Origin of the sequence: Waltera intestinalis (assembly GCF_009695995.1) — a bacterium.
Taxonomy (GTDB): Bacteria; Bacillota; Clostridia; order Lachnospirales; family Lachnospiraceae; genus Acetatifactor; species Acetatifactor intestinalis.
Genome location: NZ_VUMU01000002.1, coordinates 230,685 through 288,355 on the forward strand (window position 1 = coordinate 230,685; position 57,671 = coordinate 288,355).

At 47.3% G+C, this 57,671-nt stretch carries 45 protein-coding genes (2 of these 45 cut by a window edge); 43 read left to right on the forward strand and 2 right to left on the reverse strand.

What is annotated here, in order from left to right; genetic code table 11:
- The 19 genes from FYJ59_RS02815 to FYJ59_RS02905 all read left to right on the forward strand — a co-directional run.
- Positions 1-714, forward strand: partial view of a flotillin family protein gene (locus tag FYJ59_RS02815; RefSeq protein WP_154495167.1) — the 3' end only. The gene continues 876 nt to the left of window position 1, outside the view; 714 of the gene's 1,590 nt are visible here — the last part of the coding sequence; its start codon lies beyond the left edge, outside the window; the stop codon is at positions 712-714.
- Between the two features lie 3 nt (positions 715-717).
- Positions 718-1,707, forward strand: coding sequence for a glycosyl hydrolase (locus tag FYJ59_RS02820; RefSeq protein ID WP_154495168.1), 990 nt, complete (start codon positions 718-720; stop codon positions 1,705-1,707).
- A 208-nt stretch (positions 1,708-1,915) separates the two neighbouring features.
- Entirely contained in the window at positions 1,916-3,607 is a 1,692-nt protein-coding gene (locus FYJ59_RS02825) for a GspE/PulE family protein (RefSeq protein ID WP_154495169.1), read from the forward strand.
- A gap of 143 nt (positions 3,608-3,750) precedes the next feature.
- A complete protein-coding gene (locus FYJ59_RS02830; RefSeq protein WP_154495170.1) occupies positions 3,751-4,965 on the forward strand; it encodes a type II secretion system F family protein in 1,215 nt (404 codons plus the stop codon).
- 108 nt (positions 4,966-5,073) lie between these two features.
- Positions 5,074-5,544, forward strand: a complete 471-nt coding sequence (locus FYJ59_RS02835; RefSeq protein ID WP_154495171.1) for a type II secretion system protein — start codon at positions 5,074-5,076, stop codon at positions 5,542-5,544.
- Between the two features lie 28 nt (positions 5,545-5,572).
- The gene (locus tag FYJ59_RS02840) at positions 5,573-6,328 is read left to right on the forward strand and encodes a prepilin peptidase (RefSeq protein ID WP_154495172.1); all 756 of its coding nucleotides are present in this window, start codon (positions 5,573-5,575) and stop codon (positions 6,326-6,328) included.
- Between the two features lie 97 nt (positions 6,329-6,425).
- Entirely contained in the window at positions 6,426-8,123 is a 1,698-nt protein-coding gene (gene pilM, locus FYJ59_RS02845; protein ID WP_154495173.1) for a pilus assembly protein PilM, read from the forward strand.
- Positions 8,124-8,135: 12 nt separating this feature from the next.
- Complete coding sequence (locus tag FYJ59_RS02850; RefSeq protein ID WP_154495174.1) at positions 8,136-8,909, forward strand: hypothetical protein; 774 nt, start codon at positions 8,136-8,138, stop codon at positions 8,907-8,909.
- 27 nt (positions 8,910-8,936) lie between these two features.
- Positions 8,937-10,283, forward strand: a complete 1,347-nt coding sequence (locus FYJ59_RS02855; RefSeq protein WP_154495175.1) for a prepilin-type N-terminal cleavage/methylation domain-containing protein — start codon at positions 8,937-8,939, stop codon at positions 10,281-10,283.
- A 37-nt stretch (positions 10,284-10,320) separates the two neighbouring features.
- Complete coding sequence (locus FYJ59_RS02860; RefSeq protein ID WP_154495176.1) at positions 10,321-12,804, forward strand: hypothetical protein; 2,484 nt, start codon at positions 10,321-10,323, stop codon at positions 12,802-12,804.
- Entirely contained in the window at positions 12,782-13,357 is a 576-nt protein-coding gene (locus FYJ59_RS02865; protein WP_154495177.1) for a prepilin-type N-terminal cleavage/methylation domain-containing protein, read from the forward strand. The genes FYJ59_RS02860 and FYJ59_RS02865 overlap by 23 nt, the downstream gene beginning before the upstream one ends.
- Before the next feature lie 25 nt (positions 13,358-13,382).
- Positions 13,383-15,833, forward strand: a complete 2,451-nt coding sequence (locus FYJ59_RS02870) for a PulJ/GspJ family protein (protein ID WP_154495178.1) — start codon at positions 13,383-13,385, stop codon at positions 15,831-15,833.
- The gene (locus tag FYJ59_RS02875) at positions 15,817-20,958 is read left to right on the forward strand and encodes a DUF5057 domain-containing protein (protein ID WP_154495179.1); all 5,142 of its coding nucleotides are present in this window, start codon (positions 15,817-15,819) and stop codon (positions 20,956-20,958) included. Before FYJ59_RS02870 ends, FYJ59_RS02875 begins: the two co-directional genes overlap by 17 nt.
- Positions 20,959-21,264: 306 nt before the next feature.
- Entirely contained in the window at positions 21,265-21,597 is a 333-nt protein-coding gene (locus FYJ59_RS02880) for a type II toxin-antitoxin system RelE/ParE family toxin (RefSeq protein WP_154495180.1), read from the forward strand.
- Between the two features lie 10 nt (positions 21,598-21,607).
- On the forward strand, positions 21,608-21,931 hold the full coding sequence (locus FYJ59_RS02885; RefSeq protein ID WP_154495181.1) for a helix-turn-helix domain-containing protein: 324 nt from the start codon (positions 21,608-21,610) through the stop codon (positions 21,929-21,931).
- A 1-nt stretch (position 21,932) separates the two neighbouring features.
- Positions 21,933-22,097 (forward strand): hypothetical protein, encoded by a 165-nt coding sequence (locus FYJ59_RS02890; RefSeq protein ID WP_154495182.1) that lies wholly within the window; start codon positions 21,933-21,935, stop codon positions 22,095-22,097.
- Positions 22,098-22,203: 106 nt separating this feature from the next.
- Positions 22,204-23,343 (forward strand): trans-sulfuration enzyme family protein, encoded by a 1,140-nt coding sequence (locus tag FYJ59_RS02895; protein ID WP_154495183.1) that lies wholly within the window; start codon positions 22,204-22,206, stop codon positions 23,341-23,343.
- Between the two features lie 190 nt (positions 23,344-23,533).
- Positions 23,534-24,736: a MalY/PatB family protein gene (locus FYJ59_RS02900; RefSeq protein ID WP_154495184.1), complete on the forward strand. Its 1,203-nt coding sequence runs from the start codon at positions 23,534-23,536 to the stop codon at positions 24,734-24,736.
- A gap of 235 nt (positions 24,737-24,971) precedes the next feature.
- Complete coding sequence (locus FYJ59_RS02905; protein ID WP_022154880.1) at positions 24,972-25,211, forward strand: hypothetical protein; 240 nt, start codon at positions 24,972-24,974, stop codon at positions 25,209-25,211.
- Positions 25,212-25,345: 134 nt separating this feature from the next.
- Here FYJ59_RS02905 and FYJ59_RS02910 read toward each other — a convergent pair whose 3' ends face one another.
- Together FYJ59_RS02910 and FYJ59_RS02915 are read right to left on the reverse strand one after the other, a co-directional pair.
- Positions 25,346-26,152 carry a hypothetical protein gene (locus FYJ59_RS02910; RefSeq protein ID WP_154495185.1) on the reverse strand — a complete coding sequence of 269 codons (807 nt, stop codon included), beginning with the start codon at positions 26,150-26,152 and terminating at the stop codon, positions 25,346-25,348.
- Positions 26,153-26,660: 508 nt separating this feature from the next.
- Positions 26,661-30,914, reverse strand: coding sequence for a 2-hydroxyacyl-CoA dehydratase (locus FYJ59_RS02915; protein WP_154495186.1), 4,254 nt, complete (start codon positions 30,912-30,914; stop codon positions 26,661-26,663).
- Between the two features lie 320 nt (positions 30,915-31,234).
- Here FYJ59_RS02915 and FYJ59_RS02920 point away from each other — a divergent pair, with 320 nt between their 5' ends.
- The 24 genes from FYJ59_RS02920 to FYJ59_RS03035 all read left to right on the forward strand — a co-directional run.
- A complete protein-coding gene (locus FYJ59_RS02920; protein ID WP_154495187.1) occupies positions 31,235-32,095 on the forward strand; it encodes a hypothetical protein in 861 nt (286 codons plus the stop codon).
- A gap of 61 nt (positions 32,096-32,156) precedes the next feature.
- Positions 32,157-32,909 carry an RNA polymerase sigma factor RpoD gene (locus FYJ59_RS02925; protein ID WP_154495188.1) on the forward strand — a complete coding sequence of 251 codons (753 nt, stop codon included), beginning with the start codon at positions 32,157-32,159 and terminating at the stop codon, positions 32,907-32,909.
- Positions 32,890-33,315 carry a hypothetical protein gene (locus FYJ59_RS02930; RefSeq protein WP_022153515.1) on the forward strand — a complete coding sequence of 142 codons (426 nt, stop codon included), beginning with the start codon at positions 32,890-32,892 and terminating at the stop codon, positions 33,313-33,315. Before FYJ59_RS02925 ends, FYJ59_RS02930 begins: the two co-directional genes overlap by 20 nt.
- Positions 33,316-33,417: 102 nt before the next feature.
- The gene (locus tag FYJ59_RS02935; RefSeq protein WP_154495189.1) at positions 33,418-36,336 is read left to right on the forward strand and encodes an insulinase family protein; all 2,919 of its coding nucleotides are present in this window, start codon (positions 33,418-33,420) and stop codon (positions 36,334-36,336) included.
- Between the two features lie 171 nt (positions 36,337-36,507).
- Complete coding sequence (locus FYJ59_RS02940) at positions 36,508-37,575, forward strand: DUF4349 domain-containing protein (RefSeq protein ID WP_154495190.1); 1,068 nt, start codon at positions 36,508-36,510, stop codon at positions 37,573-37,575.
- Positions 37,576-37,578: 3 nt separating this feature from the next.
- Positions 37,579-38,496 (forward strand): GTPase Era, encoded by a 918-nt coding sequence (gene era / locus FYJ59_RS02945; RefSeq protein ID WP_154495191.1) that lies wholly within the window; start codon positions 37,579-37,581, stop codon positions 38,494-38,496.
- 250 nt (positions 38,497-38,746) lie between these two features.
- Positions 38,747-39,397: a DNA repair protein RecO gene (recO, locus tag FYJ59_RS02950; RefSeq protein ID WP_148447379.1), complete on the forward strand. Its 651-nt coding sequence runs from the start codon at positions 38,747-38,749 to the stop codon at positions 39,395-39,397.
- A 38-nt stretch (positions 39,398-39,435) separates the two neighbouring features.
- Positions 39,436-40,068 (forward strand): hypothetical protein, encoded by a 633-nt coding sequence (locus FYJ59_RS02955; protein ID WP_154495192.1) that lies wholly within the window; start codon positions 39,436-39,438, stop codon positions 40,066-40,068.
- A 46-nt stretch (positions 40,069-40,114) separates the two neighbouring features.
- Positions 40,115-41,503, forward strand: coding sequence for a glycine--tRNA ligase (locus tag FYJ59_RS02960; RefSeq protein ID WP_154495193.1), 1,389 nt, complete (start codon positions 40,115-40,117; stop codon positions 41,501-41,503).
- 143 nt (positions 41,504-41,646) lie between these two features.
- Complete coding sequence (alaS, locus tag FYJ59_RS02965) at positions 41,647-44,301, forward strand: alanine--tRNA ligase (protein ID WP_154495194.1); 2,655 nt, start codon at positions 41,647-41,649, stop codon at positions 44,299-44,301.
- A complete protein-coding gene (locus FYJ59_RS02970) occupies positions 44,301-45,668 on the forward strand; it encodes a sodium-dependent transporter (protein WP_154495195.1) in 1,368 nt (455 codons plus the stop codon). Before alaS ends, FYJ59_RS02970 begins: the two co-directional genes overlap by 1 nt.
- Before the next feature lie 306 nt (positions 45,669-45,974).
- A complete protein-coding gene (gene rpsU, locus FYJ59_RS02975; RefSeq protein ID WP_016290398.1) occupies positions 45,975-46,151 on the forward strand; it encodes a 30S ribosomal protein S21 in 177 nt (58 codons plus the stop codon).
- A gap of 59 nt (positions 46,152-46,210) precedes the next feature.
- Positions 46,211-46,801, forward strand: a complete 591-nt coding sequence (locus tag FYJ59_RS02980) for a putative ABC transporter permease (RefSeq protein WP_154495196.1) — start codon at positions 46,211-46,213, stop codon at positions 46,799-46,801.
- Between the two features lie 83 nt (positions 46,802-46,884).
- On the forward strand, positions 46,885-48,063 hold the full coding sequence (locus tag FYJ59_RS02985) for a D-alanyl-D-alanine carboxypeptidase family protein (RefSeq protein ID WP_154495197.1): 1,179 nt from the start codon (positions 46,885-46,887) through the stop codon (positions 48,061-48,063).
- 79 nt (positions 48,064-48,142) lie between these two features.
- Positions 48,143-48,997 (forward strand): metallophosphoesterase, encoded by an 855-nt coding sequence (locus tag FYJ59_RS02990; RefSeq protein ID WP_328597197.1) that lies wholly within the window; start codon positions 48,143-48,145, stop codon positions 48,995-48,997.
- A gap of 12 nt (positions 48,998-49,009) precedes the next feature.
- On the forward strand, positions 49,010-49,753 hold the full coding sequence (locus tag FYJ59_RS02995) for a segregation and condensation protein A (protein ID WP_022153262.1): 744 nt from the start codon (positions 49,010-49,012) through the stop codon (positions 49,751-49,753).
- Between the two features lie 19 nt (positions 49,754-49,772).
- The gene (scpB, locus tag FYJ59_RS03000; protein WP_022153261.1) at positions 49,773-50,342 is read left to right on the forward strand and encodes an SMC-Scp complex subunit ScpB; all 570 of its coding nucleotides are present in this window, start codon (positions 49,773-49,775) and stop codon (positions 50,340-50,342) included.
- A gap of 63 nt (positions 50,343-50,405) precedes the next feature.
- A complete protein-coding gene (locus FYJ59_RS03005; protein WP_154495198.1) occupies positions 50,406-51,764 on the forward strand; it encodes a D-alanyl-D-alanine carboxypeptidase family protein in 1,359 nt (452 codons plus the stop codon).
- Between the two features lie 189 nt (positions 51,765-51,953).
- Positions 51,954-53,387: an acyl-CoA carboxylase subunit beta gene (locus FYJ59_RS03010; RefSeq protein ID WP_154495199.1), complete on the forward strand. Its 1,434-nt coding sequence runs from the start codon at positions 51,954-51,956 to the stop codon at positions 53,385-53,387.
- Between the two features lie 17 nt (positions 53,388-53,404).
- A complete protein-coding gene (locus tag FYJ59_RS03015; RefSeq protein ID WP_154495200.1) occupies positions 53,405-54,190 on the forward strand; it encodes an OadG family protein in 786 nt (261 codons plus the stop codon).
- A gap of 25 nt (positions 54,191-54,215) precedes the next feature.
- The gene (locus tag FYJ59_RS03020; protein ID WP_154495201.1) at positions 54,216-54,587 is read left to right on the forward strand and encodes a biotin/lipoyl-containing protein; all 372 of its coding nucleotides are present in this window, start codon (positions 54,216-54,218) and stop codon (positions 54,585-54,587) included.
- Between the two features lie 38 nt (positions 54,588-54,625).
- Positions 54,626-55,777, forward strand: coding sequence for a sodium ion-translocating decarboxylase subunit beta (locus tag FYJ59_RS03025; RefSeq protein WP_154495202.1), 1,152 nt, complete (start codon positions 54,626-54,628; stop codon positions 55,775-55,777).
- Positions 55,778-55,817: 40 nt separating this feature from the next.
- Complete coding sequence (locus tag FYJ59_RS03030) at positions 55,818-57,245, forward strand: oxaloacetate decarboxylase subunit alpha (protein WP_154495203.1); 1,428 nt, start codon at positions 55,818-55,820, stop codon at positions 57,243-57,245.
- A 306-nt stretch (positions 57,246-57,551) separates the two neighbouring features.
- A protein-coding gene (locus FYJ59_RS03035) for a TetR/AcrR family transcriptional regulator (RefSeq protein WP_118691953.1) crosses the window boundary here: on the forward strand, positions 57,552-57,671 show its 5' end (the start). 456 nt of this gene lie beyond the right edge of the window; only the first 120 of its 576 coding nucleotides appear in the window; the start codon lies at positions 57,552-57,554; the stop codon falls past the right edge of the window.

A 57,671-nucleotide genomic window follows, 5' to 3' on the forward strand; every position in this document is an offset into this window, starting at 1 on the left:
GTGGAGATCACCACAGCGAACGCGAACCTGGCCCGTCAGGAGAAGGAACTGGAATTAAAGGAGAGAGAAGTATCCATCAAGGAGAAAGCTCTGGAAGCTGAGGTCAAGAAGACCGCAGAAGCAAATAAATACGCAGCACAGCAGAAGGCAGATGCCGAGCAGTACGAGAGACAGAAGAGAGCGGAGGCAGAACTCTTCGAGATCCAGAGACAGGCAGAAGCTGAGAAAGCAAAATCCGAGGCAGAGAGATTCGCCAAGGAGCAGGCAGCAGAGGCAGTCAAGGCAGCCGGACTGGCAGAGGCAGCCGCTGTGGCAGCCAAAGGTAAAGCGGAAGCAGAAGCCATCCAGGCGAAGGCGGAGGCAGAGGCAGCCGGTATCCTGAAAAAAGCAGAAGCTATGAAACAGTACGGCGACGCAGCAAGACAGCAGATGGAGTTGGATACTCTGAAGGTATACTTCGAGCAGCTGCCCAAGATCGCCGAGGCTGTGGCTAAGGGCTACATGAACGTGGATTCCATCAAGATGTTCGGCGGCGATTCCAGCAAGCTGGCAGGTGATATCATGACCACCGTGACCCAGGTCACCGACGGTATCAAAGAGTCCACCGGACTCGATATCAACGAGATGCTGGCAAAGGGCTTCGCCAAGGAAAAGGCAGAAGATACAAAGCCTGTAGAGAAGAACGACACCGGTAACGATTATCAGGAAGTATAATATATGATAACAGCGGATGCAAAAGCTACACAAGAAGCAAAAGAATTATTGGAATACCTCAAAAATACAGCGGGACAGCAGATCATCACCGGTCAGCACACCCAGACCATCCCCTGTGAGGAGATTGCCTATATCCGGCAGACCACCGGAAAAGAGCCAAAGCTGCGGGGCTTTGAACTACTGGGGTATTCTCCGAATATCAATTATGCAGACGCTTCCCCGGAATGCCTGACGGAAGTGGAAGAGAATAAAGGCACGGCAGAGACCGCCCTGCAGTGGGCAAGAGCGAACCGCCCGGATAAAGTGAACGACACGGGTACAGAGAACAGCACAGACTATACCACCGGTGGTATCCTCACCTTCAGTTTCCACTGGTTCTCGCCCTTAGGCGGTAGAGACAAAAGCTTCTACACCGAGCATACCGATTTCGATGCGGCTAAAATACTGCAGGAAGGAACTCCGGAGAGAGCCGCCTTCTATCATGACATGGACGCGATCGCCGGGATCCTACAGCAGTTTCAGCAGGAACATATCCCCATCCTCTGGCGCCCCTTCCACGAATCCTACGGCACATGGTTCTGGTGGGGAGCGAAGGGCGCGAAAGTCGCAAGAGACTTATACCGATTGATGTTCGATTATTATACCGGAGAAAAGAACCTGCATAACCTGCTCTGGGTATGGAACAGCGATATAGAGGAAGCCTATCCCGGAGACGAATACGTGGATGTAGTATCCATGGATGTCTACCTCCCGGAGTATCAGTCCACAGACTATGCAGATGCCTATGAGAAACTGGTGGCAGCCACCTCCCGTGACAAAGTGGCTGCCCTGGCAGAAGTGGGCTACCTTCCCGATGTGGATCTTTTGCAAAAAAGCAGAATCCCCTGGGCCTACTACATGACCTGGTCCAAGGAATTCTGCATTGGTGAAAAATATAACAGCGTAGAAAATCTGAATAAAATGTACGACAGTGAATATGCGGTGACACTGTAAAAATCTATGATGAAGGATTTTGCGAGAGGCGTGATAGCCTCTCGTTTTTGCTTTTAGAAAAACTGCAACAAAAGTACTAAAAACAATTTACATAAATCTTAAATATGCTATACTATTTTAGTATTGAATAAAAAAATTGTAAGTTGTAACGAAAAATGCTACAATTATGCAGATATCCCAAATATGTAAAAGTAACAGGTGAATGATCATGGAATTAGGCAGAAAAAAGGTCCGTTTAGGCGAATTACTGGTAAACAGCGGTGTTCTCACGAATGAACAGCTGCAACAGGCGTTGGACAATCCCGCCCGTCAGGGTAAGAAGTTGGGAGAATTCCTGGTAGATGAAGGCATCGTATCGGAGGATGACCTGGCGAGAGCACTGAGCAAACAACTGGATCTGGATATGATCGATCTCCAGAGCACCACTGTGGACAAGGAAGTACTGAATCTGGTGCCGGTCAACGTTCTGAAGAAGAACAAGATATTCCCCTTCGGCTACAAGGAGAACAACTTCAACGTTCTCATGGTCGCCATGGCGGATCCCCTGGATTACAACGCCATCGATGACATCAATATCATCACCAACTTCCAGGTAGAGCCCGTAGTAGCCACCACCCGCAGCATCATGCTGGCGATCGATAAATATTTCGGTCAGGAAGAAGTAACCGAGGCACTGGCAGCCTACGCCAAAGAGAAAAAGCTGGATGTGGTAGAAGATATCGCCACGGAGGAGAACATCAACAGCTCCCCGATCGTTATGCTGGTCAAGGACATGATCGAAAAAGCCGTCCGCCAGCGTGCATCCGATATCCATATCGAACCTATGGAAAATATCATCCGTGTCCGTTACCGTATCGACGGTGCCCTCTATGAGAGAGCGAGATACGGTGTCAACGTACTGTCTGCTATCATCGCCCGTATCAAGATCATCGGCGGCATGGATATCTCCGAGAAGAGAAAACCCCAGGACGGACGTATCACCCAGATCGTAGACCGCGTGGAATACGATATCCGTGTATCCGTCCTGCCTACCGTATATGGGGAAAAAGTCGTAATGCGTCTTGCAGCGAAGAGTGCACTGAACCGCGACAAGAGCCAGTTAGGCTTCAAGCCCTACGAATTAAAACAGTTTGACTATATTCTGAAAAATCCTCACGGTATCATCCTGGTAACCGGACCGACCGGAAGTGGTAAGTCCACCACTCTGTATACCGCACTGAGCGAGCTGAACAAAGAAGACGTGAACATCATCACCGTCGAAGATCCTGTCGAGGCGAATATCGACGGTATCAACCAGGTACAGGTCAACACCAAGGCAGACCTCACCTTCGCGACGGCACTGCGTTCCATTCTGCGACAGGACCCGGATATCATCATGATCGGTGAGATCCGTGACCAGGAGACTGCCAGCATCGCTGTACAGGCATCCATCACCGGACACCTGGTCGTAAGTACCCTGCATACCAACTCCTCCGCCAGCACCATCACCCGACTGGAGGATATGGGTATCGAATCCTACCTGATCGCAGATTCCGTCATCGGCGTTATCGCACAGCGACTGGTCCGCAGACTCTGCCCCTTCTGTAAGAAGCCGAAGCAGGCCACCAGGGATGAAAAAGAGTTCATGGGCCTGAAGGAAGAGGAAAACGTAACCATCTACGAACCCTGCGGCTGCAGCAAATGCGACAATACCGGATTTAAGGGCCGTATCGGTGTCTACGAGATCATGCAGATCACACCGAAACTGAAGACTATTATCAGCAAGCGGGAAGGTGCCGATATATTAAAGGAAGAAGCATTAAAAGAAGGAATGCATACCCTGCGTATGAGTGCCACGGATTACGTACTGGACGGCACCACCTCCTTCTCCGAGATGGTAAAGGTATCATTTGACGTATAATTCTATAAAAACCGCAATATTTTATAGAAATTTCTCAAAATTTATAAAAATTTTTCAAAAACCAGGACCTTTTTAGGGCCGGGGCCCGTCTTACATAGTTGGGGAGATAGTTAAAGATAGAGACGTAATTGGAGGGAAGGCACATGGCGACCTATGGTTACAAGGCCATCACAAAGGCTGGAAAAGAAGTAAAGGGAAGTTTGGAAGCGGATAACAAAGATCTGGCAATGGCAGAACTGAGAAGGCAGGAGCTGACCGTTATCGATCTGGGAGAACAGAGCTTTCTGACAAAAGACATCGATATCCAGATCGGCGGATGGCCCAAGGCCAGGGATCTAAGCGTCATGTGCCGCCAGTTCGTCAGCATGACCAAAGCGGGCGTCAGCATCCTCGAATCCCTGAAAATGCTCTGCGAACAGACAGAGAACAAGAGATTGCAGGATGCACTGAAGGAAGTCCGCATCAGCGTGGAAAAAGGTGAGACCCTGGCAGACTCCATGGCAGAGCACCCGAAAGTATTCCCGGCGATCATGGTGAACATGGTGGCTGCCGGTGAAGCATCCGGTAGTCTGGATACGGCACTCGACCGAGTGGCAGTGCAGCTGGAGAAAAACAGCAAGACACAGGCAATGCTAAAAAAGGCAATGATTTATCCTGTGGTTGTATGCATAGTAGCTGTTATTGTAACGATTGTAATGCTGGTAAAGGTAATTCCTTCCTATGAAGACATGTTTAGCCAGTTGGGAGCTGATTTGCCTTGGATTACAAAATTTTATGTGGCAATGAGCCATGGCATACAAAATTATTGGTTTATTATTATTCCGGTTATTGTTGTAGCAGTGATTGGAATTAAATATTTTGCGGGTACGAATCCCGGAAAACATGTATTTGGCAAGATTGCTTTGAAACTGCCGCTTTTCAAAAAACTAACCGTGAAATCTGCGGCATCCATGATGGCAAGAACTCTGAGCACATTGTTGGGAGCAGGTGTACCTTTGATTGAGGCTGTGGATATCGTATCCGGAGTTATGAACAATATCTATTTTAAAGAAGCCCTGCAGGATGCAAAAGATGAAATTATGATAGGTATGCCCTTATCCAGACCATTACAGGAGAGTGGACTGTTTCCTCCTATGGTATACCAGATGATTCGTATCGGTGAAGAAGCCGGTAGTACGGAAGAAATGCTGGATAAAATTGCAGACTACTATGATGAAGAAGTGGAAATGGAAATTCAGGCTTTCATGGCTGCATTAGAGCCGATAATCATTATTGTATTAGCAATTGTTGTCGGTGGATTGATTGCGGCATGTATGGCACCCATGGTATCTATGTATGCGGCATTGGACAACATATAATTAACCTTGGATTATCCGTTCTGTGTAGGGACAGGACGATAATTAATAAATGGGGCGGAAAACTTACTACCCTGAAATTAAAAAACACATAAAAAGGAGAATGTTATTATGAACAAGAAACAGAAGAGCTTGACAAACAAAGGTTTCTCCCTGGTAGAGCTGATCATTGTTATTGCTATTATGGCAGTTCTGATTGGCGTACTGGCACCTCAGTATCTGAAGTATGTTGAAAGATCTAGAGAGTCCGCAGACCTTACAAACTATCAGGAGATTTTGTCTGCATTACAGATATATGCAGCGGATCCTAGTGTAACAGCAACACCTGGCTCAGATGAAAAAGTTACAGTAACTAGTGGAACAGTAGCAGCAAGTGGTACATGGACACAGGCAGCATTGACAAGTGCTGGTGTTAATGTAGGCAATCTTAAAATGAAGAGCTCTGCATACGCATCAGCAACTATTACAGTTACTAAGAGTACAGATGGATTTGAGTTTAAAGTGACAGGTAATGATAATTTAGCAGCAGCACTTGCGGTTGCGACCACTTCTGCTACCCCTACACCTACCCCGGGAACTTGATTTTAAATAATCTTGAAAGGCACCTGACATGCTCCCAACAATTCTTCTCTACATAGTGATTTTCCTTTATGGAATCGTGATCGGTAGCTTCCTCAATGTGTTGATCTACCGTATCCCGAAAAAAGAGAATATTGTAACGACCAGGTCTCACTGCATGAATTGCGGTTATCAGCTGCGGTGGTACGACCTCGTACCGCTGTTCAGCTACCTGGCGCTGGGAGGCAGATGTCGGAAATGCAAGGCACATATCTCCGCTCAGTACCCCATCATCGAGGCACTGAACGGAGTGCTGTACCTGCTCGTATTCTGGAAATATGGGATGAGCGTGGATTCCCTAGTCTACTGCTTGTTGTTTAGTGCACTTCTTGCTTTAAGTGTGATTGATTTCAGAACATATGAGATCCCTGTGGGATTTAACGTTTTTTTACTGGCACTGGGGCTGATCCATGGAGCCTTCCACTATACACAGTGGCTGGATTCCCTGATCGGCTTTCTGTGTGTCAGTGTATTTTTACTTATTCTGTACTACGCTACCGGTGGCAGAGCCATTGGCGGCGGTGATGTGAAGCTGATGGCGGTCTGTGGACTGTTACTCGGCTGGAAATTGATTATTTTTGCATTTTTACTGGGATGTATCATTGGTTCCGTGATCCATCTGATCCGTATGAAAGTAAGCGGCGAAGGGCATGTCCTCGCCATGGGACCGTATCTCTCCGCAGGGGTGGCAGTCGCTGTCCTGTGGGGCAATGAATTCTTGCAGTGGTATCTGGGTCTGTATCATTGAGACCAGGTACTTACATCTGATATGAGATTAGAAAGTTCTTGGGACACTTTTTCTGTCCCAAATACGATAAAGAACCGATAAGAGGAAGGGTAGAAGCATGGCAATGAACAATCGCGTATTGAGTATTGAGATCGGTAACTCCTTTACGAAGATCTGCGAGATCGACTATAAGGTGAAGAAACCGAAGGTCTACAAAGTATTGACCGTCGAGACCCCGGAAGGCGTCGTGGTGGACGGTATGCTGCAGCCGACGCAGGAGTATGCGGATCACCTGGTGAACGCACTGGGTACGAACGGTATCCGCACGAAGAGAGTGATCTTCACCATTTCTTCTACCAGAGTGGCGAGCCGTGAGGTACAGATCCCGAACGTGAAGGCGAGCAAGATCGAGGCACTGGTGAAGACCAACGCGAACGATTATTTCCCCGTGGATCTGACTCAGTATGAGATCGGACATTATCTGGCAGGCGGACTGACCGAGGAAGGAAAGCTGCGTGTCATGGCACTGGCAGTGCCCAAGGCGCTGTTAAACAGCTATTACCAGCTGGCACAGATGTGCGGTTGGGAGGTTGAGTGCTTCGATTACAGCAGCAACAGCTTATACCAGATCCTTCGTGATGAGAAGTCCGAAAAAGTTACCATGATGATCAAGATCGATGAGAACAGCACCATCGTGACCGTGCTTTCCGCCGGCAAGGTGCTGTTACAGAGAACTGTGGCTTACGGCGTGCAGGATGCCATCGAGACCATGATCGCTTCCGGTGCCTATGCCGTGAACGATCCCATGAGCGCGGTAGAGCGTTTCCAGAAGAAGACCTGCCTGAACAGAGTACTCCATCAGGGAGATAAGCTCTGGGAGGAAAATGCCGGACGCTGGGAAGACGAAGATGCCGGCAATGTGGAAGTCACAGCAGCCAGACAGAAGATCACCGCTTCCCTGGAGCCCCTGATCGTCGGCGTCAGTCGTGTCATTGATTTCTATGATTCCAGAAACGGTGATACACCTATTGAGAGAACTTACGTCACCGGCCTCGGCGGCAGCTTCAGCGGCATGAGCAAGCTGTTCACCAACTGCCTGGAGCGCAAGGTACATACCCTGTCCGAGATGGATGACAAGATCGGCATGAGCAAGGCCATCCGTTCCACAAGACCGGCTGCTTATATTTCCTGTCTGGGCGCGGTGCTGGCTCCGGTGGGACTGATCGACAAGAGTACCCAGAAGGCGAAGGGACTGACGGTAGTCAGCGGCACGAACTACACCTTCGTCAGTGTGGCGGTCCTGGTGCTGGGCGTGATCCTGTCCATCGCCATGGCAGTGACTTCCCTGACAAGATACTTCGGCACCGTGGCAGAGAATGTGGCATTGCAGGCGAGAGTCGAGGAATTACAGCCCGCGCAGGCGGTATATAATGAATACCTCTCAGCGGCAGCACAGTATGATAAATACAAGTATCTGTATGAGTATACCGAGAATCCCAATGAGAATCTCGTAGAGTTCATCAATGAGCTGGAGCAGATATTGCCGGACAGCTTTTACACTGACAGCTTTTCTTCTGATCAGACCGGCATCAGCATGACCGTCAATGTAGAGGGAAAAGCAGCGGCGGCGCGTACTATCCTCAATATCCGCAATATGGAAAGTATCGAGGATGTACAGATCAGTAATATTACAGATAACCAGGACGAGATGGGTGGCTCCTGGGTAATGTTTTCCATGACAGGCACATACAGAGAACTGAGTGATGAGACAGAAGAGACCGGGGAGACCGTAGAGTCCACCCAGTCCGTACAGTAGGAGGCAAATAAAATGAAGGTGAAAAAGAGTGAAATTCAACTTTTGATCGCAGTACTCGGAATCCTCCTTGCTGTGGTTACTTATTTTTTGATATATGCAAAATTTAATGATCTGGCAGACTCTATGGAAAGTCAGAATATGTCCTTAAGATCCCAGGTGTCTACACTGGAGGTATTGGATCAGCGCAAGGCGGATTATCTGGCTGCTACTGAGAAAATGCAGTCATACATCACTAATTTTGAGAGCCGTTTTCCGGTAGATATATTACCGGAAGACAGTATTATGATGGTAAAGAACATGGAGGATGCTACCAGAACCAAGGTGGCGAATATCTCCTTTGGAACGGAGGCAGAGGTCCCATATACTCCGCAGGCGGAAAGTAGCTCTGCTTTGGATAATGCAACAGCAGATGCACCGGCAGATACCGCCGCAGCGGAAGCGGATGCCGCAGTGTCCGGCACAGATACGACCACAATTGTAACCAATAGTCCCGTTTCCACCGAGGGAACGGCTTATGCGGATACACATATGTATGAATTACCTCTCGGTATCAGTATTTCCTGCACTTATAATGATTTCAAGGGACTGGTAAGATATATCTATAATCAGCAGGAGAGACAGAGTATTCAGAGTGTCAGCATCAGTTACAATTCAGAAGAAGGGATGTTGTCCGGCAACATGACGCTGAATACGTATTATCTGATGGGAACGGATAAGGAATACAGCGAGCCGTATATCCCTGCCATGGAGATGGGTGTGGATACTATTTTCGGAAACATGAACTAATAGATTTTTTAATTGGGAGTTGTCACAATGCAGAAGCATACAAAGGAAGGACAATTGAATAATGCAGGTTTTTCCCTTGTGGAGCTTTTGATCGCAATAGTAGTTCTGGCAATCATCGTGGTGCCGCTATTGCATAGCTTTGTCACCAGTGCCAGAACGAATGCCAAATCCCGCAGCACCATGCATGCCACAGCGATCGCGGAAGATGTGATGGAAATGTTTGAAGCACATTCGCTGGAGGAAATGGCAGAAATCTATGAGGGGGAAACACCGGAAGGGTTTACCAACACGGTAAACAGAGATGTGAATGGCGACGGAACCGGCATATGGAAATATACCGTGAGGGATGACAGTACCACGTCATCAACGTATGATGTGGTGATCACCATGGATCCTACGCGTACGGAATATGATATGTTCAACGATAAGGATATTGTGGAGCTGGAGAATCTGTCGGGAGAAAGAAATGCTGTCTATTCTGAAGCGGAGGATTCTGCTACAGATGCCTATTTGTATTATAAAACGGGTACGGATAAAGATATTCCGACGATTGCCAGATATACGACCAAGACAATTCAGATCAATATCATGACAGGGAAGATCAGCCTGGATCTTGGACTAGGCGAGATAACCGAGGCAGATACGTATCTGGTGACAGCATCTACGGTATATCATTGCAATACCGGCATTGTGGATCTGGGTGGAAAATCCGGAGATTATCCGCAGAACGGACAGGATTATGTGATTTTTTCCAATGAGAATTCATTGCGGGAACAGGCAGACCGGATCCGTGCGAAGAAGGCGGACGGGACATATACGACAGAAGACAAGATACAGAATGGACTGGCGAATATCATTGTATGTCTGCAGCCTCGCGTGGAATGTGCCCAAAGCGTTATCCCGGCAGAACCGGTAGACCGTGTTATTGTAAATAATCCGGGGAATGTGCCGGTGAATGTGTTCCTGGCAATTCAGGAACCGTCCGATGAATGGGTCAATAGTTTCGGGAGCAGGACTTATTATGATACGTTGCTGATGTCTTATAAAGCTTCGTTTGAACTGCGGGAAACATATCCTGCCTGGAATCCGGCAGATGGCGACAAATTAGGAGGATCTGATTTCCGTTCTGCATGCAGATTACGGACAAATCTGATCACAAACGGAAATACCGTATATACTTTCCGGAATCTGAGTATGACCGGAACGAATAACAAGGTGGATGGAAATACTGCCAAAAGTATTATGGATGTAGATAGTCTGACACCAAAGGAGAAGAAGAACCGCATATATGATATGCGGGTTGAGGTATATGCAGAGGGAGACAGTAGTACCGGAAGACCGATTGTAACCATGACAGGTACTGCGATCGAGTAAGAGGACGTTAGATTAGGAACCGGAAGGAAGTAGAACCATGGAAATACGTGGCAGAAGAAAAACAGATAATAAAGGCTCGGCTTTGGTCGTTGTGATCATAGCTATGGCCTTTATTGGCATTTTAGCCAGTGTTTTGATGTATATGTCGCTGTTGAACTATCAGATGAAGGTCAACAATCTGAAGGCAAAGGACAATTTTTATTCTGCTGAGACTGTATTGGATGAGATACGATCTTATATGGGAACACAGATTTCGGAATCAGTGGGAAATGCGTACGAAAATGTATTACAGAATTACAGCAGTACCAGTGCAGAGGAAAAGACAAGCAAGCTGCGTTATTATTTTCTGACGGATATGCAGTCAAAATATATGCTGGCCGGATCTACGGACACAAATTATTATGATCTGACGAAATTTTTCGGAACAGATTGTCTGACTCCTGAGGTACGCAGCCGTACCGTATTGGAGACGACCTCACTGGACGATCTGTCGGATGAAAGTGGCTGGCGGAGAATCTATCTGGACGAGAGTGGCACGGTAAAAGTGACGGACCGCAACGGACTGGAAATAACCGCTGCAGAAAATCCCAAAGGTAGAATGAAACTGTATAAGGATGGTCTGGGAATCTGTGCTCTGCGGGTGACATATACCGATGATAGCGGTTATGTCTCTGTTATTCAGACGGATCTGCGGATCAAAGTGCCTGAGATTGATTTCTCCCAGGCAGTGACAGTACCTTCCATTACAGGAATCTCCATGATCGCGCAGGATTCCATCCAGGCATTACCTACAGATCCGAATCTGCCAAGCCAGAATGAGATCGGCGGAAGCTTTTATGCAGATCGTTTCATCGTAGGCAGTACCAAAGAGGGCGAAGGCAGTAATGTTACTGTAGATTTGAAGGAACCGACTGGCAAGGAGAATCCGGACAAGCGCATGATCGCTGCGTCAGAACTGTATCTGGGGCGGGGAGCAACCCTGAATGCCGATCAGTATGGCGAACTGTGGGCGGGATCGATCACCATGCATGGTGGTAGTCCGATCAAGGCCGGTAGTAAAGGAACGATTCGTTTTAACGGAAATGGTGTATATGTAGCGAATGATCTGATCATGAGCGGTGCAGATAATGTTTTTTCCGCGGGAGCGTTATTGAATGAAGAATATACCGGGGAATATGTGGGATTCGGAGATGGCAGTGATGGTGACAGCAGCGCGATCATTGTCAACGGTACCAATACTGAGATTTATCTGAATCAGCTGCGTAACCTGACGCTGGCAGGAAATTCTTACATATCCCTGAAAACGGGCGGAGGTACCTCCGGGGCAGCTACGAATACCGCAGGAGAGAATGTCAGTGACATTATGATGGGACAGTCTATTGCCGTGAAGAGCGATCAGTTGGCTTATCTGGTACCCGCAGAGTGCATTGGCAGAAGTACTTCCGGTGGGTCTGTACTGTCACAGAAGAGCAATCCTATCACTTTAGAAGAGTACAATGATAAAATCTGGGATGTTAATAATAACAGGCTTCGTGATGATGTAATCGATGTGGCACTGGATGTACCCTGTGAGGCGTTAAAAGGAAATACACTGGCTTCCTACGGAATCACATCCGGAAATATAGAGAAGTATTTTAAACGGTTGAACAGTAAGATCACATTGGTTTATTATTATGTAAATTTTGACGCGGGTTCTGACAGCTCCAGAAGTAATGCTAATCGTTATTTCCGGGATTATTACAGTATGAATCAGAGTACCATGGAAGCCTATACCGGCATTTATACAAAGGCGATCAAACTGCGTGAGGAAGGCTCCGGAGCGTATATCATGCATCTGGCAGGCAATGTGGTCATGTATGATGATGCGAAGACCACCGGCAGCCGCGAAAATGTGCGTCAGGATTCGCTGACAGCAGATGCTTCCAACAGTGGATATCAGGCGATCCTGAAAGCGGATCAGAATAAATTCAAGGCACTGACTAAGAAAATGTTGGATGTATATGAGAAAGTGACACAGGCTGAGAGAGCGGACAGTGCCAATGCATACACGAACCTGGTGGATCACAGCACATTGCTAACCTTTGGCGGCGTATTACACGGTGGCAGTTCGGATATAGATGCTTCCAAATATTTCGAGGGCTCTGTGGACCCGAAATGTAAGGCAGTGATCGTAGATGGGGATTATACCTATTCCGCAACGGAATATGCGAAATTTACCAAGGGACTGATTTTGGTCAGCGGTGATGTGACTGTGGAGAAGGATTTTCAGGGAATCATTATCGCCGGCGGCAATATCCGTCTGGGGCAGAATGTAAAGGTGAATGCAGATAAAAATGCGGTGTTACAGGCACTGACCTATTCCAAAGAGATTACCGCAGCCGGCGGCAATACGGTGGAATATCATGTGGTGGATTTTCTGAAAGGCGGCGAAGGCTACCTGCAGCCGGATCATCAGACCTATGCAAATACAGAAATCAATCTGGGAGACCTGATCGTATATGAGAATTGGCAGAAACAATAAAAACAGCGGTTTTTCCCTGGTGGAGCTGATCATTGTCATTGCTATTATGGCAATCGTGGTGACAGTGGCGGGATTATCCGTGGGTACACTGACCGGCCGAAGGGTAAGAAAGTGTGCGGATGAGATCGTATCTACGATAGAGAGAGCCAGGGTGCTGACGCTGGGAAAAGAACAGAATAATGTGGAATGTGTGATTTCCTATGACAGTACAGATAAGGAATATCATGCAATGGTATATCAGGTGATAAACGGAACCCTGACTCAGGTTTCTGACCGTGTGGTGGGCAGAGATCCCATTCAGGTTCAGGTGTATTTCGATGATGATGACACGCATGCTTACTCCCTGACGGAATTAAAGGGAACCTTGCCCTATGCTTCTTCAACACAAGGACTGCATCTGGTGTTTAACCGTGCATCGGGAGCTTTCGAAGCGGGAACCTGTGAGGCGGGAGGAGCCAAGAAGAACTTCTGTAAGCGGATAGTAGTCAGCAACGGAACGAGAAGGATAGAAATTACAACAGTGGGAAGAACCGGTAAGATTGTGACAAAATAAGCGGATTTGTGTAAGGAGGTTGACCATGAAGAACATACGAAAGAAAATGGAAAACAAGGGATTTACGCTGGTAGAGATCATCGTGTGTCTGGCGATCATGACCATTGTGGCAGGATCGGTAGGCGCGTTTATCGTGGCCGGCAATAATTCGTATCTGCGTGGCAACAAGGAACTGACATTACAGGAAGAAGCGCAGCTGGCAGCCAATCAGATGATCGATCTGATCATTGATGTGGAGAAGGATATCAAGTTCACAAAAACTACCGGAACTGCAGTGGATCTGGATGGTAATCCGGCGAAGGATGATGCCGGCAATGAGGTGCAGGCACGGGTCAATGAACTCCTCCTGGTTAACAATGATAATGCATATATGATCCGCTGGCAGGGGAGCAGTAATACCGGAACAGAGTATGAAAATGCTAATCAGATATATCTCTATGAAGCAGCGACAGAAGCAGATCTCGCAACAGCGGCACCTGCTTTGATGGCCGAGCACGTCAGCTCTTTTCAGGTGAATTTAAGTGAGGCCAGATCTAAGAGAAAAGTTATGCTGAACATGCTGTTTGCGTATCAGGATAAAACATATCAGATTTCCGAAACAATTAAGCTGAGAAATGCACTGCCGGAGGATACCGCGGAGCATATCTGGCTGGAGTCAATGACGGTCATTCCCACCAATCCTACGGTGGAGCAGGGAGCTACCAAACGATTCGACTATGAGTTGAAAGGCGAACCGGAAGCAGTTGCATTGGCTAAGAAACAGGGGGTAAGCTGGAGCCTGAGCCGTGTAGATGGTACAGCCTGTGATAAGAGCTCTATCAATAATAAGGGTACGGTATCCGTTGGTGCAGAAGAAACTATTGGAAATGATATTTTAAGGGTCACCTGTGTGCTGAATGCAGATCCTACCTTCACAGCAACTACCACCATCAATGTCAAGCAGGTGGAGATCAAGTCACTGACACTGTCACCGGAATATGTAGAGCTATTAAGAGGAGAGACGCAACAGTATACCTATACATTAGTCGGTTCTCCGGCGGCAGAGGCTTTAGGCGTGACCTGGAGTAATGTGGAAAGAGTGGATGGATATGCGAAATCCTCCGGCACCAGTATCGATCCGGTTACCGGACTTTTGACTATCGCAGCGGACGAGCGGGCAGGCGTCAGAGCCTTAAAAGTCACCTGCACTGCCAATGCAGACAATAGTTGGAAAGCCTATGGATATGTAACGGTGACTAAAGCCAGGGGACTGTATGACGCAACGCTGATCCGTGATGCGTTGAAGACATATACCTATAATGATCCGGTTACCGGAAAAGAAAAAGTAGGATGGTGTGCAGATCTGGAATGCCTGACCGGTGCAGTAAAAGCCAAGGGCTCGGATGGAAATACATATCCGATCATAACCTGGGAAGTGGCAGGAAATCCTGATGGATATACCTTTGAGGAAACAGCAAAAAATCCGTCTATTTATAGACAATGCTTAAAGTGTTCCTATAATACAGGAAAGACGATCCGGGTTATTGCAACTGTGCAGTTATCACCCACTGATTTCATATATCCGGATGTTGATATCGTCATTCCGGAATTGAATGTGGAAGATGCTACGAAGGATCCGTATATTGACAGCTCGCAGTTCGTGTTGAATCGAAATGGAAAAATAGATGTTACATTAAAGAACTATATAACCAAGGATCATCCTGAAAGAAAGGCAGAGGACGTAACCTGGAAGATTGTCAATGATGTAGAGGTGGGATTGGCTGTGGCAAATCCTACACTGGATAACAAGGGTGCAGACAAGGGGATGGATCGAAGGGTCGGATTCGCAAATGCGGCAGGCAGTCTTGGAGATTATGAAGATACAATGATCCCGGAAAGTGTTTTGGGATATTCTGCACCTGCATATACCCGTAATCTGTATGCAACGACGACAGGAATCAATGCCTCAATGTATGCAAAGTGGTATATTGATTTCGGAAAATACGAATTAAAGCTTCAAGCGTGGGATAAGAACGGATTGATCGCGGAAACATATGTTTTGATTCCGGCTTGTGAATTCTATTTTTCAGATGGTAACAGATCCTACGATATCAGTCAGGGGTCTAACGCGAGTTACTATAATGTTTACTATGTAAGTATCTATGGATATGATCATGGAAGAGGTGCATTTGGGCACGCTGAAAAACCGGTTCCCCTGGTGGCTGTTATTTTCGCAGATAAAAAACTGGGAGATGGAACAACATTTGGAAATGCCCAAAATGTTGTTACAAATGCCGATGGAACTGAGAGACGAATGGCGGTACATGAACCGGGATATTTGAATGGAAAAGAGACTTATGTAGTACCGGTGATCATAGATCAGAAAGAACAGAACGAAGAATTATATCTGAAATTTGTTGACAGCCGTTCCGGTCAGACGATGGGCAATCGTGTCACTACGATATTCTGGAGAGGAAAGAATGAAACACAAAAATAGTTATGTAAAAAAGTGCATAGCAGGAGTTCTCACCATAGCTTTGGCAGCCGGAGTCTGCCAGAGCTATGGCTCTATAGAAGCCAGTGCACAGGAGATGACACTGCCGGGGATTCAGCAGCTGGTACAGGAGAAACAGACGCAGGGTGATACATTTCATATTCTGGAAATTGTTGCGGATAAAAGCAATGCATCCATCGGTTATCTGATCGGTGGAGAAGAACCGGTAAGCGAGGGGAGAAAATTATCTGAATTGCCGGCGGCATCGGAACGTAATAAGACCATGCAGGAGCTGCAGAGCCAGGTGGGAACTGAGAATTTCAAGGATCTGATCGGAAATGGTCCTGTCAGCCGGCTGGATCCCTATCAGGAAGGAAGTGGCTCCCGGACAGAAGATATTCGGGGCAGTTTTGTCGCCCGCGGCACGCAGGGAAGATATAATTATGTGACCGGCGGCTCCGCTTATAGAATGCTGCAGGATACTGAAGACCCTCAGGGACAGACCCGTTATGACCGGAAGAGTACAGTGGAGGCTACAAATGGTACGAATGCAGTAATGCAGGGAGTAATCCCTACGTTTACTAAATGGACTTCGGCCACGATGGTCATGCGTGTGGAGAATGGCACGGAAGTAACAGAGGCGTATGCAGCTGACCGCTACAGTCTGCAATATTATAACGGCGAAAACGGTAGTATGAATATTACCAACCCGGCTGAATTTGTACCTCGCAATTATATTGGGCGTGCGGTGTATGCAGAACAAGTAAGCGGTAGTATCACAAGCTATAGGTATTTGGGAACGATTGTACAGGGGGATCCGTCTTCCGCATCCGTAGAGAACTCTGAAAATGCTTCCGGCGTTACCAGATCATTATCTGATAATGACCCGGCAGCGGCAACGGCCTCAGGCAATGATCCCGGCATTACTACACAGAGTGGCACTTCAGCCAATTTGTATGTCTATAACCGTTCAACAGCATCATCTGTTTTATGGGCGAAAAAAGTAGGGGAGACCTATACCTTTGAACAGATTACAGATGGAAAATTTTTGTATTTTGATAAGGATGCGAATGGTGAGTATTATGTTTCTAAGGTGAGTTGTGTGTCCGATGCGGATTTCCGCCTTAGTGATGTCTATACAGAGAATGCCGCCGGCCGGTATGTAAAAGTAGGAAACGGTACGACAACGGTAAAGGTTCAGGGGATTGATGCGGATTTTATCGCACAGGATACCTATGACTTTATCGGTGATAACAGTAAGAATGTTTTTGAAACGGTGACTTACAGTGGTGGCTTTTATAATAAGGAATGGTTTAAGAAGGAAGTTTTAAATCTGTCCGGAAGCAGCCGCTATGAGAAGGATACCGATTACAGTGGAGAAGTCAATGATTTTAATATCGAAGTGACGACTTTGACCCTGGCACAGCTGGCAGAGCTGACTGCCACAGATTCACAGGCATATTATGGAATTAATTTGGATGATGTGGATCTGATCTATCTCTCCGGCAGGGGAAGTTATGCAGCGGAATCTGTGAATATGACTTCTGCAGCAACCGCTCTGACGAAGATGATATTCGGTATTAAGGATACTACCGGTGAGCGGAATAATGCAGACAGAGTACCGGTAGTCATGGATTACGGATTTTACAGCCAAAATAAAACGCTGGCTGAGGAACCGAATAATAATCAGAATAATAAGATACTGACACAGATGGCACTGACGATCTTGAAGGTTTCCGATGACAGTATTGCCAAAGAAGTTGCTTCTCAGGGAGATGCTTACTGGAACAACGGGCAGACGGCAGCTTCGCTTAGCCTGGGCGATTCCGTGAAAGAGGCTTTATATGATAATGTTTACCTGAATGATGACAGTGCAACGCCTTATGTTGCCTCTGACTTCCTGACTGACTGTAAAGGGAATGCGGCGAAAGCAGCAACCTTCGGAGCAGTATTAAAAGAGATTCAGTACGAGAATTTCCTGGCTAAGAAAAACAACAACAATGCAGCACAGATGGTTGAAGAGATCAGTAAGGCATCTATTACCAGATATATTCTGAACTGGTATATGCACAGAACCACTGTTAAGTCGGAACTGAATGTGTTGGATCTGCAGCCGAGCTATGATTTTGACAAAAAAGGAAAGGTTCTTACAGAGGATCAGGTCAAGACATTTATGGGAATGCCGGATTACACGTCGGGCAACATCCATATTACGCATACGACTTCTGCGGAATTTATTGGTAAAATAGAGGATCTCAATGAAAAATATGATCTGATCTATATGGGTGATTATATCGGCGGGATGAACACGGAGACAAAAAATGGCAAGACCACCACGAAATTCAATGATACCGCGATGAATGAACTGGGACTGATCTATTATCATGTGGGGGATGAATATTCCTATAGCAAAGAAGCCGACGATGATAAGGCCAGATTGCGGGATGATTCCCTGAATCACAGTGATAATATATACAGAGGGCCCGGAAATGATATTAATTCCACCAGATATGAAGAATTCAAGCAGTATATTGATGCCGGTTATCCTGTGATTCTGGCAGATCAGTACGTAACGACAAGCGGTGGATATTATGTCGCCGATACTAAAAAATTAGATATAAATTCCTATTTTTATAAGCTGGTACAGTATGCCCTGAGTACGACAGATCAGGGACAGTATAAATTCTGGCAGAAAAATGTGTTTACGCAGAGTCAACTGACCGGGGAAGTGTCCGGACTGGGTACGGAGTTGAAAGACAGACAAAGTGCTTTCTGCAATTATCTGAATCTGTCCAAGCTTACCATGACGTGGGTAGAAGGACTGGAAGCTTCTGCCTATCCGGTAGCATTAAATTATGGGAAGGATGGACAGAACACCGCATATCTGAAATCAGAAAGTGGAGATTATGTACTGCGTTATGTATTTACATTGCAGAATGACTCTGCCTTATCGCTGACAGGTACGACCTATGACTGTAAACTGTTCGTGGATCGAAATGCGGACGGCAGATTTTCCGGATCGGATTATGTACCAGGCAAGATTACCAATACTTCGGAAGAATTGACGGGTCTGAAAGTATATGTAAGGAATGGATCCGAATGGGAACGTCTGGAACAGGTACAGGACGCTTCGGGGAACTATGGATATGCTCTGCAGACTGGAAAAGTGTATAAGCTGGAACGTACACTTCCCGGTGATTATGTAGGTGTGATTCCATGGAAACTGGTGTTTTATGATAATTCGGACAAGTTGGTAAGAACTGCAAAGTCCGGATATACCGCTGTTCCGATTGGTACGAAGAAAATCAAGATCCTGCAGATTGTGTCAGAGGATGATAATGAGTGGAATCTTGGACAGGAATTGAAGGACGAGAGCGGACTGTTCTATGAGTATACCAAAGACCTGGACGGATGGGAAATTGAGGTAGATTCAAGGACGGTATCCCAGATCATGCAGGAGCTGATAGAAGCGGATAATCCGGTGAACAACTGGGAAAAAGGATGGAAATATCAACTAAATCAAAGTCCTAATAATGGTGACAAATATAAACTTTGTAACAATTGGTATCAGGGTGCTTCCTCTTATATGGAAAAGTATAATATGCTGATTTTGGGATTTGCAGATAATTATCAGTTTGGAAAAACAATATCGGCAGATGAGGCGAAGAAGTGGGAAACGAATGAGTATGGAGGCGCGGATATTGCGGCAAATATTGCATTTGCACGTGCAGTCAGAGACTATATTGAATCCGGAAAAAGTGTTCTTTTTACCCATGATGCCAGCTCCTATGTGAACAGCATCTCCGCAATAGGCAAAGATTGGTCCTGGGGATATGAATTCAACAAGACCATCCGTGCAGCGGTCGGACTGGACCGATATGGTGCGTTGAAGGAATATTATTCCAGAATGGCAAACAGCTCCAATGTATCAGCTGAGGAAAAACAGCGGTATCTGGATTATCTGAAGACACTGGAAAACTATGATTATGATGAAATCAAACAGCCGGGTGGAAATACCGAATTGGGGCAGAAAGAAGGACTGACCAGATATACGGCAGTGCGCTTCCTTCGTAAGCAATTAAAGGCTCTTAGCAGCAATAGTAGTACGTCATTCTGCTTCCCAATTCGAAATGACTTGTTACGGGATGCCTGGTATGGTAACAGTAAAGCAAAGAAGAAAAGTAAAAACGCTTTGTTTGGAGAATATACCAATGGAGATACCGAGAACGATAAGAATAACAATAATAAGGATTTGGCCAATTGCATGACGGCATCTTTGGTGAACGAAGGACAAATCACGCAGTATCCGTATCAGATTGGAAAGACATTGTCCATAAGCAATACCCATTATCAATGGCTACAGCCCAATATGGAGCTGGACCGCGATAATGATGGTAAGTGCGATATCGTGGTATGGTATTGTCTCGGGGCAGTAGAAGGAACTACAAAAGATATTTACAATATTCTGCCGAACGACGTTGTGAACAACTACTATATTTACAACATGGGTAATGTAACTTATTCCGGTGCAGGCCATTCTAAGCCGAAGAGTGCAGCGGAGGCAAAGCTGTTCATCAACACTATGGTAGCTGCTTACAATGCGGGAATCTCGGTACCGTCCGTATCTTTCCAGGATGCTCAGGGGAATAAGATAACTTCTACCTATATGATTTATGACCCGGTAAATAAAATGATCTTAAAAACAGAGAATCAGGGTGACAGGTTAAGTGTCAGATTCCGCGCTGAGGATAATAATGTACTGACGGGAGATCCGCAGGTCTGCGTGGAATTCTATAAATCCGCAGAGGACGGCGATACCGGAGTTGTGGAGATAAACGGACAGAAGATGGTACCGCTGAAAGCCATCACGGTAAAGGACAGCGCCGGCAATAGCCTGACGGCTTCCGATGGGCACTATGTTGTGAATAACAGTAGTATGTATGTTCTGGAATATCCATTATCTGAGGTAGGGTTATTTGACGATGCTTCCATGGCATTGAAGACAGATGCCGGTGCGGAGACCATTTACGCATACGTCTATACGTTGTACGATAATGGCAGAAAGACAACGGCCGGTTCCACTGCCGGTCTGAGTGTCAGTGCACAGGAATTATTCGATTTGAACTGATGAAAGATTCAGAAAATAGTAGTAAGTAATATTGCACAAAGAGAAGAGCTGTGGAAAATATCCAATTTCCGCAGCTCTGTTTTTGTATAGTTTATTACCTGTAATTTTCTTGCAGAATCGATATGCATGTGCTATAGTAGTCACATCTTAAGAAAGTCTGAATAGGCAATATTCTAAAAAACTTAGACGTGTAAGGGCAGTCGATGGCGTATCGCCGCAAATTCACTTTTTGATATTTTGTACAGTGAGGAGTATATAACGAAAGTTGACATTGCCCTATATAATAGGGTAAAACAAAGGAGGAAAATGACAAGAACTTTTATACAAACAGATGAATTTTCATTTCGATGGGATGCTTTGGGGTTTAATGATGATGACTTGAGAAGACTGGAATTTGATATTATGATGAAGCATGATAAATATCCCGTGATACAAGGAACCGGTGGACTAAGGAAGGCACGCTTTGCATTTGAACATCGGGGTAAAAGCGGAGGTGTCTGGGTATGTTATGTTTATTTTGTAGTCAAGGAGACTATTTATCTGATTACGGTATATTCTAAAAATCAAAAAGATAATTTGTCAAAAGAAGAGAAAAATGAAATCAGAAAGCTGATTGATGTCCTGGAGAAAAGCATATAGGAGTAAAAAAATGAAAAGTGTATATGAAAGTATTATGACCGGGTTGCAGGAAGCTGTGGATGATGCCCAGGCGGCGAACAAAAAATTGAGCAGACGTACAGTAACCATTCTGCCGGTAAAAGAGTATCAGGCAGATCAGGTTAAAAAGATCAGAAATTCGGTAGGCATGTCCCAAAGCTCTTTTGCTGGGTATCTGGGAGTTACGAAAAAGACAGTAGAGGCTTGGGAAGCGGGAACCAACCATCCATCCGGAGCAGCCAGCAGAATACTGAGCATGATGGAAATGGATAGAGAATTGGTAGAAAAATATCCGTTTGTAAGGGCGGAAGCGTAGGTTGTATAAAAACGAAATCCGTGACTATGATGATACCGGAGATGTATTAAAAGAAATGGGAATCAAAGAGGAGGATGAGATCAGCATGTGTGAATTGTTTGACCAGTATACGAGACGAGGAATTTCAGAAAAGGAAGCAGAAGAACAGATGAAGCTTTATTGGTAAAAAGATATTGACTTTTATTTCTCACTATGCTAAAAATATACTATACCTACCGGAGCAGTAGGAATATAAAATATAGTATTATACATAGGCATAGGAGGAGAAAAAGATGGCATTTGCAGCAGAGACCATTTGTGTCCAGGGAAGTAATGAGAGAAGGGATCCGTTTGGGGCCATCAGTATGCCGATTTATCAGAATGCGGCGTATGCGCATCCGGGATTGGGTAAGAGCACAGGATATGATTATTCCCGTTGCGGTAACCCTACAAGAGATGAAGTGCAGAAGACGGTTGCCCTGTTGGAACAGGGAACGGAAGCTTTGGCATTTTCTACCGGTATGGCAGCGATCACCGCATTGATGGAGATTTTTTCTCCCGGGGATCATCTGATTGCTACGGATGATCTGTATGGCGGTACATTAAGACTTTGGAACACGATCAGCCATAAGAATGGAATATCGGTAGATTGTGTGGATACTTCAAATGTGGAGAATGTGAAGGCGGCGATACGTCCGGAGACGAAGGCGATTTATCTCGAGACACCTTCCAACCCTATGATGAAGGTCGCAGATGTTCAGGCAATCGCAGAATTGGCACACGCGCATGGTTGTATTCTGATTGTTGATAATACCTTTTTATCCCCGTATTTTCAGAAGCCGCTTACGTTAGGTGCGGATATTGTAGTGCACAGCGGTACGAAATACCTGGAAGGACATAACGATACATTATCCGGATTCCTGGTAGTAAGGGATGACGCCTTGTATCAGCAGCTGAACAATATTTATAAGACGACAGGAGCCTGTCTGTCTGCGTTTGATAGTTGGCTATTGCTTCGAGGAATCAAGACTCTGGCTGTACGTATGGAACAGCATCAGAAAAATGCTCTTGCGATCGCACACTGGCTGGAACAGAGACCGGAAGTGGAAAAGGTATATTATATCGGTCTGGATTCGAGACCGGATAAGGCGCTGATTGACAGACAGTGCAGCGGATACGGCGGAATGATCTCATTCCGGTTGAATTCCCCGGAGAAAGCTGTTAAAATCTTGGAGAGTGTTAAGCTGATCCGCTTTGCGGAGAGTCTGGGCGGCGTGGAAAGCCTTCTGACCTATCCAATGAAGCAGACACATGCAGATGTACCGGTTGAGGTACGTGAAGCATTGGGAGTGGATGAGAAGCTTCTGAGAATGTCAGTGGGAATTGAGAACATCGACGATCTGCTGGCAGATTTAGAGCAGGCATTTGCTTAGTGTGGGTGTAACCTGGTATACATAGTAGTTCAGCCAGCTCTGTGGAGAGCTTCACAGAGGGCTAGCAACGATGCGACGTGTCAGGGCGTGCAGAAGGTCTGGAAGAATGCATGCGACCGATAAAATTTAATCTGCAGCCTGGAGCCACAGGCAGAAAGTTTGTAGGTTGACGAAAGGTAAGTGAATTCGTATGACTAGATACAATTTTGATAAGATTACGAACCGGAAGGGAACGAATTGTCTGAAATATGATTTTGCGGTGGAGAGAGGAAAGCCGGCAGATGTGCTGCCCTTGTGGGTGGCGGATATGGATTTCCCGGTATCCGAAGAGATCACGAAGAGTCTTCATGCTGCGGTAGAACATGGAATCTACGGCTATACCCAGCCAAAGGATGCTTACTACAATGCTGTGATGAACTGGATGGAGAGGAATCATAATTGGAAGACGGAGCGGGAATGGATCGTGAAGACTCCGGGTGTGGTATTTGCTCTCGGCGCAGCGGTTAAGGCATTTACTGATCCGGGAGATGCTATACTGATTCAGAATCCGGTGTATTATCCGTTTACTAATATTATCCGTGACAATGACCGGAGAGTAGTTGACAATACATTGATCTATGAGAAAACGGCCGGGCAGAGTGGAGATAACGGATACCGGATTGATTTTGAAGATTTTGAGCGGAAGCTTGAGCAGGAACATATAAAACTGTTTATTCTGTGCAACCCTCACAACCCGGTGGGCAGAGTGTGGACGGCAGAGGAATTGCAACAACTGGGAGAAATCTGCCTGCGGCATCATGTGATCGTGGTAAGTGACGAGATACACAATGATTTTGTCTATCCCGGATATGAGCATACGGTGTTTGCCACCGTGGATCCTTGTTTTGCGGAGTTTACCGTAACCTGTACGGCGCCCAGCAAGACCTTTAACCTGGCGGGACTTCAGATATCCAATATTTTTATCCCCAATGAAAAGCTTCGTAAAGCATTTCAGACAGAGATTGACAAGACCGGTTATGATGAACCTAATGCATTGGGAATCGTGGCGTGTGAAGCAGCCTATCGTGCAGGAGAAGACTGGCTGGATCAGTTAAGAGCTTATTTGCTTAAGAATCTGAATTTCTTACGGAATTTTTTACAGGAGAAGATTCCACAGATTCATCTGGTGGAGCCGGAAGGTACCTATCTGGTATGGCTGGACTGCAGTGAGTTGGGAATCACCGGTAAGGAGCTGGATCAGTTCATCGTGGACAAAGCAGGACTTTGGCTGGACGGAGGATCCATGTTCGGACCCAGCGGAGCCGCTTTTCAGCGCGTGAACATCGCCTGCCCCCAAGCTACGCTGGAGCTTGCCTTGAATAAGTTAAAAGCAGCGGTAGATAATTTAGAATGATATCTGCTGACAGATTCGCCAGACTGTTCCGGAGCAGCATAATATTGCCGGAAATATGGTATATTTTTACATTCTTGTCCATATACTGTAACATATCAGGCCATTCATGATAGATTATGATAGTTCCTATGGAACATGTGATCCCTGATGAATGGCCATGCTTTTTCGGATCACGCGGCAGGAAACATGATCCACGGATCCATAGGATTGCCATTAGGAAAGGAGCACACAGTATATGCCAAGAGGACAGAGAAAATCCCTGGAGGAAAAGATCCAGGCAAAACAGGAGTTGATCAATGCATTAAATATCCGCATGGAATCAGAACAACGTGAGTTAGAAGAATTGTTTGAACAGAAGAAGCGTAAAGAACTGGAAGCGGTGAGTGACATCATCGAGGATGCCGGCCTGGCACCGGAGGAAGTCACGGAAGTCTTACAACAGTATATTGAGAGCCGTAGGGCAAATGCATCATGATCTCTTATTGTGTTTTATCGGAAGGACCGGACGAACCGGTCCTTTTTAGCTGTATAGAAAATGATAGAATTGATTACCTTTAATTAAGAAATAGAGTCAATGTCAAGAGAATATTTATGTAGGGAATTATTGATTTAGAGGAAATATTGTGTAATGATCTGCTGCACCTGATCTGTGGAAATGGGACATTTACTGGTCTCATAAGTGATGATCAGCTGCATGGATGGGAAGATTCCGTTATAGCAGTAGGTTTTCAGCTTGTTGCAGGCAGTATCACAATAAGGCGCATTATCCATCATACCGAAATGCTCCCAGTAGAAGATTTTATTCGTAACCGGATGTAAAATCGTAAAATCCGGATAAGCCGTGAATTCTTTTAACGGCAGCGCCGCTTCATAGCGATAAGGGATTTGATTGGTATAGAGCAGATTCGATATGATAACTTCAGATTTTGAGCGGACTTTATGCCCGGCCAGTGTGGTATGGATCAGATTTTCCGGATGAGAAGGATTGGTTTCATAGCTCTCCGCACACCATTTTTGCGCAGACACCGGAAGCTTGTCCTTCGCAAAATAGCCTTGCAGCAATGGGTAATAGGGAGAAGACTCTGCCAACAGGTCAGAGGATGTCAGAGGCTTGGAACGATTGACTGCTGAATTCTTTTTTTCATGGGATTTTATATAAAAATTGAGCAGGGAGAGTTCTTCTTCGGCTTCAAACAGTAGAAGAGAGTAATATTTCTTTAAAGCCATAACTTCCGCGAGAGAACGATTTGACTTTGAGCAATATACAGACTGCTCCTTATTTTTAATAACCCAGCGGTGGTAAGAACCATTTTTTTGAATAGATAATTCTCCTTCCGGAAAAGTAGAAAGCTTGTGACGCAGGTAGTCACATTGTGCCTGCAATTTGTTAAGGTGGGCGTCTAAATTTTGGATCATGCAATCCCTCCTTTCGAAATGTTTTGGTGTAAATAGGGGGAAATAGCGGAAAAAAATACAAAAACAATGGATTTTCAAGTGAAAAAAGGGGGAATTGTATCAGATTTAATAAAAAAGGCAAATTTGATACAAAAAAAGAAGAAATATAAGAAATTTTGTACTAAAACAGCCCCAAAACAGCTTATAGCGAAAATGACCAACAGGAAACTGCACATATGTATTGTGCCGTAGATGTCACTACATACAGGCGGAGATCACGATGTCACAGGCGCTGCGCACGGGTAATTAGTGTTATGATTCGTGCGGCATGAAACCATGCAGAAAATTAGGACGGCGGCTGCTTAATATTAAAACACATTATAGCATGATATACGGAAGCTTGAAAAGAGATTTGTTAAGAAAAAATAATTGGTGAAAAATAATTGGGATATTAAAAACACCCGCAGCAGGGATTCTGCGAATCCCCTGCCGCGGGTGTAGCCACCGCCACATATCAAAAATAGTTTCTTTATTCCGCACCCTCGCCCTTTTTCAGATTCTTCTGGGCGGTGGAGAGCATGAGCTTGATTCGGTTAAGCTGGTTGACTTCGCTGGCACCGGGATCGTAGTCGATGGCCACGATGTTGGAGGAAGGATAAGCCTTCCGCAGGGCCTTGATAACGCCCTTACCTACGACGTGGTTCGGCAGGCAGCCGAAGGGCTGGGTACATACGATGTTCGGTACGCCTTCCTTGATCAGCTCCACCATCTCACCGGTTAAGAACCATCCCTCACCGGTCTGGTTGCCGATGGATACGATGGGCTCCGCATAGGAGACGATCTTGTAGATGCTGGTGGGTGCATCGAAATGCTTACTTTCTTCAAAGGCCTTCACGGCAGAGCCGCGCAGGATATGCTCGATGGCCCAGATGCCCAGTGCGGAAATCTTCGCAGTCTTTTTGCTGGTGCCTAAGTGCTCTGCTTTGTAGATCTGGTTGTAGAAGCAGTACAGCATGAAGTCCAGCAGGTCGGGAACCACAGCTTCCGCACCCTCGCTCTCTAACAGCTCCACCAGATGATTGTTGCCGGCAGGAGAGAACTTCACCAGGATCTCGCCAACGACGCCGACGCGGGGTTTCTTGATATCAAGTACCGGTATCGCATCGAAATCCCGGATGATCTCGGTACACATCCTGCGGAACTTGCCTATGCTGATATGCTTTGCGGATACGAAATCCTGTACTTTCTTAAGCCATTCTCTATGTAAGGCATCCACGGAACCCGGAGTTGCCTCATAAGGGCGCATCCGGTACACACAGCGCATGAAAATATCACCGAACTCAGCACCTACCGCGGCACGTAACATCAGATCCGCATTCAGGTGGAAACCGGGATTGCTCTCGATACCCGCCAGATTCAGGGAGATAACGGGAATCTGTTCCATGTCAGCCTTCTTCAGAGCACGACGGATGAATCCGATATAGTTCGTCGCACGGCATCCGCCACCGGTCTGGCTCATGATAATGGCGGTCTTGTTCAGATCATACTTACCGGACAACAGTGCTTCCATGATCTGACCGACTACCAGCAGAGAAGGATAGCAGGCATCGTTGTTAACGTATTTCAGACCCACATCCACGGAGTGTTTGTTGTCGTTGTCCAATACGACGAAATTGTAACCGCAGGCATTGAACGCAGGCTGTAAAATCTCAAAGTGGATCGGAGACATCTGCGGACAGATGATGGTGTAGTCCTTACGCATCTCCTCAGTAAACTGTACCTTTTCGATGGCGGAAGAACGGATGGTGCGGTGCTTGCCCAGCTTCTCACGGACACGGATCGCGGACAACAGGGAACGGATACGGATACGGGCCGCACCCAGGTTGTTGACTTCATCGATCTTTAAACAGGTGTAGATTTTATCGGATCCGGAGAGGATATCGTTCACCTGATCGGTGGTGACGGCATCCAGACCGCAGCCGAAGGAATTTAACTGGATCAGATCCAGATTCTCCACCGTCTTTACATAGCTTGCGGCAGCGTAAAGTCTGGAATGGTACATCCACTGGTCGGATACGATTAAAGGACGCTCCGGTTTTGCCAGATGGGAGATGGAATCCTCGGTCAGCACTGCCATATCGTAGGAGGTGATCAGCTCGGGAATACCGTGGTTGATCTCCGGGTCCACATGATAAGGACGGCCAGCCAACACGATACCGCGCTTGCCGGTCTGACGTAAGTATTCCAGCGTTTCTTCGCCCTTTTTCTCCATATCGTGACGGGCATTCGCCAGCTCCTGCCAGCCCTTTTCGCAGGCTGCGGCAATCTCAGCAGCGGGAATTTCGGTGAATTCCTTCGTCAGTGCATCCGTCACCGTTCCCAGATCTCTGAAGGACATGAACGGATTGCGGAAGGTGATCTCACCGCCGGCGATCTCCTCCACGTTATTCTTGATATTCTCGGAATAAGAAGTAACGATGGGGCAGTTGTAATGGTTGTTCGCATCTTCGAACTCATTGCGCTCATAGAACAGCGCAGGATAGAAGATGAACTTAATACCCTGTCGGATCAGCCAGGTCACATGACCGTGCGCCAGCTTTGCCGGATAACACTCGGATTCACTGGGGATGGACTCAATACCGAGCTCGTAGATCTTACGATTGGAGCTGGGAGAGAGCACCACGCGGTAGCCCAGTTCGGTGAAAAATGTGAACCAGAACGGATAGTCCTCGTACATGTTCAGCACTCTGGGGATACCTACCACACCTCTGGGAGCCTTGTCGGCATCCAGGGATTCATAGGAGAATAATCTATGTAATTTATATTCGTATAAGTTCGGTACATTATGGGCATTCTTCTGACCACCGATACCGCGTTCGCAACGATTGCCGGAGATGAACTGACGGCCGCCGGAGAATTTGTTGATGGTCAGACGACAGTTGTTGGTACAACCCTTACATTTTGCCATACTGGTCTCGAACTGCAGGTCGCAGATCTTCTGATAGTCCAGCATGGTGGTCACATAACCGTCCTCGTAATGCTCTCTGGCGATCAGCGCTGCACCGAAAGCACCCATGATACCGGCGATGTCGGGACGGATGGCCTGGCAGCCTGCAATTTTTTCAAAGCTGCGTAGAACGGCATCGTTGTAGAAGGTACCGCCCTGTACCACGATATTTTTACCAAGCTCAGAAGCATCAGAGACTTTGATCACCTTAAATAAAGCATTCTTGATAACGGAGTAAGCAAGGCCTGCGGAGATATCCGCTACGGAAGCACCTTCCTTCTGTGCCTGTTTTACCTTGGAGTTCATGAATACGGTACAACGGGTACCCAGGTCGATGGGATGCTCTGCGAACAGGGCAGCCTGAGCAAAATCCTGCACGGTGTAGTTCAGGGATTTCGCAAAGGTCTCGATAAAGGAACCACAGCCGGAGGAACAAGCCTCATTTAACTGTACGCTGTCTACGGTCTGATTCTTGATCTTGATGCACTTCATGTCCTGACCGCCGATGTCTAAGATACAGTCGACGCTGGGATCGAAAAATGCTGCGGCATAGTAATGTGCCACGGTCTCTACTTCGCCGTCATCTAACAGGAAAGCGGCCTTCATCAGCGCTTCGCCGTAACCGGTGGAACAGGAGCGCACGATCTCCACACCCTCGGGCAGGAGAGAGTAGATCTCCTTCAGGGAACGGATCGCAGTCTTTAATGGACTTCCGTCATTGCCGGAGTAGAAGGAATATAACAGGGATCCGTCCTCGCCCACCAGTGCGATCTTCGTGGTGGTGGAACCGGCATCGATACCCAGGAATGCCTTGCCCTGATAGGACTGCAGATCACCGGTGGTTACATGATGCTTACTGTGACGCTCCACGAACTCTTTGTAAGCCGCCTGATCAGCAAACAGGGGCTCCATACGTTCCACTTCAAATTCCATCTTGATATCGGAGGACAGCTTTTTTACCATATCGGACAGGCTGATGCAGACATCTTCCTTTGCATTCAATGCGGAGCCAATGGCTGCGAACAGATGAGAGTTGTCCACATCGATGATGTGCTCGTCATCCAGATTTAAAGTACGGATGAAAGCAGTCTTTAACTCAGACAGGAAATGTAACGGTCCGCCTAAAAATGCTACATGACCGCGGATCGGCTTACCGCATGCCAGACCGGAGATGGTCTGGTTCACCACAGCCTGGAAAATAGAAGCAGACAGGTCTTCCTTGGTAGCACCTTCGTTGATCAGCGGCTGGATATCAGTCTTGGCAAATACACCACAGCGGGCTGCAATGGTGTAGAGAGATTTATAATTTTTCGCATATTCGTTTAAGCCCGAAGCGTCCGTCTGGAGAAGACTCGCCATCTGGTCGATAAAGGAACCGGTACCGCCGGCGCAGATGCCGTTCATACGCTGTTCCACATTACCGCCTTCGAAATAGATGATCTTCGCATCCTCACCGCCTAATTCAATGGCTACGTCGGTCTTGGGAGCCAGCACCTGCAGGGAGGTAGCCACGGCTACCACCTCCTGCGTAAAAGGAACGCCCAAGTGATTGGCTAAAGTCAGTCCGCCGGAGCCGGTGATCATGGGGTGCAGCTGCAATTCTCCCAGCTGATCATAGGCTTTCTTAAGGAGACCGGACAGAGTCTCCCGGATATTGGCGAAATGACGCTCATAATCAGAAAATAAAATATTGTGGTTTTCATCTAAAATCGCAATCTTGACAGTGGTAGAACCGATATCTATGCCGAGTGTTGCGTATTTTTCCTGTGAATTCATGTGATACATCCTTCCTGATAAAATGCTGTAACTATTCAGAAGGTCAATGATGAGTTACAGAATTACTTCTTAATATATGCGACTTTTCTTTCACAAAACTTTTTTCATTATACGACAAAAAATAACATAATGCAACGAACAAAGATAAAACGCTGTCGTTAAAATTGTGTAAAGAAAAAATTAAATAAATAGTAATTCTATAAACTTTTGAACGTGCGGTTTACTTATTGTCCTGTGGATGTTACAATCTCGATAGAGAAAAAACGAATGGGTAATTATTATCGATACAATATAGAATATAGAAATGGAGAAGCGACTTTATGAGCAAATTTGAGAAAAAATTCGGCAAATATGCCATTCCAAACCTCACACTCGTACTGATTATGTGCTATGTGGCGGGATATATCATCCAACTGATGGGAGCTGCAGGCGGTACGAATCTGCTGGGCTTTTTGACACTGGATCCTTACCGGATCCTGCACGGACAGATCTGGAGACTGGTGACCTGGGTGATCGTGCCACCTGACAGCCTGGACATTTTTACGATCATTATGTTGTTTTTCTATTACAGTCTGGGGTCTACACTGGAACGCACCTGGGGAACTTACCGTTATAATGTGTATATTTTCTCAGGCATGCTGTTCACCATTATCGGAAGCTTTCTGTGCATGGGATTTGCTTACCTGATCACCGGAGGTATGGCTGCGGAGACCGCCTCGGTGATATTTTATAACGGTTCTTATGCATTCAGTACCTATTACATCAACCTGTCGATTTTCCTTGCCTTTGCAGCAACCTATCCGGATATGCAGGTGCTGCTGATGTTCGTGATTCCCGTAAAAGTAAAATGGATGGGAATCCTGGATGCTGTTTTGATGGTTTACTATGTAATTATGGGCAGTCTGTTTACGAAATTTGCAATTGTGGCATCCTTACTGAATTTTGTGCTATACTTTTATCGTCTGCACAAAAGCCGCATCTCGCCGAAACAGATGCACCGTAAGGCTCAATTTGAGAGAAAAACAAACGAAGGCAGAGCTAAAGCTACGAGACATAAATGTGCGATCTGCGGCAGGACGGAAGAGGACGATCCGAGCCTGGAGTTCCGTTTCTGTTCTAAATGCAACGGCAACTACGAATATTGCCAGTATCATCTGTTTACTCACGAACACGTGAAGTGATGTACACTTTCGAGAGTACGAAGCACGGAGAAAGTGTATTATTATAAAGGAGAATTTTTATATGAACAAAGAAATATTATTTGCTCAGACCCTGGAGCAGGTCCGCAAGACCGCCAAGGAGCAGGGGAACTGCATCAGCGAAGAACAGGTAAAGGATGCCTTCGCGGAACTTGACTTAAGCGGTGAACAATTGCAGATGGTATTTGACTATCTGTTGAAACATAAAATAGGTATCGGACAGCCCATGGATCCCGACGAATTCCTGACGGATGAGGAAAAGGATTATTTACAGGAATATCTGGACGAGGTGGCGGAGCTACCCACCTACACTGATGGGGAGAAGCTGGCATTTGCTATGTCTGCCATGGCAGGTGAGGCGGATGCGCAGCAGCGCCTGATCGAGATTCATCTGGCAGATGTGGCGGAGATTGCGAAGCTTTACGCCGGACAGGGCGTTCTGCTGGAGGATCTGGTAGGTGAAGGTAATCTGGCACTGTCTTTTGGTGTTACTATGCTGGGCAGTCTGGAGAAACCACAGGAAGTGGAAGGAATGCTGGGTAAGATGATCATGGATGCCATGGAAGAATATATTGCCGAGCATGCGGAGAATTCCAAGATCGACAAGCGGGTGGAAGACAAAGTCAACAAGGTGGCGGACAAAGCCAGAGAACTGGCGGAGGAATTGCAACGCAAGGTGACCATAGAGGAACTGATGGAGGAGACCGGCATGTCCCGCAAAATGATCGAGGATGCGGTGCGGATGAGCGGTTTCAAGATTGAGGATATCGACAACAATGCAAAAGACAGTTTATGAGAACTATAAATACAGCCTGCAGGACACGGCAAAGGTTTACATAGGTGCAAAATATACTTTTGCAGAGCTTTTGGAGCAGGATGATGTGGCGTTTAAATTCCGCCTGATCGTGGAACGCTATATTTTAGCGGAAAAGGAAGTGGATCCCGAGGATACGCTGGAAACCCATCTGTATTATTTGAAGCCGGACAGCTTTCTGGTCAAGATCTACGACCGGATCAAGGCAAGAGTGAAGATCAATATCATCGAGGAGAAAAAAGGGATCTTCGGCAGAGGGAAGAAACGGTATGTGACGAAGGAACTGAACATCCGGGAACTGACCGCCATGACCCCGGAAGAAAAAGAGGCAAAGGGCGTCGTGATCCAGGAAATCTCCATGAGCAAGCTGGCACTGGCAGGCTTCTGATAGATTAAGCTCCCAACAGAAAACTACGTGGCTGCCTGCAGACAGCAGAGTGTTTCTGTGAGGGGAATTTAAGATAGATTTAGAAAAGAGGACACATCATAAATGAGAGTAGAAGATTTATCCACATACGAGATCATAGAGAAACGGGAGATCCCCGACATCAACAGCGTGACCTATCTGTGCCGTCATAAGAAGACCGGAGCAAGAGTGGCACTGGTATCCAATGACGATGAGAACAAAGTATTTTACATTGGTTTCCGTACCACCCCGAAGGATTCCACCGGCGTGGCACATATCCTGGAGCACTCCGTATTATGCGGCTCGAAGGAATTCCCGGTGAAGGATCCTTTTGTGGAACTGGTAAAAGGTTCTTTAAATACTTTTTTAAATGCCATGACCTATCCGGATAAGACCGTATACCCTGTGGCAAGCTGTAATGACAAGGATTTCCAGAACCTGATGCATGTCTATCTGGATGCCGTATTTTACCCGAATATTTATAAAAACGAATCCATTTTCCGGCAGGAAGGCTGGCATTATGAGCTCGAAGGTGACGAGGAAGAGCTGAAGGTCAACGGTGTGGTCTACAACGAGATGAAGGGAGCATTTTCTTCTCCGGATGATGTGCTGGAGAGGGAGATCATGAACTCTCTGTATCCGCATACCACCTATGGCTGTGAGTCCGGAGGCGATCCGGAGGTGATCCCGGAGCTGACGTACGAAGAGTTCCTGGATTTTCACCGGAAGTTCTATCATCCCTCCAACAGCTATATCTATCTCTATGGTAACATGGATATGGCGGAGAAGCTGACCTTTATCGACGAACATTATCTGTCTGCTTACGATGCTCTTAAGGTGGACTCCGAAGTGACCGAGGAGCCGGCTTTCGACAAGCCCGGCCGTATTGTCAGAGACTGTCCCATCGGCGAGGGAGAGGACGAAGAAGAGAATACCTATCTGTCCCAGAACTTCTGCGTCGGTGACAGCCTGGATCCGAAGCTCTACATTGCTTTTCAGATCCTGGACTATGCGCTGTGCTCCGCACCGGGTGCACCCTTAAAGCAGGCGCTGGTAGACCGTGGCATTGGCAAGGATGTCTACAGCATCTACGAGAACGGTATCCGTCAGCCATATTTCAGTGTCGTGGCGAAGGATACTTCCGTAGAAAAAGAACAGGAATTTTTACAGGTAACGGAAGAAGTACTCGAGAAGCTGGCAACGGAAGGCTTCGACGAGAAGGCATTGCTTGCCGGTATCAATTACTACGAATTCAAATACAGAGAGGCAGATTTCGGTTCTTATCCCAAGGGACTGATGTATGGTTTACAGGTGCTGGACAGCTGGCTGTATGACGACAGACTGCCGTTCATTCATATCGAGGCGAACAATACCTTTGCCGAGCTTCGTAAGGAGGTTAAGACCGGATATTTTGAGGGCCTGGTACAAAAATACCTGCTGGACAATACGCACCGCAGCGTGGTGATCCTGCAGCCGAAGCTTGGACTTTTAGAGGAACAGGAACAGAAACAGCGTGAGAAAATGGCACAGGTGAAAGCGGTCATGAGTCCGGAAGAACTGGAAGCTGTAAAAGAGACCTTCCGTAAACTGACCGAGTTCCAGGAGAGCGAGGATGCGAAGGAAGATCTGGAGAAGATTCCTCTATTGAAGCGGGAGGATATGAAAAAAGAAGCAAATCTCCCGGTGAACGAGGTACGGAGTATTGGGGATACCCTACTTTTGTATCATGATCTGTTTACCAACGGTATCGGATACTTACGTCTGATCTTCAGACTGGATCAGATCCCCGGAAAATATTTTCCGTATATCGGCATCTTAAAAGGCTGTCTTGGGCTCCTCAATACAGAGAACTATACTTATGGAGATCTCTATAATGAGATGAACCTGGTCACCGGCGGCATGGCTGCGGTGAACAATGTGTATGGCAGATTGCAGGATACAGATGAATTTACGTTGACTCTGGAGCTGAAGACGAAGGTGTTCTATGATCGTATTGCGGATGCCATCGATCTGATGCGTGAGATCGTCATGACCAGTGATTTCACGGACACCAAGCGTCTCTATGAGATCCTGGCGGAGGGCAAGTCCCGCATGCAGGCACAGATGACGTCCGGCGGACATAGCGTGGCTGCCGGAAGAGCCATGTCCTACGGCAGTATTCCCGGAGCTGTCAGCGAGGAGATCTCCGGCATTCCGTTCTACCGCCTGATCACCGGGCTGGAAACACATTTTGACGAGAAAAAAGAAGAACTGGTGGAGATCTTACAGACGTTATTAAAGATGATCTTCCGTCCGGAGAATCTCATGGTGGATTTCGTTGGTGAAGAGAAGGCAGTGGGATTGTTGGATGCCCCGGTGGAAGCCTTCAAGGCAGCACTCTATACCGGATCCGTGGAAATGGCACATTATATTCCGGAAGTCTCCCGGAAGAACGAAGGCTTCTTAACCTCCGGTCAGGTCAATTATGTATGTCGTGCCGGTAATTTCCGCAAGAGCGGACTGAAATATACCGGAGCTTTAAGAGTGCTGAAGGTCATGTTGGGCTATGAATATCTGTGGGTCAATGTCCGTGTAAAGGGAGGCGCCTACGGCTGTATGTGCAGCTTCGGCAGATCCGGTGACAGCTATTTTGTATCTTACAGAGATCCGAATCTGGGCAAGACTATTGATGTATATGAGAAGGCAGCGGATGCCATCGCAGAATTTACCGCGGATGAGCGTACCATGACCCAGTATATCATCGGTGCTGTCAGTGATCTGGATGTGCCTATGAATCCGGCAGCGAAGGGACTGTATTCTCTGAGTGCCTATATGACGGGACTGGACGATGCAGCATTACAGAGAGAACGTGACGAGCTGCTGTCCGCTACCGTTGAGGATATCCGGGCACTGTCCGCGCATATCCGGGCATTTATGCAGGAGGATCTGCTCTGTGTCGTAGGTACGGCTTCTAAAGTAAAGGAAGAACAGGAGAGATTCCTGAAGGTGGAAAATCTTTTTTAAAACGGTAAAAGGAAAGCTGCGATTTCGCAAAAGTGGTTCTGAATCGTAAAAAGATCAAATAAATAAAGAACTTTTGTGATATTATTTCGTTTATAGGGGTGAACAATAAAAAGTCAACAGCAGGCGGATCCGACAGGCTGTCAGGATGCCGTCTGCAGAACGGAGAGGGTTATGAAAAAACGAAATTTTGAAACAAAGATCATTACAGGGTTACTCACTGCCGGCATGATATTATCGCTGACCGCCTGCGGCAGCTCATCGAAGGACAGTTACGGCATCAGTGATCTCATGGATGCGGATTATTCTGTTGTTTCCAATGAGGCAGCTGACTCGGAGGTGTCCGCTGAAAGCGGATTTGGCATGACAGAGGGGTACGATTCCGCAGAAAACACCCAGGACACAGGTAATACAGTACCTGAGGAGTCTGCAGACACAGCTGTAGCAGACCGGAAGCTGATCAAGACCGTGAATATGGATGTCGAGACCAGGGAGTATGATAAGCTGTTAAGCGCGGTAGAGAATAAAGTAGCAGAGCTCGGCGGCTATATCGAAAGTCTGGATGCTTATAACGGCAGTACATATTATAGTTATCGTTCTACAAGGAATGCCAATCTGACCATCCGTATCCCGAAGGACAGACTGGAGGAGTTCCAGAATACGGTCTCAGAGCTGGGCAATGTGACCAGCCGTTCGGAGAATGTGCAGGATGTAACATTGACATATGTAGACCTGCAGAGCCACAGGGATGCCCTGCGGACTGAGCAGGAGAGATTATTACGGCTTCTGGAGCAGGCAGAGAGTGTGGAAGATATTATTACCATCGAACAGCGTCTGTCTGATGTCAGATACCAGTTAGAAAGCATGGAATCCCAGCTTCGCAGCTATGATAACCGGGTTGACTACAGCACCGTATACCTTTATATTGATGAGGTAGAGGTCTATACACCTGTGGAAGAAGAGACCGTCTGGGAGCGTATTTCCACCGGATTTGTGGATAGTCTGAAAAATATCGGTGAGGGCTTGAAGGAAGCAGCGATCTGGTTCGTGATCCATATTCCTTATCTGGTGATCTGGGCGATCGTGATCGCAGTGATCGTACTGATCTTAAAGAAGATTAAAAAGCGCACCAAACGGATCCGTACGGAGGAACAGAAAAAATTCGCCGAAGCGGAAGCAAAAATGCAGAAAACTCTGCAAAGTACAGAGGTAACAGAAAACAGGAAAGAACAGGAGAAATAGAAAATGAACGAAAATCCGGCATACAAATCCGGCTTTGCCACCCTGATCGGACGTCCCAATGTAGGTAAGTCCACTCTGATGAACCGACTGATCGGACAGAAGATCGCCATCACATCCAACAAACCGCAGACCACGCGTAACCGTATCCAGACGGTACTGACGCTGGATGAGGGACAGATCGTATTCTTGGATACCCCCGGCATTCACAAGGCGAAAAACAAACTGGGCGATTACATGGTAAATGTGGCAGAACATACATTGAATGATGTGGATGTGATCCTGTGGCTGGTGGAGCCCACAAATTTCATCGGTGCCGGAGAACGTCATATCATCGAGCAGCTGAAAAAGACCAAGACTCCCGTGATCCTTGTGATCAACAAGACGGACACCGTGAAAAAAGAGGATATCCTGGCATTCATTGACACCTACCGCAAGGAACTGGATTTCTGCGAGATCGTCCCGGTGTCCGCCTTAAAGGGCGATAACACGGATGTACTGATCCAGTGCATTTTGAAATATCTGCCCTACGGTCCGGCCTTTTATGATGAAGACACTATCACCGATCAGCCCATGCGTCAGATTGTTGCGGAGCTGATCCGGGAAAAGGCACTGCGTCTTTTATCCGAAGAGATCCCTCACGGCATTGCCGTGACGGTGGAGAGCATGAAAGAGAGAGGCAGCATCTGCGACATCGAAGCTACCATTATCTGTGAGAGAGATTCCCACAAGGGGATCATCATCGGTAAGGGTGGCCAGATGTTGAAAAAGATCGGTTCCCAGGCCCGCCCGGAGATCGAAGATATGCTGGAAATGAAAGTCAATTTACAGCTTTGGGTGAAGGTGAAGAAGGACTGGAGAGACAGCGATATCCTGCTCAAAAACTTCGGATATAATCCGAAAGACATTGAGATGGGCGAATAGAAAAGTAAAATTTGCAGACCCTATTTTTACAGAGGATGACACACTGATAAACTGATAAGAAGAGGGGGATGCGCAGGATGCAGTTCACGAATTACTGGCAGCAATTTGAACATACCGGCAGAGTGGAGGATTACCTGAATTATCTGCGGAGTACGGAGGGGACAGATTTTCCTAATGCGTGCTGTAGCAGCACGTCGGTGGACTGCAGGGCGGAAGGATGTACAGACCTTAACGCCCGGGAGGATGGATCATGCAGGAATCCCTGTATGTAACGGGAATTGTATTAAAACAGTCGCCGTTTGGCGAATATGACAGGCTGGTATGCCTGCTGACCAGAGAAAAAGGGAAGATCACTGCATTCGCAAGAGGTGCCAGAAAGCCGGGCAACCGACTTGCGGCAGCGACCAACCCTTTTGCTTTTGGTACCTTTCGCCTCTATGAGGGGAGAACATCTTATACCATATCCGAAGCGGATATCCAGAATTTTTTCCCGGAACTTTTGACAGATTATATTGGAGCCTGCTATGGCATGTACTTTGCAGAAGTGGCGGACTTTTATTGCAGAGAAAATAACGATGAACGGGAGATGTTGAAGTTAGTGTATCAGTCTCTCAGGGCATTGTGTGCTCCGGCACTGCCCAACGAACTGGTACGCAGTATCTTTGAACTGAAAGCAATTGCAGTGAACGGAGAGTACCCCGGGCCGCCGGCAGGCCGCAGACTGGAGGAATCCACCCTGTATGCCTTAAGCTACATAGCACAAAGTCCCATAGAAAAATTATATACATTTACGGTATCGGACAAAGTTCTTGACGAACTGAAGGGAATTGCCTCGGAATATCGGAAACGTTTCATGGACAGGTCGTTCAAAAGTCTTGAAATACTCAAAACTCTATGTTAAAATCGGATATGGCTGATGCCAAAAAAGGAGACTCATTTATGAGGCACAATATCGCAAAAAAGGTTATTTCGGCAATGCTGTCAGGTGTTCTGATGCTGTCCCTGGCCGGTTGCGGCAAGGCAGCAAAGCTTCCGGAGACGGTGGTGAATACTTCTCTGGTGGTGGAGAAGGATGGAAAAGTAGTATCCTATCTGGTGAATACGTTTGACAAGGATTTCTACAGTCTGGACGGCCTTACACAGATGGTACAGGAAGAAGCAGAGGAATTTAACGCCGCACATGGGGATGCAGCAGCCCCCCCTATGGCTGTGAAGACAGTGCAGATGCTGGGAGACGGCGCTACGGTTCAGGTGGTGCAGGAATTCACCGATACGGAGAGTTATGCGGATTATAACAAACAGGAGCTGTTCTATGGAACCAGAGTGGAAGCACTGGCCGAGGGGATCAGCGTGGATCTGGGACTGGTAAGTGCCGCAGACGGTACGCCGGCGGAGGAACAGAAGCTGAATAAGGCTCTGGAGAAGAACCACATGATCATTACGAATGCAAGCGCATATATTTATTGTCCCTACCCGGTACTGTATCTCAGTGAGGGAGTTGTCATGGGAGAGGACGGTTATGTGGATGCATCACAGTCCGACGGTGTCGTTACGATACTGATGAAAAAGTAAGTTATACAGCAATACAAATATAGAGTAAGAAAGGTTTGGTACTGACATGGAAAAGACAATGGAGAAGATCGTAGCCCTGGCGAAAGCAAGAGGTTTTGTATATCCCGGTTCCGAGATTTACGGAGGCCTGGCAAATACCTGGGATTACGGTAACCTTGGCGTAGAGCTGAAGAATAATGTGAAAAAGGCATGGTGGCAGAAGTTTGTTCAGGAGAGCCCCTATAATGTAGGTGTGGATTGCGCGATCCTGATGAACCCCCAGACCTGGGTAGCCAGCGGACATCTGGGCGGTTTCTCCGATCCTCTGATGGATTGTAAAGAATGTCATGAGCGTTTCCGTGCGGATAAGCTGATCGAGGATTTCTGCGAGGAGAACGGTATTGCCATCGAAGGCAGTGTAGACGGTTGGAGCCAGGAAGAGATGAAGAATTTCATCGAGGAGCATAAGGTTCCCTGTCCTACCTGTGGTAAACATAACTTTACCGATATCCGTCAGTTCAACCTGATGTTCAAGACTTTCCAGGGTGTTACCGAGGATGCCAAGAACACCGTTTACTTAAGACCCGAGACCGCACAGGGTATTTTCGTTAACTTTAAAAATGTACAGAGAACTTCCCGTAAGAAGATTCCTTTCGGTATCGGACAGATCGGTAAGTCCTTCCGTAATGAGATCACTCCCGGTAACTTTACTTTCCGTACCAGAGAGTTTGAACAGATGGAGCTGGAGTTCTTCTGTGAGCCGGGTACCGATATGGAGTGGTTCCAGTATTGGAGAGGCTTCTGTCGTGACTGGCTGCTGTCCTTAGGCATCAAAGAGGACGAAATGAGACTTCGTGATCATTCTCCCGAGGAGCTGTGCTTCTACAGTAAGGGAACAACCGATATCGAGTTCCTGTTCCCCTTCGGCTGGGGCGAACTGTGGGGTATCGCTGACAGAACCGATTACGATCTGACCCAGCATGCCAATACCTCCGGCGAGGATATGACATACTTCGATGATGAGAAGAAGGAGAAGTATATCCCTTACGTTATCGAGCCTTCTCTGGGGGCGGACAGAGTTGTTCTGGCTTTCCTGTGCGCTGCTTATGATGAGGAAGAATTAGAGGGCGGAGATATGCGTACCGTGCTTCGTTTCCATCCGGCACTGGCACCCGTGAAGATCGGTGTACTGCCTCTGTCCAAGAAGCTGAACGAAGGTGCAGAGAAGATTTATGCAGAGCTTTCCAAGAAGTATAACTGTGAATTTGACGACAGAGGAAATATCGGTAAGAGATATCGTCGTCAGGATGAGATCGGTACTCCTTTCTGCGTAACTTATGACTTTGACTCTGAGACAGACGGCTGCGTTACCGTACGTTTCCGTGATTCCATGGAGCAGGAGCGTGTTGCGATCGCTGATCTGGATGCTTATTTTGCAGATAAGTTTACATTCTAAGATGATTATCAGGGAGCAGGAGATAATTCCTGCTCCTTTTGTGTAGCTTTAATTCTTGACGCGACGAAACGATAACATTATAATGTAGAAATGTAGGTTTATTTTCCGAAAGATGTAATTATTGAGACAAGGAGACCGAGAGAATGAGACAATTCACTTCTGATGAACTGAGAAAAGCCTGGAAACAATTTTATATAGACCGTGGTCACGTAGATGTGGGAGCAGTATCCCTGGTATCCGACGGTTCTACCGGTGTTATGTTCAACGTTGCCGGAATGCAGCCGCTGATGCCTTATCTGCTGGGACAGAAGCACCCTCTGGGTACCAGACTCTGCAACGTACAGGGTTGTGTACGTACCAACGATATTGATTCCGTAGGCGACAAAAGCCATGTAACCTTCTTCGAGATGATGGGAAGCTGGAGCCTTGGAGATTATTTTAAGAAGGAACGCTGCCAGTGGAGTTTTGAACTGCTGACCCAGGTGTTCGGATTTGATGCGGATCATCTGGCTGCCACTGTATTTGCCGGTGACGAGAATGCCCCCAGAGACGAGGAAGGCGCACAGTATCGTATCGCTTCCGGATTCAAAAAAGAAAACGTATATTATCTGCCCGCTGATGATAACTGGTGGGGACTGGAATACGGCCCCTGCGGTCCCGACAGTGAGATGTTCTATATCGCTGACAGACCGGATTGCGGACCGAACTGCGGCCCCGGCTGTGACTGTGGCAAATACACCGAGCTGGGTAATGATGTATTCATGCAGTATGAGAAGCATCATGACGGTCATCTGACTCCTTTAAAGCAGAAGAACGTAGATACAGGCTGGGGCCTGGAGCGTATTCTGGCATTCTTAAACGGTACCAGAGATGTATACCAGACAGACCTGTTTGCTCCGGTGATCGCTTACATTGAAGAGGCTTCCGGTGTGAAATACAATGCGGATGAGAAGCTGACCAGATCCATGCGTATTCTGGCAGACCATCTGCGTACCGGTGTGATGTTGATCGGTGATGAGGCGAAGCTGCTTCCCTCCAATACCGGTGCCGGCTATATTCTCCGTCGTCTGATCCGTCGTGCGGTAAGACACGGACGCACTTTAAATATGACTACAGAGCAGCTGCTGCACATTGCTGCTATATATATTGATGAGATCTATGCAGAAAGCTATCCTCTGATGAAGAAGAACCGCGAGTTCGTCTTAAGCGAGCTGCAGAAAGAGATCGCCCGCTTCGAGAGCACTCTGGAGAACGGCATGAAGGAGCTGCAGAAGATTCTGGAGCAGAAGAGAAGTGAAGGTAAAAAGGAGATCGACGGCAAGTCCGCATTCTACTTATACGATACCTTCGGATTCCCTCTGGAGCTGACCGTAGAGCTGGCGCAGGAAGAGAATCTGACTGTAGATGAGGAAGGCTTCGCCGCTGCCATGGAAGAGCAGAAGCAGAAGGCAAGAGAAGGACAGAACTTCTCCCAGAAGCTGACTACCGCCGCAGGTGTATTCGATGGACTGGATGATAAGATCACCAGCGAATTTGTAGGTTATGATGCGCTGACCGCAGAAGGTAAAGTAGTAGGACTGGCATCCGAGACCGAACTGGTGAATACCTTAACTGAGGGAGAGACCGGTACCCTGATCACGGATGTGACTCCGTTCTATGCTACCATGGGCGGACAGAAGGGTGACTTTGGTGTGATCCGCACAAAAAATGGTACTTTTGAAGTGACTGAGACCGTGAAGATCGCAGGCGGACGTATCGGACATGTGGGTAAAGTCGTATCCGGCAACGTATCCGTAAATGATACTGCAGAGCTTGCTGTAGATACCGACAATAGAAAGAGTGTCTGCAAGAACCACTCCGCAACCCATCTGTTACAGAAGGCACTGCAGATCGTACTGGGCGATCATGTAGAACAGCAGGGTTCGTACCAGGACGGCGCAAGAACCCGTTTCGACTTCAGCCACGGACAGGCTATGACTGCGGAAGAGCTTGCGAAGGTAGAGGCTCTGGTCAATGAGAAGATCGCAGAGGATATTGCAGTCGTTACCGATGTCATGAACATTGAAGATGCGAAGAAGAGCGGAGCTATGGCTCTGTTTGGTGAAAAATACGGTGAGACCGTCCGCGTGGTATCTATGGGAGATTTTTCCAGGGAACTGTGCGGTGGTACCCATGTAAAGCACACCGGAGAGATCGGCTATTTCAAGATCCTGTCCGAGAGCGGTGTTGCAGCCGGCGTCAGAAGAATTGAAGCACTGACCGGTGCCAATGTCATGGCATACTATCAGGCAATGGAAGAGAGCTTCAATAAGGCAGCTGCAGCAGCCAAGGCAACTCCTGCAGCCCTGACCGAGAAGATCCAGCATATGCAGGCAGAGCTGAAGGCGCTGAATGCAGAGAATGAATCTCTGAAGGCAAAGATGGCGCAATCTGCACTGGGCGATGTACTCGATCAGGTGGTGGAAGTGAAGGGTACGAAACTTCTGGCAACCAGCGTAGACGGTGTGGACATGAATGGCTTGAGAGACCTGGGCGACCAGCTCAAGGATAAGCTTGGCGAAGGCGTTGTTGTACTGCTTTCCGCACAGGACGGTAAGGTAAATATGATCGCTATGGCAACGGACGGTGCTGTAAAGGCCGGCGCCCATGCGGGCAACCTGATCAAGGGAATTGCCGCGCTGGTAGGCGGTGGCGGCGGTGGACGCCCGAATATGGCGCAGGCCGGCGGTAAGAATCCCGCAGGCATTCCCGCAGCGATCGCGGAAGCGTCCAAAGTACTGGAGGGTCAGCTCGCATAATGGAACGAGAGAATCTGAAATCCCGTTTAGGCTTTATACTGTTGTCTGCCGGCTGTGCCATTGGTATCGGGAATGTATGGAAGTTCCCGTACATGGCCGGCCAGGGCGGCGGTGGCGCATTTGTACTATTTTATCTGATCTTTCTGGTGCTCCTTGGTCTGCCGATTATGACCATGGAGTTCGCTGTGGGAAGAGCAAGTAAGAAAAGTCCCGTAAAGGCTTACCAGGCACTGGAGAAGTCTGGACAGAAGTGGCATATCCACGGATATTTTACACTGGCAGGCTGCTATTTGCTGATGATGTTCTACACTACGGTGGCAGGCTGGATGTTACACTATTTTTATATGACGGCTGCCGGTAAACTTTCCGGGCTTTCCGCGGATGCGGTAGCGGAACAGTTTACCCGGATGCTGGCAGATCCGGGGGTCATGATGTTCTGGATGGTACTGGTGGTGATCATCGGTATCGTTGTGTGTGCCGGTGGACTGCAGAACGGTCTGGAGCGCGTGACGAAAGTCATGATGATCGCACTGCTTGCCATTATGGTAGTACTTGCCATCAACAGCTTCTTCATGACGGGAGCAAAGGAAGGTCTGAAGTTCTATCTGGTACCTGATTTTGGACGTATGCAGGAAGTCGGTGTGGTATCTACACTGGTAGGTGCCATGAATCAGGCGTTCTTTACCTTAAGCTTAGGCATTGGTGCCATGGCGATCTTTGGAAGCTACATCGGCAAGGATCATTCTCTGATGGGAGAGTCCGTCAGAGTTGTGGTACTGGATACTTTCGTGGCAATTACCGCAGGACTGATCATTTTCCCCGCCTGCTTTACCTATGGGGTGGATCAAACCTCAGGACCGAGCCTGATCTTCATTACCCTGCCGAATATTTTCGCCAACATGCCTTACGGCCGCCTGTGGGGGAGTTTATTCTTCCTGTTTATGGCGTTCGCAGCATTGTCCACGGTGCTGGCTGTGTTCGAGAATATCATCTGCTGTGGCATGGAGCTGACCGGTGCCAGCCGCAGGAAATCTTCCCTGGTGAACCTGTTCCTGATCATTGCATTGTCCGTGCCCTGCGTACTGGGGTATAATGTGTGGAGCTGGGATGGTTTTGCTGTCTTCGGCGGAGCGGTACTGGATTTTGAAGATTTCCTGGTAAGTAATCTGTTCCTTCCCTTAGGATCCCTGGTATACCTGCTGTTCTGCGTGACCAGATACGGCTGGGGATGGGAGAACTATAAGGCAGAAGTAAATACCGGCAAGGGCTTAAAAGTCCACGACTGGATGCGCGGTTATCTGACCTACGGACTGCCCCTGATCGTGATCTTCATCTTCCTGTTCGGTATCTACGATAAGTTTTTTTAATAAGATTTTGAAGATCCAGTAGCTTGCATAAGAATAAGGACAAGCAGACTCTAAGCAACCGTCGGTACTTAGCGAGGGTATTTTCCTCGCTTATGTACCGTTACGGTTAAGCGTCCGAAGCGAAAGCGGGTCTGCGGTTCTTATTCTTGTGTAAGCTACGGGGAATATTATATATAAAAAATAAAAAAAGTAGTTGACGAATACATTTTTTATGCTATAATATCAAATGTGTGTAGAACAACTGCGCATTAGAATAACCCAGTCAGTCATGTTACTTGAAGGGACTGAAGGGAGGTCGGGTGTAAGATGTCAAACGTAATCGTAAAAGAGAACGAGACTTTAGATAGCGCTTTACGTCGTTTCAAGAGAAGCTGCGCTAAGGCTGGTATCCAGCAGGAGATTCGTAAGAGAGAGCATTACGAGAAGCCTAGCGTAAAACGTAAGAAGAAGTCTGAAGCAGCAAGAAAACGTAAATATAACTAATGTTAAACAACAGTCCTCGGCGTGATCACCGGGGACTTTGTACTTGTGAGGAAGATCAAATGTGGAGTTATGAAATACTGGGAACAGATATCTATCATCTGTTAGCAGCGTTTGTATTGTACAGTGTTCTCGGATGGGCACTGGAGTCTGCGTATATGTCATTTTGTAATCGCAAGCTTACCAACCGGGGATTCGGCAAGGGACCGTTTTGCCCGATCTATGGTTTTGGCGGAGTGTTGGGGTATCTGATCTTAAGTCCGCTTCGTGATAAGCTTGTGGAATTATATTTTTTGGGAGCTATCCTGGCAACGGCCTTTGAATATCTGGTAGGGATCGGTATGATCCGTTTCCTGGGAGAATTATGGTGGGATTATAATAATAAGCCCTTCAATTATCGGGGGATCATTTGCCTCGAGAGTACCGTCGCCTGGGGATTTTATGCGATAGGAATCGTGCAGTTTGTCCATGATGCCATGTATCATATCATCGATAAGGTGCAGCTGCAGATAGGAACCCGCCTGATCCAGGGTATTCTAGTGCTTGTGGCGATTGATTATACGGTACAACTGATCAAGGTATTCGACATTGATGTCCGCAGTAAGGGAGAAGCACTGAAGGAACGCTGCCAGGCATTGATCTCCAGATGGTAAGACGTAAAACATCAGGTTTACAGGTATATATAGGACCACACGACCATATCTTTTAGAAAAGGATAGGGGAGTGTGGTTTTTTTATGCAAAAAATCAGGAAATATATTTGCACGGGGATCTTGCTATTCAGCATCAGTATGCAGGTATTCTGGTGGAACGGAATCGATGTATGTGCGGAACCGGCAGCGATCGAAGCTCCCAGTGCGGTGCTTCTGGAGAGCTCCACCGGGAAGGTGATCTTTGAGCAGAATGCAAGAGAACGCCGAAGCCCTGCAAGCATTACCAAGATCATGACATTGCTTTTGACTTTTGAAGCTCTGGATCAGGGAAAAATCAAATTAGAGGATCCGGTAACGGTGAGCGCCTATGCCAGTTCCATGGGAGGTTCTCAGGTGTTCCTGGCAGAAAATGAGGTGCAGACCTTAGAGACCCTGATCAAATGTATCGCTGTAGCTTCGGGCAATGATGCCAGCGTGGCGGTGGCGGAATACATAGCGGGAAGCGAAGAAGCTTTCGTGGAACAGATGAATGCGAAGGCGTCGGAGCTTGGCATGACGGATACCCATTTCGAGGACTGCTGTGGTCTGACGGATTCCGACGGCCATTATACGACGGCAATGGACGTAGCGGTCATGTCCAGGGAGCTTACGATAAAATATCCGAAAATATTTGAATATACAGGTATCTGGATGGAGGACATCACCCATGAGACCAGTCAGGGAAGCTCAAAATTCACGTTAAACAGTACCAATAAATTGCTGAAACAGTATCCGTTTACTACGGGATTGAAAACCGGATCCACTTCCAAAGCAAAATTCTGTCTGTCCGCCACGGCAACGAAGGATGGCATTGATCTGATCGCGGTGATCATGGGGGCACCGGACTATAAGGCACGTTTTAAGGACGCCCGGACATTGCTTAGCTACGGTTTTAATATAAGCGATCTGTATCTGGATGAGAATACAGATCTCCTGCAGAATATGCGGGTGCAGGGCGGTGTAGAGGATACGGTGCCAGTGAAATACCAAAGTGAATTCCGATATCTGGATACGGAGGGAAATTCCCTGGATGGCGTGGAGAAGAAAATTGAACTGCCGGAGACTGCCATAGCACCTTTTGCGGAAGGAGATACGGCAGGCAGGGCGGTCTATCTGCTGAACGGCGTGGAGATCGGCAGTGTGCCGATTCTGTATGAAAATGCGGTGGCGAAGGCGGTTTATAAGGATTATCTGCGAAAAATAATGGAATTTTATCTTTTGTAAGACAAAATAATATGTTATACTATAGAACAAATTGGCAATAATCTGGCAACATACCATGGGGGCAAAAGAGTTGGATGTAGTGATTACCGTGATCGCAGTAATCCTTGTGATAATGCTGTGGATAATGCTGTACGATAGTAACCGCTTTGTGGTGCGGCATTATCCCCTGCGGGATCAGAGAATCAAAAAGTCTGTGAAGGCGGTGGTTCTGGCGGATCTGCACAATAAGAGATACGGAAAAGAAAATGAGAGACTGCTGCAGGCGATCGATGAGATCGGACCGGACATGATCCTGATCGCCGGGGATATGCTGACGGCGAAGCCGAAGGCAACACTGGATGTGGCGGTGGGATTTCTTACGGAGCTTGCAAAGAAGTATCCTGTCTATTACGGCAATGGCAACCATGAACACCGCCTGAAGCTGTATCCTGGAAATTATGGGGATATGGCGGAACGGTATGAAGAAGCTCTTACGAAGATCGGTATTCACAGGCTTGTCAACGAGCATAAGGATCTTCCGGAATACGGGATCCGCATCTATGGTTCTGAGATAGACAGGCTGTACTATAAACGTTTTGGAATACAGCCCATGGATCCGGAATATCTGTCGGGGATTTTAGGACAGCCCTCCGAAGAATATTTCAATATATTGATCGCCCACGACCCGGATTATTTTTCGAAATACGCAGACTGGGGTGCAGACCTGGTGTTATCCGGTCATGTCCACGGCGGCATGGTGAGAGTTCCTTTTTGGGGAAAGGGTGTGGTGTCTCCCAATGTGAGACTTTTTCCAAAATACGATGGCGGAGAGTTTACCATAGGGAAGAGCAGAATGCTCTTAAGCAGAGGACTGGGAATGCACACGATACCGATCCGGCTGTTCAATCCGGGCGAGATCTTAGAAGTGGAGCTTATGCCGGACGAGGGGAAATAGGAGTTTTATCAAATGGCAATATCTGTAAAACTGGAAGCGTTTGAAGGTCCACTGGATCTGCTGCTTCATTTGATCGAAAAAAATAAAATAGACATCTATGATATCCCTATCGTAGAGATTACGGCGCAGTATCTGGATTACATCAGGCAGATGCAGCGGGAAGACATGAATGTCATGAGTGAATTCCTGGTGATGGCGGCGACGCTGATCGACATCAAGTGCAAGATGCTGCTGCCCAAGGAAGTGAACGAGGACGGCGAGGAAGAGGATCCCAGAGCAGAACTGGTTCAGAAGCTGCTGGAATACAAGATGTACAAATACATGTCCTTTGAACTCAGAGACCGCCAGGTGGATGCTGCCAGGAACATGTACAGAGAGCAGAGACTTCCGAAGGAAGTGGAAGCTTACAGACAGCCCATAGATTACGAAGAACTCATCGGCGATATGAATCTGAACAAGCTTCATGAGATCTTTAGATCCATCGTAAAGAAGCAGGAGGACAAGATCGACCCCGTCCGCAGCCAGTATGGCAATATCGAGAAGGATGAGGTAGATATGGACATCAAGATGCTGTACGTGGAGGCTTATGCCAGAGAACATAAGACCTTTAGCTTCCGTAAGCTTTTGGAGAAGCAGAACAGCAAAATGGAAGTGATCGTTACATTCCTGATCATTCTGGAACTGATGAAGACCGGCAAGATCAACATCAGCCAGGAAAATATATTCGATGATATTATGATTACATCTAACGTTTAGGATACAGTGAGGTTTTAGCATGGAACGCAGTAAAGCAGAAGCAGTGATAGAGGCCATCCTTTTTACCATGGGAGATTCCGTGGAGATCAGCAGACTTGCGGAAGTGATCGAAGAGGATGTGAAGACGACAAAGTCTATATTAAAAGACATGGCGGCGCGGTACGAAGAAGAGAACAGAGGTATCGGTCTGACACAGTTCGACGATTCCGTACAGCTGTGCACCAAGGCGGATATGTACGAATATCTGATCAAGATCGCGAAGACTCCGAGGAAAATGACTCTGACGGATACCGTGCTGGAGACATTGTCCATTATTGCCTATAAGCAGCCGGTAACGAGACTTGAGATCGAGAGAGTCAGAGGCGTCAGCTGTGACCATGCTATTAACAAACTGTTGGAATATGATCTGATCACGGAACTGGGGCGTCTGGATGCTCCCGGAAGACCCTTGCTGTTTGGTACCACGGAGCAGTTTTTACGCTGCTTTGGCGTGAAGAGTCTGGAAGAACTGCCGGAACTGAATCCGGTGCAGGTGGAGGAATTTAAGCAGCAGGCGGAACAGGAAGTACAGCTTACTTTGAATATATAAACAGAGAATAGGACAAAGAACCGGCCTCATAGTAATAAGTAACCCTTTTTGGGAGCAACGATTATGCGAGGCTTTTTTTGTGCCCTTTTTGCGGGAATTATATGTCTGGAAAGTCTGTGCGGATCACAATTCCGCCAAGATAGGATAACAGACAACGAACCGACATACGCGATCCGGTATGAGACCGGGAAATCCGATCTGACACAGGAGCTTAAGTTGTTTGCACAGGGAGCGGTGCTTCTGGATGCGGATTCCGGACGCGTGCTTTACGGAAAAAATGAAACTATCCCCATGGCTATGGCAAGTACCACCAAGATCATGACCTGTATTTTGGTGCTGGAAAATGCAAAGGTGGATGAAACCGTCAGCGTCTCTGCCTATGCAGCCACCATGCCCAAGGTAAAGCTATATGTGAAATGCGGAGAACACTATACCGTGAGAGAATTATTGTTTTCTCTGATGCTGGAAAGCCATAACGATACTGCTGTGGTACTGGGGGAATACATCGGCGGAAAACTTTTGGGAGAGACGGGGGAGATCTCAGAACATACCGGCGAAGAGAGCAAGGCGGCATTACATAGATTTGCGCAGGCAATGAATGAAAAGGCGGAAGAGATCGGCTGCGAAGATACCTGGTTCATCACACCAAACGGGCTGGATGCCACGGAGACTCTGACACTGTCGGACGGAAGTACATTAGAGAGGGAACACCATACCACAGCAAAAGATCTGGCGGAGATCCTCAGGTACTGTATGAAAACTTCCCCACAGAGGGATCTGTTTTTAGAGATCACAGGGACGCAGGATTACAGTTTTACGGAGAACGGACGCTTCTTTCAGTGTCACAATCACAACGCATTTCTGCAGATGATGGATGGGGCGTTTACGGGCAAGACCGGATTTACGAACAAGGCGGGATACTGCTATGTGGGAGCCCTGAAACGGGACGGAAAATGTCTGATCGTGGCGCTGCTTGCCTGTGGATGGCCGAACCATAAGACCTATAAATGGAGCGACAGCAGGGAATTGTTTACCTATGGATTGGAGAACTTTACATATCGAAGCTTTGAAGAAGAAACGTTTTCGGGCAGAGAACAGCTGCTTATGCCGATTCCGGTGCTGCGGGCACAGAATGATGCACTGACAGAGGAGGTCCTGCTGCCTGTGGAACCGGATCCGGAGACGGAAGGCGTGGAGGGACTCTTAATGGGTCCTGACGAGAATGTGGAGATCCTCTATCGTAAGGAACAGTACCTTACGGCTCCCGTGGAGGCAGGAGAGTGCGTGGGAGAGATCAGCTATCTGGTAGACGGCAGGGTATGGCGCAGAGAGCGTCTGATCGCAGCAAAGGGTGTGAAAGCCATAGATTTCGTATGGTGCGGCAGGCAGATCCTTTTGCGTTTTTTGGTGAGATCCCTATGAAAAATGAAGGGGATATTGTTCAAAATAAAAAACAATGTATATTTTTTGTAAAAATCTGCAATTCGTTCTTTGCGAGTTGCAGATTTTATGTTATACTACAGACTGTTAATCATGGGGGCATTTGTGCTTCTATATTAATAGAGTTTTTTATTTTTATTTTATTATATTATCAACGGAGGGCTGAAACATATGAGCACTACTTCAAAAGCGAGTCAAAGAATAGCAGCTTTACTCGATGACAACAGTTTCGTTGAAATCGGCGGACTTGTAACCGCAAGAGCTACGGATTTCAATCTGAAACCCAATGAAACTCCTTCTGACGGTTGTATTACCGGCTATGGAGTGATCAATGGTAATCTTGTATATGTATATAGCCAGGATGCTTCCGTACTGAACGGAACCATTGGTGAGATGCATGCCAAGAAAATTACAAACCTCTACGATCTGGCTATGAAGACCGGAGCACCTGTGATCGGACTGATCGAGTCTGCCGGCTTAAGACTGCAGGAGGCAACCGATGCACTGGCTGCATTCGGCGAGATTTACTTAAAGCAGACCATGGCTTCCGGCGTGATCCCTCAGATCACCGCTGTATTCGGAACCTGTGGCGGCGGCTTAGGTCTGTTCCCTACCATGACAGATTTTACTTTCATGGAAGAGAAGAATGCCAAGCTGTTCGTGAATGCTCCCAACGCTTTGGACGGCAATGTGATCACCAAGTGTGATTCTTCTTCCGCTAAGTTCCAGGCTGAAGAGAGCGGTATCGTTGATGTGGTAGCTGACGAAGCAACCATTCTGGAGAAGGTAAGAGAGCTGGTAAGCTTCCTGCCTGCCAACAACGAAGATGATGCAAGCTTCTTAGAGGACTGCACCGATGATCTGAATCGTGTGAACCCTGAGATCGCAGGTTGTGTCGGCGACACTTCCGTTGCTCTGTCCATTCTGGCAGATGACAACAATTTCTTCGAAGTAAAGTCCGGATATGCTAAAAATATGGTAACCGGTTTCTTACGTCTCGATGGTGTTACCGTAGGTGCGGTAGCTAACCGTTCCGAGATCTGCGATGAGGAAGGCAAAGTAGCAGAGAAGTTAGACGCTGTGCTGACCGCAGACGGCTGCGAGAAGGCTGCAGAGTTCGTGAACTTCTGTGATGCTTTCGGTATCCCCGTACTGACTCTGACCAATGTCAAGGGTTATGAGGCAACTTTAGCTTCCGAGAAGACCATCGCCAAGGCTGCTGCAAAGCTGACCTACGCATTCGCTAACGCTACCGTTCCCAAGGTAAACGTTGTGATCGGCAAGGCTTTAGGAACCGCTTATGTAGTAATGAACTCCAAGGCAATCGGTGCTGACATCACTATGGCATGGCCGGATGCACAGATCGGTGCTATGGACGGCAAGCTTGCTGCCAAGATCATGTATGATGGTCAGGGCGCTGATGTGATCAATGAGAAGGCTGCAGAGTACGAAGCTCTGACTCAGAATGTAACCAGTGCAGCCAAGAGAGGATATGTGGACCAGATCGTAAATGCAGCTGATACCAGAAAATATGTGATCGGCGCATTTGAGATGTTATTCACCAAGAGTGAAGACCGTCCTGCCAAGAAACACGGAACTGTATAAGAAAGGGTGATTATAAAATGAAGAAATTTTTAAGCTTAGTATGTATGATTACCTGCATCTTTGGTTTGACGGCGTGCGGCAGTGAGGAGACCTATACGGATTACGAGCAGCGTAAGATGGATACTGCGATCCAGATCGCTACCCAGTATGTGATCCCTTCTCTTGAGAACTTTGAAGACGAAGCTACATTGGAGAGCTTTTCCGAGTATACCGCTGATGAAGTGGCATACCTGGTACAGGAAAATGTAGGTATCACCGTTGACGGTTATGCATACAAGACTGCTATCGAGTCTTTCAATTCCGCGAAGAAAACCATCGGCGGTATCACTGCTGTCGGTGATGCAGATGCTAGCATCGATGATGATCAGATCATTGTACATGTAGATGTGACCGGAGCAAACCAGAACGCACAGGCAGAAGTGATCTTCAGCAATGATATGTTCATGAGCATGGAGTCAGCAGCATTGAATCCCATTGAATCCATGGGTGGTCTGATGACCAAGGCTGCACTGAATACTCTGATCGGTATGGGAACTGTATTCGTAATGCTGATCATTATCTCGCTGATCATTTCCCTGTTCAACTTCATTCCCAAGATCCAGGCTACATTCAGCAAAAAGGGCAAGAAGGAAGAGACAAAGAACGCAGGTATTGATAATGCAGTAACTCAGATCGCTGCACAGGAAGAAGTCGAAGCAGATGACACTGAGCTGGTAGCCGTAATCGCAGCTGCGATCGCAGCAAGCGAAGGCGCGGCAAGCACTGACGGATTTGTAGTTCGTTCTATCCGCAAAGTTAGATAATCTAAAATCGTAGGAGGATATTAAAATGAAAAATTATACCATTACCGTAAATGGCAACGTATATGATGTAGTAGTAGAAGAGGGCGCATCTACCGGAGCACCCGTAGCAGCAAAGGCTCCCACTGCTCCCAAGGCAGCACCCAAGGCTCCCGCAGCAGCACCCAAGGCAGGCGGCGCAGCAGGCAGCATCAAGGTTGAGGCCGGTGCAGCCGGTAAGATCTTCAAGATAGAGGCAAATGTTGGACAGGCTGTTAAGAAGGGTGACGCAGTCATCATTCTGGAAGCTATGAAGATGGAAATCCCTGTTGTAGCTCCCGAAGACGGTACCGTAGCAAGCATTGACGTTGCAGTTGGTGATACTGTTGAGGCTGGTGCAGTTCTGGCAACTCTGAACTAATTTTTTTATCAGCTCTATAAACAACAGGAGGTCATCAAATGGAATATATAGCTAGTACGCTTAACAACCTGATTCATCAGACAGCGTTTTTTAACCTGACCTGGGGAAACTATGTCATGATTCTGGTTGCATGCTTTTTCCTTTATTTAGCTATCCGTCATGAGTTTGAGCCGTTGCTCTTACTCCCGATAGCGTTCGGTATGCTGTTGGTAAATATTTATCCCGATATCATGTTGCACCCTGAACATGCAGCAAACGGTGCCGGCGGCTTACTGTATTATTTCTACAAGCTGGATGAACTGGCAATCCTGCCGTCCCTGATCTTCATGGGTGTAGGTGCCATGACAGACTTCGGTCCTCTGATCGCAAACCCTAAGAGCTTTCTTTTGGGAGCAGCTGCGCAGTTCGGTATTTTCGCAGCATACTTCGGTGCGATCTGGCTGGGATTCAACGACAAGGCAGCTGCAGCCATCTCCATCATCGGTGGTGCTGACGGTCCTACATCCATCTTCCTTGCTGGTAAGCTGGGACAGACGGCAATCCTGGGACCTATCGCGGTGGCAGCATATTCCTATATGTCACTGGTTCCCATTATCCAGCCCCCTATTATGAAGCTTCTCACCACTGAGAAGGAGAGAAAGATCAAGATGGGTCAGCTTCGTCCGGTATCCAAGCTGGAGAAGATCCTGTTCCCCATCGTTGTTACCATCGTTGTATGTCTGATCCTTCCCACCACAGCTCCTCTGGTAGGTATGCTGATGTTAGGTAACCTGTTCCGTGAGTCTGGCGTTGTTCGTCAGCTGACTGAGACAGCATCCAATGCTCTGATGTACATCGTAGTTATTCTGTTAGGCACTTCCGTAGGTGCTACCACCAGTGCAGAAGCATTCCTGAATGCTGATACACTGAAGATCGTAGCTCTGGGTCTGATCGCCTTCATGTTCGGTACCGCTGCAGGTGTTCTGTTCGGTAAACTGATGTGCGTAATGTCCGGCGGCAAGATCAATCCTCTGATCGGTTCCGCAGGTGTGTCTGCAGTTCCTATGGCAGCCCGTGTATCCCAGAAGGTTGGTGCAGAATCCGATCCTACCAACTTCCTGCTCATGCATGCTATGGGACCTAACGTGGCAGGTGTTATCGGTACTGCCGTAGCAGCCGGTACATTCATGGCAATCTTCGGAGTATTTTAAAGCTAATTAAAAGAAAATTATATTATGGAGGATATTCGTAATGTCAGAAATTGAAAAGAAACCGATTAAGATTACGGAAACTGTTTTACGTGATGCACATCAGTCTCTGATCGCTACCAGAATGCCGACCGAATTCATGCTTCCTATCGTAGATAAGATGGATAAAGTTGGTTATCATTCCGTAGAGTGCTGGGGCGGTGCTACCTTTGATGCATCCCTTCGTTTCCTGAAGGAAGATCCCTGGGACAGACTGAGAAAGCTGCGTGACGGCTTTAAGAACACCAAGTTACAGATGCTGTTCCGTGGACAGAACATTTTAGGTTACAGACCTTATGCAGATGATGTGGTAGATTACTTCGTACAGAAGTCTATCTCCAACGGTATTGATATCATTCGTATTTTCGACTGTCTGAATGACCTGCGCAACTTACAGGAAGCAGTAAATGCTACCAATAAGTTCAAGGCACAGGAAGGCAGAGGTGAAGCACAGGTTGCTCTGGCTTACACCCTGGGCGATGCTTACACCTTAGAGTACTGGACCGGCATGGCTAAGAAGATCGAAGAGATGGGTGCAGATTCCATCTGTATCAAGGATATGGCCGGTCTGTTAGTACCTTACAAGGCTGCTGAACTGATCAAGGCTATGAAGGAAGTTACCAAGCTTCCCATCCAGTTGCATACCCACTATACTTCCGGTGTTGCAAGCATGACTTACCTGAAGGCAGTAGAGGCCGGCGTTGATGTGATCGATACCGCTATGAGCCCCTTTGCTATGGGTACTTCACAGCCTGCTACCGAGGTTATGGTTGAGACCTTCAAGGGAACCCCTTACGATACCGGTCTGGATCAGAATCTGTTGGCCGAGATCGCTGATTACTTCAGACCTTACAGAGATGAGTGCCTGGCTAACGGCCTGCTGAATCCCAAGGTTATGGGTGTTGATATCAAGACTCTGCTGTATCAGGTACCCGGCGGTATGCTTTCCAACATGGTGAGCCAGCTGAAGGAGCAGAATGCAGAAGACAGATACTACGATGTACTGAAGGAGATCCCCAAGGTTCGTAAGGATCTGGGTGAGCCCCCTCTGGTTACTCCTTCTTCTCAGATCGTTGGTACTCAGGCAGTCTTCAACGTACTGCTCGGTGAGCGTTACAAGATGGCTACCAAGGAGACCAAGGCAGTGCTGCGTGGTGAGTACGGACAGACCGTTAAGCCCATGAGCCAGGAAGTTATCGACAAGGTTATCCCCGGTGAGGAGAGAATCACCTGCCGTTACGCTGATCTGCTTGACAACGAGATGGATAAGCTGGAAGGCGAAATGAAGGAATGGAAACAGCAGGATGAGGACGTATTAAGCTACGCCCTGTTCCCTCAGGTTGCTACCGACTTCTTCAAGTATCGTCAGGCACAGCAGGAAAAGGTTGATATGACCCAGGCTGACACCAAAAACGGTGCATACCCTGTCTAAATAATTCGTCAATAAAAAGTCGCACGACTGCTCGCAGTCAGTGCGGCTTTTTTATTAGACGAACAAAACCACATGAGCAAGTAGGGCAATAGCCCGGATTGCGAATGTGGTTGCGGCTTCGAGAGCGCGAAGCGCGCAGAAGCCGTTATTTAGACATTCCCCCGGGGCGCCCCGGTCGAACCCTGGTCAGCCCGGATTGCGAATGAGTTATTTACATATTGACAAACCACCTCTTCACCTACTAAAATAACAAGTGTTATAGAAGGACACATTGTTTGCTGTAAATACAGCGGAATGAGAGGGATTATGGCTCGTAAAGAGATGATCACGATTGACAGGATCCTGGATACGGCATTCGCCATGACCAGAGAGGAAGGCTTTGCCAATGTGACTGCGAGAAAAGTTGCGGCGAAGGCAGGATGTTCC

Bases quoted from the DNA above. Each gene is read 5' to 3' on its own strand.
- FYJ59_RS02820 (WP_154495168.1), top strand. From the start codon at position 718: ATGATAACAGCGGATGCAAAAGCTACACAAGAAGCAAAAGAATTATTG.
- FYJ59_RS02825 (WP_154495169.1), top strand. From the start codon at position 1,916: ATGGAATTAGGCAGAAAAAAGGTCCGTTTAGGCGAATTACTGGTAAAC.
- FYJ59_RS02830 (WP_154495170.1), top strand. From the start codon at position 3,751: ATGGCGACCTATGGTTACAAGGCCATCACAAAGGCTGGAAAAGAAGTA.
- FYJ59_RS02835 (WP_154495171.1), top strand. From the start codon at position 5,074: ATGAACAAGAAACAGAAGAGCTTGACAAACAAAGGTTTCTCCCTGGTA.
- FYJ59_RS02840 (WP_154495172.1), top strand. From the start codon at position 5,573: ATGCTCCCAACAATTCTTCTCTACATAGTGATTTTCCTTTATGGAATC.
- pilM (WP_154495173.1), top strand. From the start codon at position 6,426: ATGGCAATGAACAATCGCGTATTGAGTATTGAGATCGGTAACTCCTTT.
- FYJ59_RS02850 (WP_154495174.1), top strand. From the start codon at position 8,136: ATGAAGGTGAAAAAGAGTGAAATTCAACTTTTGATCGCAGTACTCGGA.
- FYJ59_RS02855 (WP_154495175.1), top strand. From the start codon at position 8,937: ATGCAGAAGCATACAAAGGAAGGACAATTGAATAATGCAGGTTTTTCC.
- FYJ59_RS02860 (WP_154495176.1), top strand. From the start codon at position 10,321: ATGGAAATACGTGGCAGAAGAAAAACAGATAATAAAGGCTCGGCTTTG.
- FYJ59_RS02865 (WP_154495177.1), top strand. From the start codon at position 12,782: ATGAGAATTGGCAGAAACAATAAAAACAGCGGTTTTTCCCTGGTGGAG.
- FYJ59_RS02870 (WP_154495178.1), top strand. From the start codon at position 13,383: ATGAAGAACATACGAAAGAAAATGGAAAACAAGGGATTTACGCTGGTA.
- FYJ59_RS02875 (WP_154495179.1), top strand. From the start codon at position 15,817: ATGAAACACAAAAATAGTTATGTAAAAAAGTGCATAGCAGGAGTTCTC.
- FYJ59_RS02880 (WP_154495180.1), top strand. From the start codon at position 21,265: ATGACAAGAACTTTTATACAAACAGATGAATTTTCATTTCGATGGGAT.
- FYJ59_RS02885 (WP_154495181.1), top strand. From the start codon at position 21,608: ATGAAAAGTGTATATGAAAGTATTATGACCGGGTTGCAGGAAGCTGTG.
- FYJ59_RS02895 (WP_154495183.1), top strand. From the start codon at position 22,204: ATGGCATTTGCAGCAGAGACCATTTGTGTCCAGGGAAGTAATGAGAGA.
- FYJ59_RS02900 (WP_154495184.1), top strand. From the start codon at position 23,534: ATGACTAGATACAATTTTGATAAGATTACGAACCGGAAGGGAACGAAT.
- FYJ59_RS02905 (WP_022154880.1), top strand. From the start codon at position 24,972: ATGCCAAGAGGACAGAGAAAATCCCTGGAGGAAAAGATCCAGGCAAAA.
- FYJ59_RS02910 (WP_154495185.1), bottom strand. From the start codon at position 26,152: ATGATCCAAAATTTAGACGCCCACCTTAACAAATTGCAGGCACAATGT.
- FYJ59_RS02915 (WP_154495186.1), bottom strand. From the start codon at position 30,914: ATGAATTCACAGGAAAAATACGCAACACTCGGCATAGATATCGGTTCT.
- FYJ59_RS02920 (WP_154495187.1), top strand. From the start codon at position 31,235: ATGAGCAAATTTGAGAAAAAATTCGGCAAATATGCCATTCCAAACCTC.
- FYJ59_RS02925 (WP_154495188.1), top strand. From the start codon at position 32,157: ATGAACAAAGAAATATTATTTGCTCAGACCCTGGAGCAGGTCCGCAAG.
- FYJ59_RS02930 (WP_022153515.1), top strand. From the start codon at position 32,890: ATGCAAAAGACAGTTTATGAGAACTATAAATACAGCCTGCAGGACACG.
- FYJ59_RS02935 (WP_154495189.1), top strand. From the start codon at position 33,418: ATGAGAGTAGAAGATTTATCCACATACGAGATCATAGAGAAACGGGAG.
- FYJ59_RS02940 (WP_154495190.1), top strand. From the start codon at position 36,508: ATGAAAAAACGAAATTTTGAAACAAAGATCATTACAGGGTTACTCACT.
- era (WP_154495191.1), top strand. From the start codon at position 37,579: ATGAACGAAAATCCGGCATACAAATCCGGCTTTGCCACCCTGATCGGA.
- recO (WP_148447379.1), top strand. From the start codon at position 38,747: ATGCAGGAATCCCTGTATGTAACGGGAATTGTATTAAAACAGTCGCCG.
- FYJ59_RS02955 (WP_154495192.1), top strand. From the start codon at position 39,436: ATGAGGCACAATATCGCAAAAAAGGTTATTTCGGCAATGCTGTCAGGT.
- FYJ59_RS02960 (WP_154495193.1), top strand. From the start codon at position 40,115: ATGGAAAAGACAATGGAGAAGATCGTAGCCCTGGCGAAAGCAAGAGGT.
- alaS (WP_154495194.1), top strand. From the start codon at position 41,647: ATGAGACAATTCACTTCTGATGAACTGAGAAAAGCCTGGAAACAATTT.
- FYJ59_RS02970 (WP_154495195.1), top strand. From the start codon at position 44,301: ATGGAACGAGAGAATCTGAAATCCCGTTTAGGCTTTATACTGTTGTCT.
- rpsU (WP_016290398.1), top strand. From the start codon at position 45,975: ATGTCAAACGTAATCGTAAAAGAGAACGAGACTTTAGATAGCGCTTTA.
- FYJ59_RS02980 (WP_154495196.1), top strand. From the start codon at position 46,211: ATGTGGAGTTATGAAATACTGGGAACAGATATCTATCATCTGTTAGCA.
- FYJ59_RS02985 (WP_154495197.1), top strand. From the start codon at position 46,885: ATGCAAAAAATCAGGAAATATATTTGCACGGGGATCTTGCTATTCAGC.
- FYJ59_RS02995 (WP_022153262.1), top strand. From the start codon at position 49,010: ATGGCAATATCTGTAAAACTGGAAGCGTTTGAAGGTCCACTGGATCTG.
- scpB (WP_022153261.1), top strand. From the start codon at position 49,773: ATGGAACGCAGTAAAGCAGAAGCAGTGATAGAGGCCATCCTTTTTACC.
- FYJ59_RS03005 (WP_154495198.1), top strand. From the start codon at position 50,406: ATGCGAGGCTTTTTTTGTGCCCTTTTTGCGGGAATTATATGTCTGGAA.
- FYJ59_RS03010 (WP_154495199.1), top strand. From the start codon at position 51,954: ATGAGCACTACTTCAAAAGCGAGTCAAAGAATAGCAGCTTTACTCGAT.
- FYJ59_RS03015 (WP_154495200.1), top strand. From the start codon at position 53,405: ATGAAGAAATTTTTAAGCTTAGTATGTATGATTACCTGCATCTTTGGT.
- FYJ59_RS03020 (WP_154495201.1), top strand. From the start codon at position 54,216: ATGAAAAATTATACCATTACCGTAAATGGCAACGTATATGATGTAGTA.
- FYJ59_RS03025 (WP_154495202.1), top strand. From the start codon at position 54,626: ATGGAATATATAGCTAGTACGCTTAACAACCTGATTCATCAGACAGCG.
- FYJ59_RS03030 (WP_154495203.1), top strand. From the start codon at position 55,818: ATGTCAGAAATTGAAAAGAAACCGATTAAGATTACGGAAACTGTTTTA.